Annotated in this window: 58 protein-coding genes and 2 pseudogenes (2 of these 60 only partly in view); 34 read left to right on the top strand and 26 right to left on the bottom strand. The window is 70.4% G+C overall.

All coding sequences use genetic code 11. From position 1 onward, the window contains the following. The 3 genes in view from mftC to mftA are tightly spaced (at most 16 nt apart) and all read right to left on the bottom strand, a layout consistent with a single transcriptional unit that may run on beyond the window. Positions 1-886, bottom strand: the 5' portion of a protein-coding gene (mftC, locus tag OG241_RS03685) for a mycofactocin radical SAM maturase (protein ID WP_405626197.1). The gene continues 365 nt to the left of window position 1, outside the view; 886 of the gene's 1,251 nt are visible here — the first part of the coding sequence; it begins with the start codon at positions 884-886; its stop codon lies beyond the left edge, outside the window. Then, on the bottom strand, positions 883-1,173 hold the full coding sequence (gene mftB / locus OG241_RS03680) for a mycofactocin biosynthesis chaperone MftB (RefSeq protein ID WP_266586862.1): 291 nt from the start codon (positions 1,171-1,173) through the stop codon (positions 883-885). The genes mftC and mftB overlap by 4 nt, the downstream gene beginning before the upstream one ends. Before the next feature lie 16 nt (positions 1,174-1,189). Then, positions 1,190-1,339, bottom strand: coding sequence for a mycofactocin precursor MftA (gene mftA / locus OG241_RS03675; RefSeq protein ID WP_266586864.1), 150 nt, complete (start codon positions 1,337-1,339; stop codon positions 1,190-1,192). 113 nt (positions 1,340-1,452) lie between these two features. Here mftA and mftG point away from each other — a divergent pair, with 113 nt between their 5' ends. After that, a complete protein-coding gene (gene mftG / locus OG241_RS03670; protein ID WP_405813633.1) occupies positions 1,453-3,015 on the top strand; it encodes a mycofactocin system GMC family oxidoreductase MftG in 1,563 nt (520 codons plus the stop codon). A gap of 11 nt (positions 3,016-3,026) precedes the next feature. On the opposite strand, the gene mftR is transcribed toward mftG, so the two are convergent. After that, entirely contained in the window at positions 3,027-3,683 is a 657-nt protein-coding gene (mftR, locus tag OG241_RS03665; protein ID WP_405813632.1) for a mycofactocin system transcriptional regulator, read from the bottom strand. A gap of 111 nt (positions 3,684-3,794) precedes the next feature. Between mftR and OG241_RS03660 the strand changes: the two genes are divergently transcribed. Further along, positions 3,795-4,454, top strand: a complete 660-nt coding sequence (locus OG241_RS03660; RefSeq protein WP_405813631.1) for a hypothetical protein — start codon at positions 3,795-3,797, stop codon at positions 4,452-4,454. Positions 4,455-4,738: 284 nt separating this feature from the next. On the opposite strand, the gene OG241_RS03655 is transcribed toward OG241_RS03660, so the two are convergent. Beyond that, a complete protein-coding gene (locus tag OG241_RS03655) occupies positions 4,739-5,431 on the bottom strand; it encodes a TetR/AcrR family transcriptional regulator (RefSeq protein WP_405813630.1) in 693 nt (230 codons plus the stop codon). Between the two features lie 148 nt (positions 5,432-5,579). Between OG241_RS03655 and OG241_RS03650 the strand changes: the two genes are divergently transcribed. The 4 genes and pseudogenes from OG241_RS03650 to OG241_RS03635 form a co-directional block, all read left to right on the top strand. Then, on the top strand, positions 5,580-6,251 hold the full coding sequence (locus OG241_RS03650) for an SDR family NAD(P)-dependent oxidoreductase (RefSeq protein WP_405813629.1): 672 nt from the start codon (positions 5,580-5,582) through the stop codon (positions 6,249-6,251). Then, entirely contained in the window at positions 6,248-6,751 is a 504-nt protein-coding gene (locus OG241_RS03645) for a hypothetical protein (RefSeq protein WP_405813628.1), read from the top strand. Before OG241_RS03650 ends, OG241_RS03645 begins: the two co-directional genes overlap by 4 nt. A 375-nt stretch (positions 6,752-7,126) precedes the next feature. After that, on the top strand, positions 7,127-7,816 hold the full coding sequence (locus tag OG241_RS03640) for an SDR family NAD(P)-dependent oxidoreductase (RefSeq protein ID WP_405826031.1): 690 nt from the start codon (positions 7,127-7,129) through the stop codon (positions 7,814-7,816). 235 nt (positions 7,817-8,051) lie between these two features. Next, positions 8,052-8,528: pseudogene (locus tag OG241_RS03635) on the top strand (Tn3 family transposase); the annotation flags it as partial. Between the two features lie 229 nt (positions 8,529-8,757). On the opposite strand, the gene OG241_RS03630 reads toward OG241_RS03635, so the two are convergent. Continuing rightward, positions 8,758-9,327, bottom strand: coding sequence for a TetR/AcrR family transcriptional regulator (locus OG241_RS03630; RefSeq protein WP_405813627.1), 570 nt, complete (start codon positions 9,325-9,327; stop codon positions 8,758-8,760). A gap of 52 nt (positions 9,328-9,379) precedes the next feature. Here OG241_RS03630 and OG241_RS03625 point away from each other — a divergent pair, with 52 nt between their 5' ends. The 5 genes and pseudogenes from OG241_RS03625 to OG241_RS03605 all read left to right on the top strand — a co-directional run bounded on the left by OG241_RS03625 (position 9,380) and on the right by OG241_RS03605 (position 12,626). Then, on the top strand, positions 9,380-10,303 hold the full coding sequence (locus tag OG241_RS03625) for an aldo/keto reductase (protein ID WP_405813626.1): 924 nt from the start codon (positions 9,380-9,382) through the stop codon (positions 10,301-10,303). 38 nt (positions 10,304-10,341) lie between these two features. After that, positions 10,342-10,653 (top strand): hypothetical protein, encoded by a 312-nt coding sequence (locus OG241_RS03620; protein WP_405826029.1) that lies wholly within the window; start codon positions 10,342-10,344, stop codon positions 10,651-10,653. A 280-nt stretch (positions 10,654-10,933) separates the two neighbouring features. After that, a complete protein-coding gene (locus OG241_RS03615) occupies positions 10,934-11,143 on the top strand; it encodes a DUF6069 family protein (protein ID WP_405826027.1) in 210 nt (69 codons plus the stop codon). Between the two features lie 455 nt (positions 11,144-11,598). Beyond that, positions 11,599-12,120, top strand: a pseudogene (locus tag OG241_RS03610) (helix-turn-helix domain-containing protein); the annotation flags it as partial. Positions 12,121-12,284: 164 nt separating this feature from the next. Then, positions 12,285-12,626, top strand: coding sequence for a hypothetical protein (locus OG241_RS03605; protein WP_405813625.1), 342 nt, complete (start codon positions 12,285-12,287; stop codon positions 12,624-12,626). Here OG241_RS03605 and OG241_RS03600 read toward each other — a convergent pair. Continuing rightward, positions 12,601-13,227 carry a nucleotidyltransferase family protein gene (locus OG241_RS03600; RefSeq protein ID WP_405813623.1) on the bottom strand — a complete coding sequence of 209 codons (627 nt, stop codon included), beginning with the start codon at positions 13,225-13,227 and terminating at the stop codon, positions 12,601-12,603. The genes OG241_RS03605 and OG241_RS03600 overlap by 26 nt on opposite strands. A gap of 109 nt (positions 13,228-13,336) precedes the next feature. Between OG241_RS03600 and OG241_RS03595 the strand changes: the two genes are divergently transcribed. After that, positions 13,337-13,771 carry a hypothetical protein gene (locus OG241_RS03595; protein ID WP_405813622.1) on the top strand — a complete coding sequence of 145 codons (435 nt, stop codon included), beginning with the start codon at positions 13,337-13,339 and terminating at the stop codon, positions 13,769-13,771. A gap of 175 nt (positions 13,772-13,946) precedes the next feature. Here OG241_RS03595 and OG241_RS03590 read toward each other — a convergent pair whose 3' ends face one another. Next, positions 13,947-14,753, bottom strand: coding sequence for a pectate lyase (locus tag OG241_RS03590; protein ID WP_405813621.1), 807 nt, complete (start codon positions 14,751-14,753; stop codon positions 13,947-13,949). Between the two features lie 44 nt (positions 14,754-14,797). Further along, positions 14,798-15,778, bottom strand: a complete 981-nt coding sequence (locus tag OG241_RS03585; RefSeq protein ID WP_405813620.1) for a polysaccharide lyase family 1 protein — start codon at positions 15,776-15,778, stop codon at positions 14,798-14,800. Between the two features lie 446 nt (positions 15,779-16,224). On the opposite strand from OG241_RS03585, the gene OG241_RS03580 reads away from it, so the two are divergent. From OG241_RS03580 to OG241_RS03570, 3 genes are all read left to right on the top strand, one after another. Then, positions 16,225-17,556, top strand: a complete 1,332-nt coding sequence (locus OG241_RS03580; protein ID WP_405813619.1) for a PHB depolymerase family esterase — start codon at positions 16,225-16,227, stop codon at positions 17,554-17,556. Between the two features lie 186 nt (positions 17,557-17,742). Then, positions 17,743-19,035, top strand: a complete 1,293-nt coding sequence (locus tag OG241_RS03575) for an SGNH/GDSL hydrolase family protein (protein ID WP_405826025.1) — start codon at positions 17,743-17,745, stop codon at positions 19,033-19,035. Positions 19,036-19,078: 43 nt separating this feature from the next. Next, the gene (locus tag OG241_RS03570; RefSeq protein WP_405813617.1) at positions 19,079-21,469 is read left to right on the top strand and encodes a SpoIIE family protein phosphatase; all 2,391 of its coding nucleotides are present in this window, start codon (positions 19,079-19,081) and stop codon (positions 21,467-21,469) included. 18 nt (positions 21,470-21,487) lie between these two features. On the opposite strand, the gene OG241_RS03565 is transcribed toward OG241_RS03570, so the two are convergent. Both OG241_RS03565 and OG241_RS03560 read right to left on the bottom strand, forming a co-directional pair. Beyond that, a complete protein-coding gene (locus OG241_RS03565; protein WP_405813615.1) occupies positions 21,488-22,882 on the bottom strand; it encodes a nucleobase:cation symporter-2 family protein in 1,395 nt (464 codons plus the stop codon). Between the two features lie 98 nt (positions 22,883-22,980). Beyond that, entirely contained in the window at positions 22,981-24,357 is a 1,377-nt protein-coding gene (locus OG241_RS03560) for an FAD-dependent oxidoreductase (RefSeq protein ID WP_405813614.1), read from the bottom strand. Between the two features lie 204 nt (positions 24,358-24,561). On the opposite strand from OG241_RS03560, the gene OG241_RS03555 reads away from it, so the two are divergent. Then, a complete protein-coding gene (locus OG241_RS03555; RefSeq protein WP_405813613.1) occupies positions 24,562-25,035 on the top strand; it encodes a DUF6214 family protein in 474 nt (157 codons plus the stop codon). A gap of 51 nt (positions 25,036-25,086) precedes the next feature. On the opposite strand, the gene OG241_RS03550 is transcribed toward OG241_RS03555, so the two are convergent. After that, positions 25,087-25,743, bottom strand: coding sequence for a DUF305 domain-containing protein (locus OG241_RS03550; RefSeq protein ID WP_405813611.1), 657 nt, complete (start codon positions 25,741-25,743; stop codon positions 25,087-25,089). Between the two features lie 192 nt (positions 25,744-25,935). On the opposite strand from OG241_RS03550, the gene OG241_RS03545 reads away from it, so the two are divergent. Then, complete coding sequence (locus OG241_RS03545; RefSeq protein WP_405813610.1) at positions 25,936-27,438, top strand: LVIVD repeat-containing protein; 1,503 nt, start codon at positions 25,936-25,938, stop codon at positions 27,436-27,438. A gap of 260 nt (positions 27,439-27,698) precedes the next feature. On the opposite strand, the gene OG241_RS03540 is transcribed toward OG241_RS03545, so the two are convergent. The 6 genes from OG241_RS03540 to OG241_RS03515 all read right to left on the bottom strand — a co-directional run bounded on the left by OG241_RS03540 (position 27,699) and on the right by OG241_RS03515 (position 31,855). Then, positions 27,699-28,388, bottom strand: a complete 690-nt coding sequence (locus OG241_RS03540) for an HAD family hydrolase (RefSeq protein WP_405813609.1) — start codon at positions 28,386-28,388, stop codon at positions 27,699-27,701. Positions 28,389-28,432: 44 nt separating this feature from the next. Next, complete coding sequence (locus OG241_RS03535; RefSeq protein WP_405813608.1) at positions 28,433-28,786, bottom strand: twin-arginine translocation signal domain-containing protein; 354 nt, start codon at positions 28,784-28,786, stop codon at positions 28,433-28,435. A 132-nt stretch (positions 28,787-28,918) separates the two neighbouring features. Beyond that, entirely contained in the window at positions 28,919-29,605 is a 687-nt protein-coding gene (locus OG241_RS03530; protein WP_405813607.1) for a phosphatase PAP2 family protein, read from the bottom strand. Between the two features lie 57 nt (positions 29,606-29,662). After that, positions 29,663-30,598, bottom strand: coding sequence for a M56 family metallopeptidase (locus OG241_RS03525; RefSeq protein WP_405813605.1), 936 nt, complete (start codon positions 30,596-30,598; stop codon positions 29,663-29,665). Between the two features lie 87 nt (positions 30,599-30,685). Next, the gene (locus OG241_RS03520; protein WP_405813604.1) at positions 30,686-31,246 is read right to left on the bottom strand and encodes a DUF5134 domain-containing protein; all 561 of its coding nucleotides are present in this window, start codon (positions 31,244-31,246) and stop codon (positions 30,686-30,688) included. 216 nt (positions 31,247-31,462) lie between these two features. Then, a complete protein-coding gene (locus OG241_RS03515) occupies positions 31,463-31,855 on the bottom strand; it encodes a VOC family protein (RefSeq protein WP_405813602.1) in 393 nt (130 codons plus the stop codon). 109 nt (positions 31,856-31,964) lie between these two features. On the opposite strand from OG241_RS03515, the gene OG241_RS03510 reads away from it, so the two are divergent. Next, on the top strand, positions 31,965-32,504 hold the full coding sequence (locus OG241_RS03510; RefSeq protein ID WP_405813601.1) for a GNAT family N-acetyltransferase: 540 nt from the start codon (positions 31,965-31,967) through the stop codon (positions 32,502-32,504). 16 nt (positions 32,505-32,520) lie between these two features. Here OG241_RS03510 and OG241_RS03505 read toward each other — a convergent pair whose 3' ends face one another. Next, a complete protein-coding gene (locus OG241_RS03505; protein WP_405813599.1) occupies positions 32,521-33,204 on the bottom strand; it encodes a glycerophosphodiester phosphodiesterase in 684 nt (227 codons plus the stop codon). Between the two features lie 288 nt (positions 33,205-33,492). On the opposite strand from OG241_RS03505, the gene OG241_RS03500 reads away from it, so the two are divergent. The 5 genes from OG241_RS03500 (at position 33,493) to OG241_RS03480 (ending at position 38,150) form a co-directional block, all read left to right on the top strand. Beyond that, entirely contained in the window at positions 33,493-34,890 is a 1,398-nt protein-coding gene (locus OG241_RS03500) for a DUF6421 family protein (RefSeq protein ID WP_405813598.1), read from the top strand. Positions 34,891-34,931: 41 nt separating this feature from the next. Beyond that, positions 34,932-35,687, top strand: a complete 756-nt coding sequence (locus OG241_RS03495; protein ID WP_405813597.1) for an SDR family NAD(P)-dependent oxidoreductase — start codon at positions 34,932-34,934, stop codon at positions 35,685-35,687. Continuing rightward, positions 35,684-36,754: a threonine aldolase family protein gene (locus OG241_RS03490; RefSeq protein ID WP_405813596.1), complete on the top strand. Its 1,071-nt coding sequence runs from the start codon at positions 35,684-35,686 to the stop codon at positions 36,752-36,754. Before OG241_RS03495 ends, OG241_RS03490 begins: the two co-directional genes overlap by 4 nt. A gap of 101 nt (positions 36,755-36,855) precedes the next feature. Continuing rightward, complete coding sequence (locus OG241_RS03485) at positions 36,856-37,449, top strand: transglutaminase domain-containing protein (protein WP_405813595.1); 594 nt, start codon at positions 36,856-36,858, stop codon at positions 37,447-37,449. A gap of 8 nt (positions 37,450-37,457) precedes the next feature. Next, positions 37,458-38,150, top strand: coding sequence for a B3/4 domain-containing protein (locus OG241_RS03480; RefSeq protein WP_405813594.1), 693 nt, complete (start codon positions 37,458-37,460; stop codon positions 38,148-38,150). A 104-nt stretch (positions 38,151-38,254) separates the two neighbouring features. Here the strand turns inward: OG241_RS03480 and OG241_RS03475 are convergent, their stop codons facing one another. After that, the gene (locus OG241_RS03475) at positions 38,255-38,983 is read right to left on the bottom strand and encodes a lysophospholipid acyltransferase family protein (RefSeq protein ID WP_405813593.1); all 729 of its coding nucleotides are present in this window, start codon (positions 38,981-38,983) and stop codon (positions 38,255-38,257) included. Between the two features lie 214 nt (positions 38,984-39,197). Then, on the bottom strand, positions 39,198-39,614 hold the full coding sequence (locus OG241_RS03470) for a DUF4395 domain-containing protein (RefSeq protein ID WP_405813592.1): 417 nt from the start codon (positions 39,612-39,614) through the stop codon (positions 39,198-39,200). A 76-nt stretch (positions 39,615-39,690) separates the two neighbouring features. On the opposite strand from OG241_RS03470, the gene OG241_RS03465 reads away from it, so the two are divergent. The 4 genes from OG241_RS03465 (at position 39,691) to OG241_RS03450 (ending at position 42,925) form a co-directional block, all read left to right on the top strand. After that, positions 39,691-40,104 carry a thioredoxin family protein gene (locus OG241_RS03465; protein WP_405813591.1) on the top strand — a complete coding sequence of 138 codons (414 nt, stop codon included), beginning with the start codon at positions 39,691-39,693 and terminating at the stop codon, positions 40,102-40,104. A 232-nt stretch (positions 40,105-40,336) separates the two neighbouring features. Beyond that, on the top strand, positions 40,337-40,855 hold the full coding sequence (locus tag OG241_RS03460; protein WP_405813590.1) for a flavin reductase family protein: 519 nt from the start codon (positions 40,337-40,339) through the stop codon (positions 40,853-40,855). Between the two features lie 244 nt (positions 40,856-41,099). Further along, positions 41,100-41,885, top strand: a complete 786-nt coding sequence (locus tag OG241_RS03455; protein ID WP_405813588.1) for an electron transfer flavoprotein subunit beta/FixA family protein — start codon at positions 41,100-41,102, stop codon at positions 41,883-41,885. Between the two features lie 77 nt (positions 41,886-41,962). Further along, positions 41,963-42,925 carry an electron transfer flavoprotein subunit alpha/FixB family protein gene (locus OG241_RS03450; protein WP_405813587.1) on the top strand — a complete coding sequence of 321 codons (963 nt, stop codon included), beginning with the start codon at positions 41,963-41,965 and terminating at the stop codon, positions 42,923-42,925. Positions 42,926-42,993: 68 nt separating this feature from the next. Here OG241_RS03450 and OG241_RS03445 read toward each other — a convergent pair whose 3' ends face one another. Beyond that, positions 42,994-43,899: an endonuclease/exonuclease/phosphatase family protein gene (locus tag OG241_RS03445; protein ID WP_405813585.1), complete on the bottom strand. Its 906-nt coding sequence runs from the start codon at positions 43,897-43,899 to the stop codon at positions 42,994-42,996. 191 nt (positions 43,900-44,090) lie between these two features. Here OG241_RS03445 and OG241_RS03440 point away from each other — a divergent pair, with 191 nt between their 5' ends. After that, positions 44,091-45,398 (top strand): DUF6986 family protein, encoded by a 1,308-nt coding sequence (locus tag OG241_RS03440; RefSeq protein ID WP_405813584.1) that lies wholly within the window; start codon positions 44,091-44,093, stop codon positions 45,396-45,398. A 95-nt stretch (positions 45,399-45,493) separates the two neighbouring features. Then, positions 45,494-47,536, top strand: a complete 2,043-nt coding sequence (locus tag OG241_RS03435; RefSeq protein WP_405826023.1) for a serine/threonine-protein kinase — start codon at positions 45,494-45,496, stop codon at positions 47,534-47,536. Between the two features lie 27 nt (positions 47,537-47,563). Here OG241_RS03435 and OG241_RS03430 read toward each other — a convergent pair whose 3' ends face one another. After that, positions 47,564-48,628 carry a LacI family DNA-binding transcriptional regulator gene (locus tag OG241_RS03430; protein ID WP_405813582.1) on the bottom strand — a complete coding sequence of 355 codons (1,065 nt, stop codon included), beginning with the start codon at positions 48,626-48,628 and terminating at the stop codon, positions 47,564-47,566. A gap of 220 nt (positions 48,629-48,848) precedes the next feature. Here OG241_RS03430 and OG241_RS03425 point away from each other — a divergent pair, with 220 nt between their 5' ends. Continuing rightward, a complete protein-coding gene (locus tag OG241_RS03425) occupies positions 48,849-49,805 on the top strand; it encodes an ROK family protein (RefSeq protein ID WP_405813581.1) in 957 nt (318 codons plus the stop codon). A 117-nt stretch (positions 49,806-49,922) separates the two neighbouring features. Here the strand turns inward: OG241_RS03425 and OG241_RS03420 are convergent, their stop codons facing one another. Continuing rightward, on the bottom strand, positions 49,923-50,357 hold the full coding sequence (locus OG241_RS03420) for an ester cyclase (protein ID WP_405813580.1): 435 nt from the start codon (positions 50,355-50,357) through the stop codon (positions 49,923-49,925). A 118-nt stretch (positions 50,358-50,475) separates the two neighbouring features. On the opposite strand from OG241_RS03420, the gene OG241_RS03415 reads away from it, so the two are divergent. Both OG241_RS03415 and OG241_RS03410 read left to right on the top strand, forming a co-directional pair. Further along, positions 50,476-50,679 (top strand): hypothetical protein, encoded by a 204-nt coding sequence (locus OG241_RS03415; RefSeq protein ID WP_405813579.1) that lies wholly within the window; start codon positions 50,476-50,478, stop codon positions 50,677-50,679. A gap of 142 nt (positions 50,680-50,821) precedes the next feature. Next, entirely contained in the window at positions 50,822-51,880 is a 1,059-nt protein-coding gene (locus OG241_RS03410; protein WP_405813578.1) for an NUDIX domain-containing protein, read from the top strand. Positions 51,881-51,908: 28 nt separating this feature from the next. Here the strand turns inward: OG241_RS03410 and OG241_RS03405 are convergent, their stop codons facing one another. Continuing rightward, complete coding sequence (locus OG241_RS03405) at positions 51,909-53,264, bottom strand: dipeptidase (RefSeq protein WP_405813577.1); 1,356 nt, start codon at positions 53,262-53,264, stop codon at positions 51,909-51,911. A gap of 135 nt (positions 53,265-53,399) precedes the next feature. Between OG241_RS03405 and OG241_RS03400 the strand changes: the two genes are divergently transcribed. Next, entirely contained in the window at positions 53,400-54,608 is a 1,209-nt protein-coding gene (locus tag OG241_RS03400) for a geranylgeranyl reductase family protein (protein ID WP_405826022.1), read from the top strand. 39 nt (positions 54,609-54,647) lie between these two features. Here OG241_RS03400 and OG241_RS03395 read toward each other — a convergent pair whose 3' ends face one another. Continuing rightward, positions 54,648-55,103, bottom strand: coding sequence for a nitroreductase family deazaflavin-dependent oxidoreductase (locus tag OG241_RS03395; protein ID WP_405813576.1), 456 nt, complete (start codon positions 55,101-55,103; stop codon positions 54,648-54,650). A gap of 177 nt (positions 55,104-55,280) precedes the next feature. Between OG241_RS03395 and OG241_RS03390 the strand changes: the two genes are divergently transcribed. After that, a protein-coding gene (locus tag OG241_RS03390; RefSeq protein ID WP_405813575.1) for a TetR/AcrR family transcriptional regulator crosses the window boundary here: on the top strand, positions 55,281-55,404 show its start. 584 nt of this gene lie beyond the right edge of the window; the window shows 124 of its 708 coding nt (coding positions 1-124); the start codon lies at positions 55,281-55,283; its stop codon lies off the right edge, out of view.

Below are 55,404 nucleotides of genomic sequence, written 5' to 3'. Positions count from 1 at the left end.
GCCACACCTCGGTGAAGCCGCCGGGATCGCGCACGTTCCCGGCGAGGAACTCGTCGTGGATCGCGAAGGGGCACGCGTACACGTCCCCGACCGGGTCGACCAGGCACACCACCCGGCCGGCGCCGCACAGGTTGAGGCCGGGCAGTGCCTGACCGTAGGCGGACAGGTGGAAGAACGAGTCACCGGTCAGCACCGACTCGCCGTGTGCCAGCAGCCAGTCGTACAGCAGGCGCTGCTGCTCCCGGGACGGGCGCAGGTCGTCCCAGACATCGGCGCCGCGGCCGGACGGGCGCAGCCGGGTGAGCCGCAGCTGGGCGCCGTAGCGGTCGGCGAGTGCCTTGAAGGCGTCCAGCTGGGGGATGTTGTGCCGGGTGCACACGACGGAGAGCTTGAAGTTCTTCATCCCGGCCGCGGCGAGGTTCTCCATGGCCCGAAGCGCGGTGGCGTACGAACCGGCCCCGCGCACCGCGTCGTTGACCTCCGGGGTCGCCCCGTCGAGGGAGATCTGTACGTCGACGTAGTCGTTGCGGGCCAGCCGGCGGGCCGCCTCGGGGGTGATGCGGACGCCGTTGGTGGAGAACTTCACGCCGACGTGGTGGCTGGTGGCGTAGTCCAGGAGGTCCCAGAAGTCGGGGCGGACGGTGGGTTCGCCGCCGCCGATGTTGACGTAGAAGACCTGCATGGCCTCCAGCTCGTCGATGACGGCCTTCGCCTCGCTCGTGCTCAGCTCGCGCGGGTCGCGCCGTCCGGAGCTGGACAGGCAGTGCGCGCAGGACAGGTTGCAGGCGTAGGTGAGTTCCCAGGTCAGGCAGATCGGCGCGGCGAGGCCGTACTCGAACAGGTCGACCAGCCGGGTGCCGTGGGCGGGTAGTGCCGGTGAGGTCATGGGGCGGTCCTTTCGACGACCATGGACGACCGGGCCAGGGCGGTCAGGGCCGTGGTGAAGCGGGGGAGTTCGGCGGCGCCGACACCGGCTTGCGCGCAGGCGGCGCGGGCGGTGGGCACGTGCGGCAGGGCCCGCAGGACGGCGAGCAGGCGGAGGTCCTTGACGAACGACAGCCGGCGGGTGCCGAAGTGGTACAGCAGCGCGCCGAAGGGTTCCGGCCGCACCGAGACCTGCGGATGCAGGTCCCAGGCGCGGTCGATGTCCATGTCGGCGTTCACGGTGGGCACGCTGGTCCCCGTTCGCCTAGTAGACGCCGCACATGCCGTCGATCGAGACCTCCTCGATGAGGTCGTCCTCCTCGATGAGCGACTCGGGGGCCAAAACGTCCCCGGCGCCGGACTCGGCGTCGGCAACAGGGGCGGCCTGCGGGGGCAGGGAGTGGAGCGGGCTCATGCGAACCTCCTCGACGGCCGCGGCGATCCGGTCGACCGGACGGTCCCGGTGCCGCGGGTTCCTGTACCGTGAGGCTAATGGCACCCGGTGTCAAAACGGAAGGGTCGTGCGTCATGCCGAGGAACGGCCCTGGTCGGCGCCCCGATGTCGTCGTGGTGGGGGCCGGCGCCAGCGGTGCCGCGCTGGCGGCGCGGCTGAGCGAGGACCCCGGCCGCTCGGTACTGCTGCTGGAGGCCGGACCGGTGCCGCGTCAACTGTCGGACTTCCCACCGCAGTTGCTGGACGCCCGGCTCGTCCCCGGTGCGCAGGCGCAGTGCGCCGCGGTCTCGCACCACCCGGTCCGCCTCACCCCGGACCGGCCCTACTCGGTACCGCGGGGGCGGGTACTCGGCGGTTCCACCACCGTGAACGGAGGCTATTTCGTACGGGCCCGGCGCGAGGACTTCGCCCGCTGGGCGGCCGCGGGCGGGGCGGACTGGTCGTACGACCGCATGCTGCCGTTGCTTCGCGGCCTGGAGACCGACCTGGACCACGGCGCCGACGCCGTGCACGGAGACCGGGGACCGGTACGGATCCGGCGCACGGACCTGAGGCATCCGGCCGCCGCGGCGTTCTGTGACGCCGCCCGCGAACTGGGCCTGCCGCACGAGCCCGACAAGAACGCGCAGGACGTTCCGGGCTTCGGCCCGGTTCCCACGAACACGGTGGACGGTCTGCGGGTCAACACCGGCATCAGCCATCTCCTGGGCGCCCTCGGCCGGCCCAACCTCACGGTGACGGGCGACTGTCCGGTTCACCGGGTCGTCGTCCGCGATGGCCGGGCGAGCGGAGTCGTCGTCGAACACGACGGTGGGTTCGAGGTACTGGAGGCCGGCGAGGTCGTGCTCTGTGCGGGAGCCTTCGCCTCCGCGCACCTGCTGCACCGGTCGGGAATCGGCCCGGGTGCGGCGCTGACGCGGGCGGGCATCCCCGTCGTGCTGGACGCCCCCGCGGTCGGAGCGCGGTTCAGCGATCACCCCCAGGTGGTGCTGGAGTGGGCGCCCCGCGGTGACGTGGCCGACCCCGTGGGATCCTGGCTCGGAGGCGCCCTGCACGTGTCCTCGTCCGACGGCGCGCACCCGGGCGACCTGGAGATCCTGCAGTCACTCGTCCCGATGGCCGGCCTGACCACCGGACGCACGAGCGTGGCGGGTGCCCCGCTGGCGTTCCTGGTCTCCGTACAGACGCCCCGCACGAGCGGCCGCCTGCGAACGAGGTCGGCGGACGCGGCGGACCCACTGGACATCGACTACGGCTATCTGCGCACGGCCGGCGACCGGCGCCGTATGCGTGAAGCCGTCCGCGTCACCGCGGCCCTGCTCGGCACCGCGGCCTTCGGCGAGGTGGCGTCGGGCCTGGCGGACCCGGACGCCACGACCCTCGACGACGACCGTCGGCTCGACCGCTGGATCCGGGCCGGGCTCGGCACGGCTCAGCACACGTGCGGAACGGTCCCCATGGGCCCGGCGGACGATGCCCGAGCGGCCGTCGACGGCTACGGCAGGCTGTACGGGCTGAGCGGGCTCCGGGTGGCGGACACCTCGATCCTGCCCACGGCTCCGCTGCGTGGCCCGGCGGCCACCGCGGTCCTCATCGGGGAGTTCGTGGCCCGTGCGATGCGGCACGGCCCGGACTGACGGGGGCGAGATCAGCAGGCGGCGTCGCGGGGCGGGGGAGGGGCCGTCTGCACCGTGCCGAGGCCCGCGCCCACCTGCTCGATGGTCCGGCCGAGCAGACACGACAGTTCGGTTCCGGGCTCGCTCAGCCAGTGCTCGTACGCCGCCATGGCCGCCGCGAGGAGGGCGTAGCCGGCCAGCCGGGGCACCATGTCCGTCGGGGGCAGGCCCGTGCGTGCCGCGACGAACTCCATGACGACGGCCCGCCACGAGGCATAGCGGAGGGTCGAATCCGCCTGCAGCGTGGGCACCCGCAGGATGAGCTCCATGCGCTGCCGGTGCCAGGGCACCTCCACGGGATCGAAGCTGTTGAACTCGACGACCGCCTCGCGGAGCGCGTCGACCAGCGGCGCGTCCGTGGAAGTCGCCGCCAGCAGCTCGCGCAGCCTGAGCAGGTGTTCCTCGAAGTCGCCCCAGACCAGGTCGTTCTTGGAGGAGAAGTAGCGGAAGAAGGTACGGCGGCCGATGCCCGCGGCCGCGGCGATGTCGTCCACCGTGGTGTCGTCGAAGCCCTGACGGGCGAACAGCTCGAACCCGATCCGCTCCAGCTCGGCCCGCGAGGTCACGCGCGGCCTTCCGGTCCTGGCCGGCTCGACCGTGACCGTCGCGTCGCCGGGCGGTGACTTCACGGGGACTCCTTCCGGGGAACGGGGCGGTACGGCCGACCCGGAGCGTCTACCACTCCGCCTTCGAACCTACCGGCCTTGGACCGGAGCCGCAGAGCCCTTCCTCCTCTGCGGGTGTCCGCTGCGCACCACACATCATCCCAGGCGCCGAAGCGCGCGCCGGACGCCCCGCCGCCGGGCCGACCGGGACCGCTGGGCCGGCTCGGTGCCTGGACCGCCGGGCACTTCGGGCACGTACTGATCTGCTGGCTGCTCGTGGTGGGTGTGCTCGGTGCCTTCGCTCCGCAGGTCACCTCAGTGCTGTCGGGGGCGGGCCGGCAGAGCAACGGCTCGGAGTCGGTGCTGGTGCGCGAGCTGGCGCAGGAGCACTTCGGCCAGAACGCCTCGTCGGCGATCCAGGTGGTCGTCAGCTCGAAGGGGCACAAGGTCACCGACGCGTCCGTGCGGAAGGTGATCGCCGAAGTCACCCGGGAACTGGGCGCCGACTGCCGGATCGGCGAGGTCGTGCCGCCGCAGCCGGGCGCCGGCGTCAGCCGGGACGGACGGACCGCCGTCGTCCTCGGCGGAGCCGACGCCAACACCGACGACATGAGGACCTCGAGGAATCCCTGCCGTGGACTGTCCTCCTTCGGTACGACCTTGATGGACGGCATCGCGGTCTGCAGGCCGAGCACAGGCACGGCCGGCGCGACGAGGGCGTCAGATCGTCGTGGCGTCCGCCGCGGTCAAGGGGCACCTCGCCGAGCTCGTCGCGGAACCGGGACGTTGCGATGAGCTCATCGCCGCCCTGCAGCCCATGGCGGGCAGGTGGAGATGGAGACGGGCACGTTGCTTTGCCTGATGCATGTCAGCAGCGAGGACCCGGACGTGGTCTGGATGTGCGAACGCTTCGCCGAGGAGGTGGCCTTCGAGACGCACGCCGTGTCGCCGGTGCACGCGGAGGTCACCGAACGCCTGCGCGAACTCTGCGTCGCGGGGACGGAGGGGCGTGCCGGCTCGGCCTGGTCGCCAGGCGGGGGCTCCCCGCGGCGCCTTGAGACGACGACGCGTGCCGATGGTCAGGTGCCGCAGGCCCCGTTTCCGCCGAGGGTGATCATGGCGCGGTACAGCTGCTCCCCGGTGAGCGGCGGTGCCGGCAGTGGGTGGGCGCGGTCGGTTCGGAAGCCGTCGAGCAGGAGGTAGAGGTGGCGGCGCCAGGCGTTTGGGGCGATGGCGTGGGTGGCCTCGGTGACGCGGCTGTGCGACCAGATGACGAAGGCGAGGTCCTGGGGGGTGAGGTCGGGGCGCAGGCTGCCCTGTTCCTGGGCACGCTCGACGATGTGTACGCCGAGTTCGCGGATGCGGGTCTGGGTGCCCGCCAGGCAGGCGCTCTCCGGCAGTCGTATGGAGGCCAGGTCGTTGAACCCCCGGTCCTGTGACTGGAGTTCGCACATGGTCTCCAGGAAGTGGCACAGCCCCGCCCAGGCGTCGTCCATGGTGACGGCCTTCTCGGCGGCCTCCCGCCAGAGGGTCAGCTTCTCGGCGAAGGTCGCCTGCACCAGGTTCAGCCGGGTGGGGAAGTGCCGGTACAGCGTGCCGATGGCCACCCCGGCCCGCTTGGCCACCTGCTCCAGGGATGCTTCCAGGCCCTGCTCGGCGAAGCAGGAGCGGGCCGCGGTGAGCAGGGACTCGCGATTGCGCTGCGCGTCGCGCCGCAGGGGGCGGACAGGGGCCGGGTTTTCGGCGGAGGCGGACGGACGGTCGATGGCCATGCCCCTCAGCCTATCAACCGGAGGGCAGCCTCATATTCTCTGCTACGCTCCAGAACATGAGGCCGCCCTCGACTTTCAGTCCTGGCCGCTGCCACGGCAAAGGGTGCGCCTCATCCATTCAGTCCGTCCGACCACAGGAGCACCACCCATGCCCGTCATCGCCGTCATCGGAGCAGGCCCCGGACTGGGCCTGTCCATCGCCCGCCGCTTCGGAAAGGAGGGTTTCCAGGTCGCCCTGGTCGCCCGGACGAAGGACAAGCTCGACGCGCTCGCCGCACAGCTCGCCGAGGAGGGCATCGAGGCCGCGGGCTTCGCCGCGGACGTGACGCGTCCCGACTCGCTGCAGTCGGCGCTCGCCGCGGTCGCCGACCGGTTCGGGGCCCTCGACGTACTGGAGTACTCACCCGCCGACCCCACGTTCGCCGGCGCCGCCGCCGTCGACGCCACCGCGCAGGACCTCCACAAGCAGCTCGACTACTACCTCTACGGAGCGGTCGCCGCGGTCCGTCAGGTGCTGCCCGCCATGCTCGAACGCGGCAGCGGCACCCTGCTGTTCTCCACGGGCGCCTCCTCCATCCGGCCCAGCGGCGGCGCGTTCGGCAGCATCGGCGTCGCGGCGGCGGCCCTGCGCAACTACGCCATCGCCCTGGGCATCGACCTCGCCGAGCACGGAGTGCACACCGCACACGTGGCCATCGGCGTGTACATCGGCAGCGGCCCCGGCACCGAACCCGAGACCATCGCCGAGCACTACTGGGACGCCTACACCAAACGCGACCAGGCCGAGATCGTCCACACCGCCCCCGGAGGCACCCGGTGAACACCTCCGGCACGCCCGCGGCGAACACGGCCACGCCACCCAGGGTGAAGATCTTCCGAGCCGCCAACAAGGTCGTATGGCCGCTGCTCGCCTCCCGCTTCCACAAGCCGCTGAGCGGACGCCTGATGCTGCTCACCTACAAGGGGCACAGGACGGGCCGCGAATTCACGGTCCCCATCGGCTACTTCGACTGGGATCCCGGCACGGTGCTCGCCATGTCCTCCCAGCTCGGCTGGATCCCCAGCATGCGCGAAGGGTCCGCCGTCCGGCTGCGCATCCGGGGCCAGGACCACGGCGCCGTCCCGACGGTCGTCGAGGACCCTGACGAAGTCGCCGCCCTGCTGGGTGAGTTCGGCCGGCGCAAAGGACCCAAGGCCGCCAAGGGGCTGATGCTCGGCCTCCCGGGCGACCGGCAGCCCACCGACGACGAGCTGCGCACGGCCGCCGCGAAGACCCGCTTCGTCTGCTTCCGGATGGAGCCCGAGCGGCCGGGCCGGTAGCACTTGTGAAGCGCCGGTTGCACATCGCCCGGCCCGGGGAAAGCCCCCCCCCCCCCGGCTTCACCAACCCCGTCAAGTTCACCGACGGCAACCCCTGCGGAACCTCGCACGTGACCGGTGCCAAGGGAGAGATCCCCGTCGACAGCACGGCCCGCGTCTCTGGCGCCTACCAGGGCAAGCGGATCGCCAACGTCGCCAGGACCCTCAAGGCCGGCCGCGCGGCGTGACGCTCACCCGGGCGGGGCCGGAAAAGAAGTCCCGGGCACCGTGCCACGAGGCGCGGGACCGGAAGTTCGCAACAAAGGAGTTTCTGACATGTCAGTTCCCCAGACACACACGGACCGCGTGGCCGTTGTCACCGGCGCCTGACGCGGCATCGGCCAGGCCATCGCCGTCGACCTCGCCGCACGCGGCGCGAGCGTCGTCGCGGTCGACCTCAACAGCCCCGAGGAAACCGTCGCCTTGCTCGCCGACAAAGGACACCCGGTGCTGGGTCTCACAGGCGACGTGTCCAATCCCGACCAGACCGCGGCCGTGGGCAAGGAGGTCGCCGACCGCTTCGGGCGGGCGGACATCCTGGTCAACAACGCCGGCATTTGCCCCTTCCTCGACATCGAGGAGCTGGACTACGACACCTGGCGGCGCGTCATCGCGGTCAACCTCGACTCGCAGTTCCTCATGGTCAAGGCCCTGCTGCCGACCATGAAGAAGAGCGGCTGGGGCCGCATCGTCAACGTGACCTCCAACTCAATCGTCACCAACGCGCCCGGCATGTCCCACTACATGGCGAGCAAGATGGGCAACATCGGCTTCAGCCGCGGACTGGCCAACGACCTCGCCCCGTTCGGCATCACCGTCAACGCGGTCGGCGCGACCCTGACCATCACACCCGGCGTCCTGAATGCCTACCCGCAGGAAGCTCTCACGGCGGCCGCACAGTCCCAGGCCATCAAGCGCAACGGGCTGCCGGAAGACTTGACCGGCACCATTGCCTTCCTCACCAGCGACGACGCTGCCTTCGTTACTGGCCAGACCATCATGGCCGACGGCGGCTACGCCCGCTGATCCACGTTGAGCGGCCGTAGGCGCGCTGGTCGCAAGCGCCACCCGCACCGAGGCGCGGCTGCGGATCGCGACCTGGATCACCGGCTTCTACAACGGCCGTCGGCTACACAGCGTGTGTGGATATCAGAGCCGATCGACTACGAGCACGACCACCAGGCCAACTCCGCCTTGGAGCTGGCCGCTTAGAAGATCTCCACAGGTCGAGGGGATTGACATTGGCGCGGTGCGCGCGTAGGACGTGATCCGGATACTGTCGAGGGACGGGCGGCCGGCCCCGCTGGGGGACGCGATCGCGCACTACGGGCGGATCGCCAAGTCCCTGCACATCCTGCGGCTGGCCGACGAGCCCGGCTACCGCCGTCAGATCAAGGCGCAGGCCAACCTCCAGGAGGGCCGCCACGCACTCGCCCGGAAGATCTTCCACGGCCGCTCGGGGCAGCTCTACCAGCGCTACCAGGACGGCATGGAGGACCGGCTCGGCGCGCTCGGCCTGGTCCTCAACGCCGTCGTCCTCTTCGACACGAGGTACATGGACGCTGCGGTGAACCGGCTGCGGGCGGACGGGTTCGACGTCCGCGACGAGGATGTCGCCCGCCTCTCGCCGTTCGTGCGACAGCACATCAACATGCTGGGCCGGTACTCGTTCAAGCTGCCCGAGCTGCCCGGCGGTATGCGCCCGCTGCGCGACAAGGACGCTGCCGACGACGAGTGACGTCGTACGGCGGCGCGTCGTGGTCGCCACCATCTTGACCTAGGCGTCCGTGCCGGCCGGAGCCCCGGAGCTGGTTCCGCGAGTGGTCACACCGGCCGGGGCCGTTACGGCTTCGCGGACCCGCTCGGCGGCCCGTCGGCGGGTCCGGTACGCCTTCTGTCGGCAGGCGGGGCGGTCGTAGAGGACGTCCCGGCGGTGGCCGCGACGGCGGCGTACCCCCCGCGGTCGGTCAGCGGGCGGTGAGCCCGGTGAGCAGGAGGGCGAGCCATCGGGCGCGGGCGGTGGGTGGCTGGTCGGCGGGGAGGGTGGAGAGCATCAGGTACAGGTCGTCGGGGGTGAAGTCGGCGCGCAGAGCGCCCTGGGCTTGTGCGGTGCGGATGAGCCGGCCGAGAGCCTGGGTGACGCGGGTCTCCACCTCCTGCTTGGCGGGGTGGGCTGCGTGGTCGGCGCCGAGCGCGTACGCGGCTGCTTTGACGGCGCGGTTGTGGGCGACGGTGTCCATCACGCGGCTGAGGAAGCCGGTGAGCTCCGCCATGGCGGGTAAACCCTGGCTCGCGCGTTGCAGGCACTCTTCGGCGTCGTCGGCGAGTGTTTCGAACGAGGTGGCGACCACGGCTGTGACCAGGTCGCTCTTGTTCGGGAAGTGCTTGTACAGGGTGCCGACCGCGACGCCCGCGGCAGCGGCTATCTGCTCCATCGACACCTCGGGCCCGTGCTCGGTGATCTGCTCATGCGCCGCGGTCAGGATCCGGGCACGGTTGCGGGCCGCGTCGGCACGCAGCGGTCGGGGTGAGGTCATGGAGCCCTCCGGGACCATTGACGAAAGATGAATGATGCTTCACCTTAGTGGCATGGCGATCACGACACGTGCCCTCGGGCACACCGACACGGACGTGACCATCCTCGGCTACGGCGCTATGGAACTGGGCGGGCTGCGCAGAGGGCCAGGGCTGACCGACGAGGACGCCGGCCGGCTGCTCAACGCGGTCCTCGACGGCGGCATCAACCTGATCGACACCTCGCCCGACTACGGCCGCAGCGAAGAGCTCATCGGCACGCACCTCGCCCACCGCAGGGACGAGTTCTTTCTCGCCTCCAAGTGCGGCTGCCCGATCGAGCCGCCCGCCGACACGCCGCCGCCCTACCCGCACGACTACAGCCAGGCGAACGTCCGCGCCGATGTCGAGCAGTCGCTGCGCCGGCTCCGGACCGATCGCCTCGACCTGATCCAGGTGCACATGTCACCGAGCCGGGCCACGCTCGAAGAGAACCGCACCGTCGAGATGCTCAAGGAACTACAGGCCGAGGGCAAGGTCCGCTTCATCGGCATGTCGGGCATCCTGCCCAACCTGCCCGACCACCTTGCGATGAACGTCTTCGACGCTTTTCAGATCCCTTACTCGGCCGTGCAACGCGATCACGAGAACCTCATTACCGAGGCGGCGGACAAGGGGACCGGCACGCTCATCCGCGGCGGGGCCGCTCGCGGCGCGGCGTCGCAGGAGAAGAACTGGACCGTCGGTCCGCTCGCCCAGCAGCCGGGTGTCGGCCAGCGCAACTGGGAGACGTCGGGCATCGAGGACCTCATCGACCAGGCAGGCATCGACAAGCAGGAGTTCATCCTCCGCTTCACGCTCAGCCACCCCGGCCTGTCTACCACGATCGTCGGCACCGCGAACCCGGCCCACCTGGCGGGCAACATCGCCATCGCGGAAAAGGGCCCGCTACCGTCCGATCTCTACGAGGAAGCCAAGAAGCGCCTCCCGATGGGGTAAAATCTGCCGGTGTGAGCGAGTGGGTGCTGCACGTGGACATGGACCCGTTCCTCGCCGCCGTTGAGCAACTGCGTCACCCGGAGCTACGCGGGAAGCCAGTCGTGGTCGGTGGGGACGGCGACCCGACCAAGCGCGGCGTGGTGTCGACCGCGTCTTACGAGGCCCGGGAGTTCGGCGTGCACTCGGAGCTGCCGCCGCGCACCGCCGCGAAGCGCTGTCCGGACTGCGTCTCCTGCCAGTGGAGGCGGACGTCTACAACGAGGTCTCCGCGCGGGTCATGGCCGTGCTCCAGGAAACGGGGTGTCCGGTTGCGGTGCTCGGCTGGGACGAGGCTTTCGTCGGCGTGCTGAGCGGATGGCCCGGAGAGCTCCACCCGTGGCCTGCAAACCGACGTCAAGGCGGCTACGGATCTAGACTGCTCCGTCGGCATCGGCGACAACTAGCTGCAGGCCAAGATCGCCACGGATTTCGGCAAGCCGGCTGGTGTCGGCCGGCTCACGACCGCGACCTGGTTCGACGTCCTCGACGACCGCCCGCCCGACGCGATCTGGGGAATTCGGCGCGAAGGCGATGTCCGGTTCATGATGATCTTGTGATGCCGTAGAGGTTGAGGACTTGTTGTCGGTCGGCGTGGGCGCGTCGTGCGGCGGCGATGTTGACGCTCGCCCCGCCGAGCGATTCGTGTGGACGGCGGTGTCGCTGACCGCGATCTCGTTGGTCCCGCCCCTCCTCTCCGGGGCAAACACCGCCACCACCACTGCCCTCCTCGGGCTACACCTCGTCCCTGCGACGGTGATGATCCCCACCCTGGCGCGGAGCCTGCGCACCCGGACCGATTGACTCTCGATTCGACGTCAGGCTCCAACCGCGCCAGGACACGCTCGCAGCCGGGCCCTGACACCTACTTCTGCGGGAGGCTGTCACGCCGCCGGCGGGGCAGGGAGCGCTGTTTGTGACGTGGGAGGTTGGAAAAGGCTCATTGGCCCCTCCGTTGACATCCAACCTAGTCGCCCCAGGCCAGCGCGCTGCACGCGACTATCTTCGCTGTCAAAGGACAACCAGATCGGCCGAGACGCCGGATTGTCGTAAATCTCAGTTGATTTGATCCCGGGACCGAGGATGGCGAGCCGTGTCTCAGTTGATGTGGTCTCGCAGTCCCGCGGGTGCCGTGAAGTGGTTGCGGGTGCCGAGAATACATCCGCCCAGGTCGCGGCCCTGACCGCCGATCTCTGGCCGTGCCCCAGCCCACCCAGTCTCTTCACGTGCACAGGCGTGTACACCATCATGATTCTTTCGTGCTGCTGCGCTTGACCTATCTCGCGGCGACCAACACCCTGGCACTCCTGCGCCTTCTGTCGATGAGCGACCGCGACAAGGACATCGAGATCCTGGCGCTGCGCCACCAGCTGCTGGTCCTGCAGCGTCAGGTTGGCAAACCCACGTTCACCGCCGCCGACCGCGCCGTCCTCGCCGGCCTGCTCCACCACCTCCCGATGGACAAGCTGCGGCACCTCTTGCTGCTGGTACGTCCAGACACCATCCTGCGATGGCACCGTGACCTTCTCAAGCGACGCCATGCTGCGGCCTGCGTGCCCAAGCGCCGCGGCCGCCCGCCCACCGTCCGCTCGATCCGCACCCTCGTCCTGCGCCTCGCCCGGGAGAATCCCTCATGGGGATATCGCCGGATCCACGGTGAACTCGCGGCTCTCGGCGTCAAGGTCGCCGCCTCCACCGTCTGGGAGATCCTCCGCGCGCACGGCATTCTGCCCGCACCCGAACGACAGAACACGACCTGTGCCGACTTACTTCGCAGCCGCGTTCCACGTACGGCGACAACACCCTCAAGCCCGAAGACCGCCTCGCCGGACTGCTTCTCCTCCTTTTTGCCCAAGGGCCGTCGGCGATCCACCGGTTGACCACCGAGGACGTCTAGGTCGGCGTCCAGGAAGTACGTCTCCACCTCGGCGACGCCCCCGTCCAGTTGCCCGAGCCCGTCGCCCACCTCGCCCGCACCGTCGCGGCGAACCGCAAGGACCACGCGACCATCGGCGCCCTGACACCGTCTCGATGGCTCTTCCCCGGCGGACAGCCCGGACGGCCGATCAGCACCACGCAGCTGACACAGCGGCTCAACCGGCTCGGGCTCCGTCCCAATCAGGCCCGCAGCACGGCGCTCTTCCAACTCGCCACCGAGATCCCCGCCGCGATCCTCGCCCGCACCCTGGGCATCCACACCGACGTCGCCGTCGCCTGGCAGCGACTCTCCGCAGGCGACTGGGCCACCTACGCCGCCGAGATCAGCCAGCGGGCGAGGCCGACGTGACGCTCCCGGACGGCCACTCCAGGACCGTCAGCTCGGGCCACTGCTCACGCCACCGCACCGCTTTGCTCTCATAGACCGACCGCGGAGCGAGCACCGGATTCGGACGAACGACGAGGTTGAACACATCCGAAAGCCCGTGCGGCGCATACACACGCCACCGGCCGTCGGCCTCCACACGAACCCCCAGACAGCACGTCGTCGCAGCGAAGCTGTCGATTGCCGCCTCGGCGGAGTCATACGGCGGACACGCCACTCCGAACTTGTCCTCATACCAGAGATGAACCCGTGCCTCGTTCCGGATCTCGACCTCTGCAGGCAGGCCGGCGAAGACCTTCTGCCCGGCCTTGATCACGGCGTTCTCCGCCTCCGAGGACAGATCGCCCTCGTCGAAGTAGAAGACGTCGTAATCCTTGATACCGCTGGTCGGCGGCCTATCCGTGACCACGTTCCACACGGTCTGGAACAAGCACCCTGCCGTCACATACCACCCAGGCAGATCCAACGTCGCAGTCCGCGCCAACACCTCCGTCAGCACATTGTTACGCGACAGCACCGCACGCAGGGAGTCAAGTTGCTCATCGAGAGGAAGTCGGCTGATCACCAACCCTGCCTACCACGACTCGCCCGCCAGCGGCCTCGATCCGCCTCAGAAGACCCTCGCCCCAGAGGCATTCCGACATTTCCAATACCCGACGTCACCATTAGACTTCATGCCGGACAACGGCCAGCGGGGGCGTACCGCGGTGGACGCCTGGCTCGATGGCGGCGCCCCGGATAGAACGGGAGCGGACCTGCGTGCCGTGGAGCCGCTGGGCTTCAGCACGTTCACGAAGCTGGACCTTCCTGCCGACAGTGCGCAGAAGTCCACGGAGCTGCTGGTCTCCGGCGCCCGGTATGGCGATGCGTGGGCGGTCGGCGTCCAGCTCGAACTCGGAGGCGTGCTTTTGGGGGAGATCCGCACCGAGGTGAGCAGCGAACCGGACCGTGCGTTGGCCTCTGCCCTCGCGTGGGTCGAGGAGTACTGTGAGAGCAGTGGACTGGCCGTCACCCAGGCCGAGAACCTGAGCGATCAGTTCCCCTCCGAACTGAGGCCCTTCCAGATTCGCGCACGATTCCTGGTGGTGCCCCGAGCGGGAGTTTCGTGAACTCCCGCTGAAACCCCCTGAGAACCCCCTGGATCGACAAGGGCCACCATCCACACAGGGATGGTGGCCCTCTGCGCTGCTCCGCAATTCAGCGACTCAGTAATGGTTTTTGCAGGTCAGAGGGCGAGTTGCTCTCTGTGGCTCGGCTCATTGCTCGCCTTCACCTGCGAAGGGGTTACTTGTACGTGATGTCGCCGGTCGCGAACTTGCAGTACGTGCCGTCGGGGTTGGAGCCGTTCGTGGGCGGCTCCTTGCCGCTGTTGTTGCCGATGTACTTCTGGCAGGGGACGATCTTCTTGCTGGTGTCCCCGACGATCGTGATGCCCCTCAGGGTGGCGCTGTCGCCGTAGTTGGTGTTGATGCCGGCGAGCTTGCCTCCCTTCCAGGTCGCCTCGATGTTGGTGAGGTTGATGGTCCGCTTGTACTGCGTGGAGCAGTTGCCGCAGGACCGCACGAAGGTGCCGAAGTTCTTCGCCGCGAAGTTGGAGATGTTGAGCGTTCCGGCGCCGTTGAACTGGAACACCTTGTCGCTGGCTTCCTTGGCGCCGCCGCCGGACACCGTGTAGACGTTCGACGACGAGCTGCCCCGGAAGGTCGCGGCGTCCTCGCCGACGTCCTCCCACCACACGTTCTGCAACGTGCAGCTGCCCTTGCAGTGGATGCCGTCGGCCGCCGGGGCGCCGATGATGACGTTCTTGAGGACGGCGCCCGCCGCCAGCTCGAGGATCGGTCCCTGGTCCTCGTCCTGGTTGTCGGAGCCGAGGTCCCCGGTGCCGTACAGGCGCTTCATCCCGTAGTCCTTGGTGCCGGAGACCGCGATGGTCGCCGAGACGCCCTGGCTGCCGTTGGCGGTCGGCCAGGTCGCGGCACTCGCCGGGGAGAACGCACCGCTGGTCATGATCATGCCAAGCGAAAGGCTGAGAGTGGCCAGGGTGCCGGTCAGCGCGCGCCCGCGCGCGCGTGGACGTGTTGCGGAAGTCATGTCCCGTTGCCTTCTTCCGGTCGGTCGTGCGGTGTGGGGAGTCGTCAGAGCTTTCCGGCGCCCGCGCCGGACGTCACCGAGGCGACGACGGTCGAGGCCGGCTCCGCGGTGTAGCTGTACGGAGGGGTGGTGAACGTGCCGACCCGCGAGACCTCTGTGGCGGCTCCGCCGAGGTCGTTGCCGCGCAGGTTGGCGTATCCGTCGATGTCGCTGTTGCGGCTCGTGGTCACCGCGACCGGCGTCGAACGGAAGACGTTGTTCTCGACGAGCATCTGGGCGCCCATCCGTGAGTGCACGGCGGTCTCGGCACCCTGGACGTAGTTGTCGTAGAAGTGGCCGGTGCCGAACCGCAGGCTGGGGATGCGCGAGTTCACGTTGCTGAAGTGGTTGTGGTGGTACGTCACCTTCAGATGGCCGGTGTCCTCGGACGCGTTCTTGTCGCTGTGGCCGACGAGTGAGCCCTTGAAGTGGTCCTTGAAGGTGTTCCAGGACACCGTCACGTTGTCGGAACCGTGGTTGATGTCCAGCAGGCCGTCGTAGTAGTCCTTGTCGTGAGTGCGGTCCGCGGAGAAGGAGTTGTGGTCGATCCACACCTTCGTGGACTCCTGGACGGTCACGCCGTCGGACGGTGCGAGCGGCTTGCTGATGTTGAGATTGCGGACGACGACGTTCGTCTCCTCCTTGATCCTGAGGCCGCCCCCGGTGAAACCGGAGGACGAACCGACGCCCAGGACCGTGGTGTTGGAGCCGAGGTCGACCTGACCGCTCAGCGTGATCAGACCGCTCACCCGCACGACCTTCGCCGCGTTGCCCGTGACGGCCGTCCTGAAGGCGGCGAGCGTCGTCACGGTGACGGGGTTGGCGCTGCCGCCGCCGGTCGTTCCCGCGCCGAATCCGATGGGCGCGTTCTCGGCGGCGCCGGCCGTCTGGGGGACGGTCAGCACGGTGGCGGCCGCGAGAGCGGTGGCCGCGGCCGCCACCGCCACAGATCTTTGCGTTTGTGTACGTGGGGGGTGTTTACGCATGCGGGTGCGTCCCTTCGGGAGGGCTGGCTGATCGAGGGGGTGATCAGCTATGTGAACAAAATTCACCATGTTGTACGTCACGTGGTGCGCTGCCCGTGACTCGATGGGGCGGCGACGGAGGGCCCGAAGTGGGGGGACGTCGACACTTCAGGGAGTGCACGTCCCTGAGTGCGTGCGCTTCGGGCCGTCTCGTCGAATGGGGATCGACATCGATGGGTCACATCGATGAACGGAAGGTAGGGGGTAAGCGCTTTCTGGTCAACGCTTTGCGCGCAATGCGTTTCCCTCGGCTCCGCAACCGCTGGTCAGCGAATGTTTTCGATGTGTGGGAGCGCTTCCATGGGGGCCATGCTCATGCCACGATGCGGGCGGGCAGCCCCGCGGAGCGGGACTTCGACTTCCGCCACGCGTCACCCCACGAGCCGTGATCAGGAAGGGACAAGGACGTGTCCACCACTGTCGGCACCATCGCGAGACGACCGCTGCGCTCGGCGCTCGTCGCGCTTCTCGCAGGCCTGCTGCCGTTACTCGCGGCAACATTTCTCACCGCGCCCGCTGCGGCGGCCCGTACGGAGCCGGCGGCGGCCCCTGCCGCGGCGGCCGCCGCGCTCACCGAGGTGACGAACTTCGGGACCAACCCGAGCAACCTGCAGATGTACGTGTACGTGCCGGACAGCGTCACCACGCGCCCGGCGGTTCTGGTGGCCGTGCACTGGTGCACCGGCTCCGGCCCCGTGTTCTACTCCAACACCGAGTACGCCTCGCTGGCCGACCGCTACGGCTTCATCGTGATCTACCCGTCCGTCACTCGCAGCAGCAAGTGCTTCGACGTGTCCTCGCCGCAGGCGCTCACCCGGGGCGGCGGCAGCGACCCGGTGGGCATCAGGTCCATGGTCGACTGGGTCACCCGGACCTACAACGCGGACACCAGCAGGGTCTTCGCCACCGGGGTCTCCTCCGGCGCGATGATGACCAACGTCCTGCTCGGCGACTACCCGGACGTCTTCGCGGGCGGTTCCGCCTTCGCGGGCGTACCGTTCGGCTGCTTCGCCACCACCAACGGCTCGGAGTGGAACAGCGAGTGCGCCCAGGGGACGGTGACCCACACCCCGCAGGAGTGGGGCAACCTGGTGCGCAACGCCTACCCCGGCTACACCGGCGCCCGACCGCGCATGCAGCTCTGGCACGGCACCGAGGACGACACCCTGCGCTACCCCAACTTCGGGGAGGAGATCAAGCAGTGGACCAATGTGCAGGGGCTCACCCAGACGCCGTCCGCGACCGACTCGCCCCAGTCCGGCTGGACCCGCACCCGCTACGGCGCCACCGGTGACAAGGCGCCCGTCGAGGCCGTCAGCGTCCAGGGTGTCGGCCACAACCTGATCACCACCGGCATGGCCGCCCGCGTGATCACCTTCTTCGGCCTGGACAGCGGCGGCACCGTGCCCCCGCCCCCGGCCGGCGCCTGCAAGGTGGCGGTCACGACCAACGCCTGGAACACCGGGCTGACCGCGTCCGTGACCATCACCAACAACACCACGACGGCCGTGAACGGCTGGAAACTGGGCTTCACCCTGCCCTCCGGACAGACCATCACGTCCGGCTGGAGCGCCATCTTCGCGCCCTCCTCCGGCACGGTGACCGCCACCAATGTCACCTACAACGCGGCCATCGCGCCCGGCGCGAGTGTCGGCTTCGGCTACCAGGCGAGCCACACGGGCAACAGTGCCGCGCCGTCCGGATTCACGCTCAACGGAACGGCCTGCACGGCCGGTTGAGCCCCCCTGTGCCGGGTGCGTGCCACGAGCGCGCACCCGGTCACCCCGCTCCGCACGATCCGAAGAAGCCCGTCAGGACAGAAGAAGCCCGTCAGGACAGAGGAAGGCACCCGGCCCGTGAAGTCGCCCCGCCTCGCGCAGTCGCCCCGGCCCGAGCGGCCGTCCACCGGAGCAGCACTCGCCTACCTGGTCGCCACCTGCGTGTTCGTGCTGGCCGTCACCGTGGCGTCCTCCGCCGTGGTGGCCCTGGTCAGAAGCCCACAGCCGACGGTCGCCGGCCCGGCCCGGTCCGCCCCGCACTGGGTCGACACCTGGACGTCGATGCCGCAGCTCACCGAGCCCGGCAACATGCCCCCCGCGCCCTTCACCGGGGAGCGCGCCGTCCTCGTCGACACCACCCTGCGCCAGACCGTGCGGGTCTCCACCGGCGGTGAGCGCATCCGGCTGCGCTTCTCCAACGCCTTCGGCACCACCCCGCTGCCCCTGACCGCCGTGACGGTCGCTCTCCCCCTGGAAGGCCGGGCCGGAGTCAGCGCCGTCGAACCCGGCACCCTGCGCGAGGTGACGTTCGCCGGACGCCGGACCACCACCGTCCCCGCCGGGGCACAGGTCGTCTCCGACCCGCTGGACTTCGGGCTGCGTCCCGCGACCAACCTGACCGTGACGACGTACCTCTCCGGCGGCCAGACCTCGCTCGCGCTCACCTCGCACCCGGGCTCGCGCACCACCTCGTACCTGCGCTCCGGCGACGGCACGGGCGAGCAGGATCTGCCCGGGGCCACCCCGGTCAACCACTGGTACCTGCTCAGCGACGTCGAGGTGCTCTCCCGGCCGGACGCGCGTGCCGTCGCCGTGCTGGGAGACTCGCTGTCCGACGGCCGGGGCTCCACGACCAACGGCAACAACCGCTGGCCCGACCAGCTCCTGGACCGGCTCAGGGGCCTTCCCGGCGGCGGCCGGATCGCCGTACTCAATCAGGCCGCGGGCGGCAACCGGGTCCTCAACGACGGCCTCGGACCGAACGCCCTCGCCCGGCTCGACCGGGACGTCCTGGCCCACAGCGGGGTCTCCTGGCTGATGGTCTTCGAGGGCGTCAACGACATCGGCACCGCCGAGGCCACCCCGGCCGCTCAGCAGCGCGTCACCGACGACCTCATCGCCGCGTACCAGCAGATCGTCGTCCGCGCGCACGCCCAGGGCATCCGCGTCTACGGAGCCACACTCACCCCCTTCCGCGGCAACACGCCGTACGACGATCCGGCCGGCCTGCGCGAGACGACCCGGCAGGCCGTGAACGCCTGGATCCGCACCGGTGGCGCCTTCGACGCCGTCGTCGACTTCGACCGGGCGGTCCGCGACCCGGCCGATCCGGGCCGGCTGCGCGCCGACCTGCACGACGGGGACTGGCTGCATCTCAACCCCGAGGGGTACCGCACGCTGGCCGCCGCCGTTCCCACGCGCTGGTTCGGGAAGAGCTGATCCCGGGTTGAGACCGGCCACCAATGCCCTCATTCTTGGGCATATGGTGAATGGGCCGCGCGAGCAACAGCGGGTGGTCCCGGCTGGTGACGCGCTGGCGGTGATTGACGCGCGGGGCACTCTCACGGGCTGGAGCGAGGGTGCCCGCAGGCTCACCGGACACACCGCCGCCGAGGTCACCGGCCGCCCGGCGGGGGACCTGGCGACCGGCGACCCGCGCGCGGTCTGGCGGGAACTGCGCACCTCCGGCGCCGCCGTCGTGGGCGTACGGCACCGCGACGGGCGGAGTGTGGAGCTGGCGCTGCGGCTGTGTCCCGTCGTGGGGTCGCGGCGGGCGTACGTCGTCACGGCGGCGCCCGACGACGCCGGGCGGGCCCTGGCCGAGCTGGCGTTCCGGCAGGCCTCGGTGTCGATGTCCGTCTTCGACACCGAGCAGCGGTATCTGCGGATGAACGACACGGCCTGTGCCGTCATGGGGCAGCCCGAGGCCGCGTTCCTGCACCGCTACTTCCCCGACACCGTCGAGGACGCCGAACACAGCCGGGGCTTCCTGCGCCATCTGGAGATCGTGGCGGAGACCGGGCGGCCGGTCCACTACGAGAGCTGGACCCGGTCACCCTCGGGGCGGCGCATGCACGCATGGAACTTCGAGATGTGGCCGTTGCGCAGTCCGGCCGACGAACTGCTCGGCGTCGCCCTCGCCGGCTTCGACAGCAGCGAGCAGCACTGGGCGCGGCAGCGGCTGGCCATGCTGAACGAGGCCGCCGCGGGCATCGGCACCCGGCTCGACGTCGTACAGACCGCCCGGGAACTCGCCGAACTGGTGGTGCCCCGGCTCGCCGACTTCGCCAGCGTGGACCTGCTGGACTCGGTGCTCCAGGGCGACGAACCGACGGGCGGGCAGGTGGAGGCCGGCGTGGAGCTGCGCCGGGTGGCCCACCACTCGCTCACGGCCGGGGTGCCTGAGGCGGCGATCGGACTCGGCGCGGCGGACGTCTACCCGGCGTACGCGCCGCCCGCCCGCGCGCTGGCCACCGGCCTGCCCGTCCTCGCCCGCACCGGTGACCCGGACCTCGACCGCTGGTTCGGCCGGCACACGGCCCGCTCGGCGAAACTGCGCGGCGACGACGGTACGGACAGCCACGACCTCTCACTGATGGCCGTACCGCTGACGGCACGCGGTACGACGCTGGGCGTGGCCGTGTTCGTGCGGCTCCTGACGCCCGAGAAGCCCGACGCGTTCGACGAGGACGACGAGTCGCTGGCCCGGGAACTGGTCAGCCGCGCGGCCGTGTGCGTGGACAACGCCCGCCGCTACACCCGCGAGCGCACCACCGCCCTGGCCCTCCAGCGCAGCCTGCTGCCCCAGACGGTGGCCGGCCAGGCGGCCGTCGAGTCCGCCTCCCGCTATCTGCCAGCGCTGTCCCAGGCGGGCGTCGGCGGCGACTGGTTCGACGTGATCCCGCTGTCCGGGACCCGGGTGGCGCTGGTCGTCGGGGACGTCGTCGGCCACGGTCTGCACGCCTCGGTGACCATGGGCAGGCTCCGGACGGCGGTCTGGACACTGGCGGACGTCGATCTGCCGCCCGACGAACTGCTCACCCACCTCGACGACCTGGTCGGCCATCTCGGGACGGACGAGAGCGGCGAGTCCGGCGAGATCGGCGCGACCTGTCTGTACGCCGTCTACGACCCGGTGTCCCGGCGCTGCACGCTTGCCGCCGCCGGGCATCCGCCGCCCGTCGTCCGGTATCCCGACGGCCGGGTCGAGGTGGTGCAGGTGAGCGCCGGTCCCATGCTCGGGGTCGGCGGGCTGCCGTTCGAGGCGACCGAGCTGGAGCTGCCCGAGGGCGCTGTGCTGGCCCTCTACACGGACGGTCTGGTGGAGGCCCGCGACCGTGACCTCGACACCGGAACGGCCGCCCTGTGTACGGCACTTGCCGCCCCGGCCGGCAACCTGGAGGAGGTCTGCGACACGGTGCTCGGCGCCCTGCTGCCGCGGACACCGGGCGACGACGTCGCCCTGCTGGTCGCCCGCACCCGTGCCCTGGACGCCGAACAGGTCGCGGTCTGGGACCTGCCCGCCGACCCGGCCGTGGTCGCCGTCGCCCGTAAACACGCCTCCGAGCAGCTGACCCGCTGGGGCCTCGACGAGGCGGCCTTCGTCACGGAACTGGTCGTCAGCGAACTGGTCACCAACGCGATCCGCTACGGCGGCGACCCCATCCAGCTCCGGCTGATCCGCGACCGCACCCTCATCTGCGAGGTCTCCGACGCCAGCAGCACCTCGCCGCATCTGCGCCGGGCGCGCACCTTCGACGAGGGCGGACGCGGCCTCCTCCTGGTCGCCCAGCTCACCGACCGCTGGGGCACCCGCCCCACAGGCACGGGCAAGACCATCTGGGCGGAACAGGAACTCCCGCCGACTCCCTGAACCCCGCGCCGGGACGACCTAGACGATCTCTTCCCGGGGCTTCTCGACAGCGGGCCGTCCGCCGTCGTCGTCCGCCTCGGTACTGTCGCCGCTGGCTGAACCGCCCTTCCCCGCAAGGTGGTTGAAGAGCAGGTTCAGTACGATCGCCGTCAGACAGCCCGCGCTGATCCCGCTGTTCATCACCGTCTGGAACCAGTCCGGGAACTTCGCGTACACCGTCGGCACACCGACGGGCAGCATGCCCACGGCCACCGAGACGGCCACGACCGTCAGATTGTGGTTGTCCTTGAACTCGACGGCGGCGAGCGTACGCAGCCCGCTCGCGGCGACCGTCCCGAACATCACCAGCCCCGCACCGCCCAGCACCGGCGCCGGTATGGCCGCGACCACCGCGCCGAGCTTGGGCAGCAGACCGAGCAGTACGAGGATGCCGCCCGCGGCTGCCACGACCCAGCGGCTGCGCACCCGGGTCATCCCGACGAGGCCCACGTTCTGCGCGTACGCCGTGTAAGGGAAGGTGTTGAAGACGCCGCCCAGGACGGTGGAGAAGCCGTCCGCGCGCAGCCCGTCGGCCAGCGAGCGAGGCTCGACCTTCCGGCCGGTCATCTCGCCGACCGCGATCAGGTCACCGGTCGTCTCGGTCATCGTCACCAGGGCCACCACCAGCATCGAGATGATCGCCGACGCCTCGAAGGTGGGCGCCCCGAAGTGGAACGGCGTACTGATGCCGACCCAGTCGGCGTCCCCGACCCCGTCGAATTCCGTGAAGCCGAAGGGCACGGCCACGGCCAGCCCCACCACGATGCCGGTCAGTACCGCGATCCGGCTCAGGAACACCGGCGCGAACCGCTGTACACCGAGCACCACGACCAGGACGAAGGCGGCCAGCGCCAGGTTCTTCGGCTCGCCGAACTCCGCCGAACCCACCCCGCCGGCCGCCCAGTTGCCCGCCACCGGCAGCAGCGACAGCCCGATGATCAGGATCACGGTCCCGGTCACCAGCGGCGGGAAGAAGCGCAGCAGCCGTCCGAAGACCGGCGCCAGCAGCATGATCGCGAGCCCGGCGACGATCACGGAGCCGTAGATGGCGGGGAGCCCGCCGCCCGTCGTACCGATGAGGACCATCGGCGACACGGCCGCGAAGGTGCACCCCTGCATGATCGGCAGCCGGACGCCGAAGCGCCAGAAACCCACGCACTGGATGAGCGTCGCGATCCCGCACACCAGCAGGTCCGCGGTGATCAGATACGCCAGGTCGGCGGGTGACAGCTTCATCGCGCCGCCGACGATCAGGGGCACGGCCACGGCTCCCGCGTACATCGCGAGCACGTGCTGCAGACCGAAGGCGGCGAGCTGCCGCACGGGTGGGACCTCGTCGACGGGATGTACGGGTGGGGGAGAGGTGACGGCCATGGGCACTCCAGGGGCGGCAGGCGAGCGGGCGTCCGGACTCGACGAGACCGTAAGGGGCTTGAACAGATTGTTGATTACTGACCTGTTGCCGGTGTGTGTCACGCCCCCGGAAGGGGTGTCACGTCCGAGGCGCCTTCCGCCCGCGCCGCCGCCATGAGCGACTCCCAGTCGGGGAGCTTCACGGTGCTTCGCCCCAGCGTGGCGCCCAGTTCCGCCTCGGCCCGCTCGATGGCCTGCCAGCCCGTCCACCCGACCGGCCGGAACCCCTCCGCGTGCAGTGCGGTCAGCGGGTCCTCGGTCCTCTCCCGCCGTACGAGCACGGCCGCGTCCGCCAGCAGGGAGGTCGCCGTCTCCTTGGCGCAGGGCCGGTTGGTGCCGATGACGCCGGTCGGGCCGCGCTTGATCCAGCCGGCCACGTACTCGCCAACCGCGGGGCGCCCGGCGCGCAGGACCCGGCCCGCGAGATGGGGCACGGTGCCGAGGGCCTCGTCGAACGGCAGCCCGTCGAGGGGGACCCCGCGATAGCCGACCGAGCGGAGCACGAGCTGCGCCTCGATGTCCTCGTACCGCCCTGTCCCTGTCACGCCGCCGTTCCCGTCCGGCGCCGTCCGCTCGAAACGCACCGCACCGACCCGGTCCCCGGCGGCGAGCAACTCGACCGGGCGACGGAAGAAACGCAGCCGGATGCGCCGGGTGGCGTCCGTGGCGGGCAGGGCGGCCCATGTGCGGAGCGCCTCCACGTTCCGGCGCTGTACGGCGGGCAGGGCGGACGGGTCGGCGTACGCCGGATCGACCGTCAACTCGGCCTCGTCCACGACGACTCGAGTGTCCGGCAGTGAACCCAGCTCGCGCAGCTCCTTGGTCGTGAAGCGGGCCTGCGAGGGGCCGCGCCGACCGACCATGTGGATGTCGGTCACCCTGCTCGCGGACAGCGCGGTGAGCGCCGCCTGCGGCATGTCGGTGGGGCTCAGTTCGGTCGGGCCGCGCGCCAGCATCCGGGCCACGTCCACCGCCACGTTCCCGACACCGATGACCACGGCGGACCGTGCCCCCTGGACGAAGCCGTCGTCGACGGCGTCCGGATGTGCGCTGTACCAGGAAACGAACTCTGTCGCCGACCAGCTGCCCGGCAGTTCCTCGCCGGGAATCCCCAGATGGCGGTCGGTGGCGGCGCCCACGCAGTACACCACCGCGTGGTACAGCTCCCGCAGCCGGGCGACGGGCAGCTCCCCGGGCCCGCGGCCGATCCGGATCCCGCCCAGGAAACGCACCCGCTCGTGCTCCAGAACCGTGCGCAGGTTCTGCTGGAGCGACTTGATCTTCTCGTGGTCCGGCGCCACGCCGTACCGCACCAGCCCGTAGGGCGCCGGCAGCCGGTCGAGGACGTCGACCCGCACCTCCGGATCCTGCTGGACCAGGCTCTGCGCGGTGTAGACCCCGCTCGGACCCGAACCCACGACGGCGACACGCAACACGGCGGAACCCCTCACTGCGGGACGCTGCGGAACTCCCTGTTGCTGACACCTCCAGGATCGCACCCCTGGAGCTGCGCTGACAGGGTGCCGGGCGAGACGGGCGCGCGTGTCCGTTCGTAGTGAAAGTGATGATGCGGTTACGTTCCGTATGTGCTAGAAGCATCCTTTCTTAATCTTTCCGGTCGCTGTCCGACGGAGGGCGCGGTGTCGGTGCGGCCCGCCTGGGAAGTGCGGGAACACGAAGGCTCGGCGGCGACGGCATGGTTCGACGTCCGGCTCGCCTTCACCGACGGCGCCCAGGTCGACCTGCTCGCCGTGGTCCGTGAGGCGGGCGTCTCCATCGAGGACGTACGGGCGCAGCCGGCGCTGTCGCTGGACGATCTGGCGGGGCTCGCCGACTGGATCGAGGGGCCGCTCTTCGACGCGTGCGGAGACGGGCCGGGGGAGGACGCGCGGACCGAGTTCTGCCCGCGGCCGCGTCGCGCCCGGCCGGCCTGGCCGCGCGGTGTCGAGGGGCGCTGGCTGATCGCGGAGGAGTACCGCGCGGCCCAGGAAGAGGGCGCCGACCCCGTTCTCGCCGTGATGTGCGCGACCGGGTACAGCCGTCGCCGATCCCTCCGGCTGATCTCACAGGCCCGCGACGCCGGGTTCCTCTCACCCCGTCATGCCCGGCGCTGAGCGAGGACTTCCGACAGGGGGAGGAGCCCCGACCGGCTCGGCGGCTCCCGGCTACATGCCGCGCATCCTGTTGATCTCGGACGTCTGCTGGGCGATCACGTCGTCCGCCATCTCCTCGATCCGCACGTTGTTGCCCTGTGCCTTCACCTCGGTGGCCATGGTGACGGCCCCCTCGTGATGCGTGATCATCAACGTCAGGAACAGCTCGTCGAACGCCTTCCCCTTGGCCGCGCGCAGCTTGGCGAGCTGCGCCTCGGTGGCCATGCCGGGCATCGCCTCATGGGCATGCGCGGTGGGCTCGCCGTCGCTGCCGGTGTCCTTCAACCAGCCCTGCATGGCGGCGATTTCGGGACCCTGCGCGGCGGCGATGCGCTCGGCCAGTCGCTTCACCGGTGTCGACAGGGCGCGCTTCGGGGCGAGTTCGGAGATCTCGATCGCCTGCGCGTGGTGCTCGATCATCATGCGGGCGTACGAGATGTCCGCCGAGTTGGGCGAGTCGTCCGGCAGTTGTGCCTTGGCCTCCTCGGGGGAGAGCGTTTTCGCCGCCTCACCGGGCAGACCGGGCGCGATCACCGAAGGCCCGGTCGCCTTCGCGGCCCTGGCGCTCGCGTCGGGCGACGGGGTCGAGTCGCAGGCCCCGAGCGCGAGGGTGAGCGCGAGAACGGCCAGGGCCGGGCGAAACGTACGGGACGCACGGCGGACGGGCACAACAGCCTCCTGGGTCAGGTGAGTTGAGGGACACCTCGTGAGTGCTGTGTCCGTCCTAGCACGCTTCCATTCGCCGGTGATCAGAAACTTTCATGACGAATGCGTTGCCTACTGTTGATCGGTGCATGATGAAGACGATACTTCGGAGCACCGTGAACCGTTCTGACCCGAACGGCTACCAGGGAGGAAGCAGTGACCCTGTTAAACGATCCTCGAACGCGGCACAGACGCCTGGGAGTTGTCGCCGCCGCGGCCGGACTCCTGGCCGCGCTGCTGACCGCCGGCCCCGCAGCCGCGACCCCCGACCCGGGGGACGGCCCGACGGTGCCGGAGAAGATCTCCAAGAGCGTGCAGACCCAGGTCAAGGAAGCCCTGGCCGCGGGTGAGATACCCGGGGTGGACGAGATCGTCCACTCCGACAACATCACGCACCTCACGAACGTCCCCAAGGACGCGCTGCCCGGCACCAACTCCGACCTCGCCTTCCAGGGGAAGTACGCCTTCTCCGGGAACTACGACGGCTTCCGAGTCTTCGACATCAGCGACCCGAAGGCCCCGAAGACCGTCGCCCAGGTGCTGTGCCCCGGCGGCCAGAACGACATCTCCGTCTCCGGGAACCTGCTCTTCCTGTCCACCGACTCCTCGCGCAACGACAGCAGTTGCAACAGCGTCTCGCAGCCCGCGACGGAGAAGTCGTCGTGGGAGGGCATGAAGATCTTCGACATCACGGACAAGGCGAACCCGAAGTACGTCGCCGCCGTGGAGACCGACTGCGGCTCGCACACCAACACCATCGTGCCCGAGCGCAAGAACGTCTACATCTACGTCTCCTCGTACTCGCCGAGCGCCACCTTCCCCGACTGTCAGCCGCCGCACGACGGCATCTCGATCATCAAGGTTCCGCGAAAGGCTCCGGAGAAGGCGGCAGTTGTCGGCTTCCCGGTGCTGTTCCCCGGTGAGGGCCCCGACGGTGGCGGCAACCCCGGTTCGCCCACCAACCCGGGCGTCTCCAAGACCACCGGCTGCCACGACATCACCGTGCTGCCCTCCAAGGACCTCGCGGCGGGCGCCTGCATGGGCGACGGCATCCTGTTCTCCATCAAGGACCCGGAGCACCCGAAGATCATCGACCAGGTCCAGGACAACGTGAACTTCGCGTTCTGGCACTCGGCGACCTTCAACCAGAAGGCCAACAAGGTCGTCTTCACCGACGAGTTGGGCGGCGGCGGCGCGGCCACCTGCAACGCGCAGATCGGGCCGAACCGTGGGGCCGACGGCATCTACGACATCGTTGGCAAGGGCGACAAGCGCAAGCTCGTCTTCAAGAGCTACTTCAAGATCCCCCGCTACCAGGCGGACACCGAGGTCTGCGTGGCCCACAACGGCTCGCTGATCCCGGTCAAGGGCAAGGACATCATGGTCCAGGCCTGGTACCAGGGCGGTGTCTCCGTCTGGGACTTCACCAACTCCGCGCAGCCCAAGGAGATCGCCTACTTCGAGCGCGGCCCGGTGACCACCGACCGCGTCACCACCGCCGGCCCGTGGTCGGCGTACTACTACAACGGCTACATCTACTCGAACGACATCGCCAAGGGCTTCGATGTCCTGAAGCTCGACGACCGGCGCACGGATCCGGCCAAGAAGGTCCGGGTGCGCGAGCTGAACGTCCAGACGCAGCCGGACTACTTCGACTGACCGTCGCGACGAACCCGTGACGCGCGTCCCGCTGGGCATCTCGGTGCCCGGCGGGACGCGCGTGTGGGGAAACGCCACCGTGATTTCTCATTGACCGAGAAGCCGCGTGGGGACATGCTGTTACCCCTGCGTTGACATTTTGTCAGCCGACGATGCCGACGCGGCCGGAGCGACCCCTCGCGGGTGGTTCCGGGCGGCCGCCTGTCTGGGGTGACGCGGGGGATCACCTCAGACCGGCGTGCCTCACTCGGAGCGTGGTCTCAGCCGATCAGGTCAAGCACCGGTCGCAGCCCGTCCGGCCGCCGCGACACGGGCAGATGGTCCACGAAGTGCACCGCGCAGCCAAGTTCGGCCGCGCCCCCGTCCGCGTGCCGGTCGTCACCGACCATGAGCACGTCCTGCGGCACGGCGCCGAGCGCGTCACAGGCCACCTTGAACAGGCGCGGGTCCGGCTTCTGGATGCCGTGCTCGTACGACAGGACGTACGCGTCGACATACGGGTCCAGCCCGTGCGCCCGGAACACGGGCCGCAGGTCCCAGCCGATGTTGCTCACCACCCCGACGCGGATCCCGCGCTCCCGCAGCGAGCCCAGCACCTCGACGGCATCGGCGTACGGAGCCCACGCGGCCGGAGTCATGTGCCGCTCGTACAGCGCGTCGTACAACGCCTCGTCGGGCAGCGGCACTTGGCGGGCGAGCCCGGTATACGCGGCCCGGTGCAGCTCGGCGCTCCGGTCGCGGATCTCCCACACGGCCGCGAGATCCGCGGGCAGCCGTTCCGGGGACGCCCCGCCCGGCAGCGCGCCCGCGGACTCCAGCGCCCGGGCGTACCCGCCGAACTCGGGCTCCGGCAGGGCGAGTCCGCGGTCGGCGAGTACAGCGCGCAGCCAGGAGTCGGTGGACTCGATACGGAAGAGGGTCCCGGAGAAGTCGAACAGCACGGCAGCCATGGGCCGGACCTTATCGGGCGAGCTGTTCGGCCTGGGAAGACGCGTCAGTTCAGCGGCGCGGGCACCGGGGTGCCGTAGAACGTCATGGGCGGCCAGCCGCGCGACTCGAGGTAGGTGTTGAGCACGTTCGCGATGTCGATCGGGTCGATCTGGTTCGGGCGGGCGGCGCCGGTCGTGGAGCAGTCCACCTTGAACGAGATGCCCAAGTACCCGTCGGGCTCGCTGTACTCGGCGTTGCGGATGTTGGAGTCGCCGCTGAACTCGGTGTTGTACGGGAACTCGGGCATCGCGGTGGGGTCGTCCGCCGCCGCCTCCGCCTGTGTCGCCGTTCCCAGGGCAGCGCCCGCCGCGGCCGTCCCCGAGTAACCCAGCAGCGAACGTCTCGAAATACTGGACAAGTTGATCCCCGTTTCGACTTCTCTCGATGGCTTGGACGGGTGCCTCCCGCAGCCGCCGTCGATCGTATGTACGGTTCCGGGGTGTTCGGGGCTGAATGCGACCGTCCGCAAGTGGAGGCGTGAACCGCGAGGTCAGGGACGCTCGAGGGCCCGCCCGAACCGCTCGTACGACAGCACGGCCAGCGCCACCACCAGCGCCCCGAGGAGCCATCCGCCGAGCACGTCGGAGGGCCAGTGGACGCCGAGCCAGATCCGGGTCAGGCCGGCACCGAGGACCGAGATCACCGACCCGGTGACCGCCGTACGCCACACGGCTCGTCCGGCGCCGTACCGGCGCAGCAGCCACAGCAGAAGGCCGCACACCACCGTGGCTGTCATGGCGTGCCCGGAGGGGAAGGCCGCGTAGTGCGCGGAGTCGACGGGGTCGGGCCACACGGGGCGGGCGCGGCCGACCGCGGCCTTCAGCGCCTGCTGGAGCACCGTGCCCAGCGCGCAGACGACCGCCAGCCACAGCGCGAGCCCCCACGCCGAGTGCCGCCACACCAGCCACACCGCGACGGCCGCGCACAGCAGGCGCATCGTCAGCGGGTCCCAGACCCAGTCCGTCAGGATCCGGAACGTGTGCGTGAGCCCTGGTTCGTCGACCGCCCAGCGATGGGTGGCCCGCGCGATGTCGCCGTCGAGGGTGATCAGCGGGTGCCAGTCCACCGCGACCAGGGTCAGCAGCAGCACAGAGGCAAGGGCCAGAGCGACGGAGGCGCGGACGGCCCGGTGCTGGACGGGACGCCGGAGCCGGGGGACGGGGTGGGGGGTGCGCATGGGTCGATCCTCGCCGAAATTCCGGGCGGGAGGCCAACCGAGGGGTACGTCGGCGCGTTACCCCAGGGCCCGCAGTCCCGGTGCGAACGCCACCAGGACCGGGATCACCGGCACGAGGGCCGCGGCCGCCGTCAGGCGGAGCCGGCGGCCCGCCGTCAGCCGGTCCGGTGCGGTCAGCAACCGGTGGACGCGCAGCGGGACATGGGCCTGAGGGGTCGGGGTCGGGCCGAACACGCCCCGGTCCTCGTTGAGTTCGACCAGAGCGAGGGCGGTCGTCAGACGGCCGAAGCGCCGGGAGGCCATGTCGTCGGCGGCGAGTTCCACCAGCCGGTGCATCTCGTCCCGGAACGAGGCGAAGACCGGCACCTGCGGAAACCCGTTGGCCAGCGCGCCCGAGCAGTGCAGCAGCCAGTCGTGACGGGCCCGCGCGTGCCCCTGCTCATGGGCGAGCACCGCGTCCAGCTGACGCCCTTTCAGGCGACGCAGGGCGGCCGTGGTGACGACGAGACCGGGTGCGGTTCCGGTCAGCCACCAGGCGTCGGCGCGCTCGCCCTCCAGGACCACCAGCCGGTCGGGCCCGGGCTCCTCACCGGGCAACAGGGGTGCGCGGACGAGGAGTTCGGCGCGCCGCAGCCTGCGCCGACTGCGCGCCCGTACGACCTCGCGGACGAGCATCGCCGCCGTCCACAGCCCGCCGCAGGCGAGCGCCACGGCCGTCGTCGCGGCCCATGGACGGGAGGCGCCCAGGACGTACGCCTCCACGACAGCGTGCGGTGCCGGGGCGAAGACATGGCCGCGCACGGCCAGCCAGGCCGCCGCCGCGCTCAGCGTCATCGACAGCACGCAGCAGATCAGCACGGCCGCCACCACGCACTGCCACACCCACAGGGCGACCACCGGTTCGCGGTCCGGCCAGTCGGCACGGGCGAGCAGCCGCGGAGCGACGACGGCGGTCAGCGCGCCGAGCAGCAACAGTGCCGCGGGGACCATCATGGACGCAGCCTATGAGCGGGGCGGCGCTCAGACCTACGGTCTGTGGCGGCAAAGTGACGCAGACCACGGTTTCGTACAGTCGTACAGTCAGAGCGTGATCAGCATGGCGACCGTCGCGATGCCCATGGAGAGCCTGCAGGCGCGCGCCAGTTCGGGCCGGTCGCCCCAGCCCGGCGAGCCCGTCCGGACCCCGGCGCCGACGGCCAGGACCGGTACGGACACCAGCCGGACGCCGGACAGCAGCACATAGCCGGTGAAGTAGACGAGCAGTGACGCCGTCACCAGGGGGATCCCGGAGCCGCCGGACCCGTGGTGGTGGCCCGGCGCGGCGGCCATCACGGCCGCCATGTAGGCCATGGCGAACGCGCCCATCAGATGGTGCAGATGGTGCCGCCCGGTGCGGGCCGTCCACAGGGCGCGCAGCGCCGCCGTACCGAACACGGCCGTGTACACCAGCCAGGCCCAGCGCGGTGGCGCGAGTACGGCGGCCGGCACGGCCATCGCAGCCATGCCGAAGCCCATCAGCGCCTCGCCGCCCGCGGCCCGGCGCTGCTCCTCGACCCTGCTGCGCATCCGCAGCAGGCAGTACGCGCCGGTCGCCGCGCACAACGCGACCAGCAGCCACCCGGGCGAAGCCGGACCGTGCACACGCACCCTCCCCCTGGACCCCCGAGACCGTCGCTGAAGGGATGCCCGCTCCGGGCGGTGCGCAGACGAGCGCAAGGGTGTACACGGGGGAGCGCGGGCCGGAGCACCGCAGGTCCGGGAGGCCGGACACCGACGTCCGCGGCGACGGTGTACGACGTACGGCCGGCCGGCGGCCCACCGGTCGAACTCATGGGCGGCGAGGGCCTGTCGAAGGCCTCAGACACCGGGCCGGTACCGCAGTGGATGGTCCGCCGGCACCTCCACCAGCACGATCCGCGTGCCGTCCGGGTCCGCGACCCACATCTCGACGAGCCCCCACGGCTCCTTCACCGGCGGCCTGAGGATCTCGACGCCCCGGGACGCCAGCTCGTCGTGCGCGGCCGACACGTCCGACACCTGCAACCACAGCCGTACGGACGGCGACGGGGGCTCGACGGCCAGCCCCGAAAGCTCCAGGAACCCTCCGCCGAGGAAGTAGACGGTGCCCCGCTCCGGTCCCGTCCCGAACTCGCGGTGGACGGCGAGCCCCAGCCGCTCCCCGTAGAAAACCCGCGACCGCTCCGGGTCGAGAGGACGGAGAAGGATCCGGCTGCTCAGTACATGCACCATGCAACCTGAGCCTAGTGGGGTGTCGGTGATCGGCGTTAGTCTGAGCGGCGCCCGCGCCGCCACGGCGGGAGAGACCTGACCTGAGTCGAGATCCCGGAGCACCGCCGCCATGGACACCACCGCCACCGGACCCACCTTCCGCGACGCCACCGAGTCCGACGTCGACGCTCTGGTCGCGCTCATCGAGTCGGCGTACCGGGGAGACGCCAGCCGTGCGGGCTGGACCACCGAGGCGGACATCCTGGAAGGGCAGCGGACCGACCCGGAGGGCGTGCGGGGCGTCATCAAGTCGGCCGACAGCCGGCTGCTGACCGTCGAGATGGACGGCCGGGTGGTCGCCTGCTGCCAGCTCGAACACCGCGGGGACCACGCCTACTTCGGCATGTTCGCGGTCAGCCCGGCCTTCCAGGGCGCGGGCCTCGGCAAGGTGATCATCGCCGAGGCGGAGCGCGCGGCGCGCGAGACCTGGGGCGCGCGGGCGATGCACATGACCGTGATCTCCGTACGGAACGACCTGATCGCCTGGTACGAGCGGCGCGGCTACCGCCGTACGGGAGAGATGAGCCCCTTCCCGTACGGCGACGAGCGGTTCGGCATTCCGCAGCGCGCCGATCTGCAGTTCGAGCTGCTGGTCAAGGAACTGGGCTGAAACCTGGGCGCGCCAGCTACGCGGTGAACCGGCCCGTGCGCTTGATCTGCGGGTAGTCGGTGGTCGCGCCGTCCAGTTGCAGGGCGCGTACGAGGCGCAGCTGGTCCTGGGTGTTCACCACCCAGCCGATGATCCGCAGGTCCGCCTTCCTCGCCTGCTCGACGATCTCCAGGGTCAGCCGGCGGATGTCGAGGCACACGGTCGAGGCGCCGGAGCGGGTGGCGCGGTCCACGACGTCGGTGCCGTAGCGGCCGGCGATGAGCGCCGTGCGCACTCCGGGCACCAGCCGGGCGATCTCGGCGATCGTGTCCTCGTGGAACGAGGACACCTCGACCCGGGCGGTCAGATCGCGGCGCTCCATCACCTCGGCCAGCGCCCGCGCCGCCGCCGTGTCCTTGATCTCGGCCTGGAGCGGTGCGCCGACGGCGTCGAGCACCTCTTCGAAGACGGGGACGCGCTCGTCACGGCCCGCGTCCAGGGCGCGCAGCTCGGCGAGGGTCATCTCGGCGACGGGCCCCGTGCCGTCCGTCGTGCGGTCGACGTCGGCGTCGTGCATGACGACGAGGGCGCCGTCCTTGCTGAGACGAAGATCGAGTTCGATCATGTCGAGGCCCGCCTGCTCGGCGGCGACGAACGATCGAAGGGTGTTCTCGGGCTCGACGCCCATGATTCCGCGGTGCCCGATGGTCAGGAAGTTCAAGGTCAGCTCGCTTCCGTCGACGGCGGCTCGGCTGCCGCAGCCTAGCGGCCCGGACCGGCATTGAACCCGTACGGACGCGCCGGAACCGCTGGCCGGAAGTGACTGATCCGGAGCGGGTGTCAACCGGCCGCCGCCGGGTAGGGAAGTCATCGTTGTCCTGGTTACAGGCAGGAAAAAATGCGGTGACCATGAGGGTGCGCAGGATAATCTCTCCCGTCTCGCCTTGTGGTCGGGAACCTCGAACACATACGGTGTCATGACGAGAGGTTCTCCCGTGGAGGATGGGACATGACGGAAATTCTTGTGCAGGCAATTTCGGACCAGCGGATTTCTCCGCTCGGCAGGGTGGTGGAGCACCCGGCCTGGCCCGTGCTCAAGGATGCCGTCGAGCAGATCCGGCCATGGCAGGCCAAGGACGGATCGATCGACTTCGACCGGGAGGACGCCCCGGACCCCGCGGACGCCGATCTCGCCGTACGCCGGATCGTGGACGCCGTCGCGGAACTCTCCCCGCTGCTCCCGCACGACGCCGCCTACCACCAGGCCCTCGCCAAGGACCTGCGCCGCTGGTCCGACAGCGGTTTCCGGGTGCCCGACTTCCTCGACTCGCTGCTGGCCTTCCAGCCCGCCGCGAGCCGCGCGGACGGCCTCCAGCACCTGGTCGTCTTCCCGATGTACACGCAGAACGGCAACCCCGACCGCAACCTCGAAGCGGTCGTCCTGCGCATGGTCTGGCCCGACTGGCTGGCCGAGCTGGAGCGCACCCGCTACGACAACCCGTTGTTCTGCGGCATCACCTTCGAGGACTTCACGGCCGGGTACGACACCAACTCCGCCGTTCTCTTCCCGGAGACCATCGCCGTGCGCGAGGCGCCGGAACGATTCAGCTGGGGCGGTATCTTCTGCGACCGCGAGGCCGCCCGCTTCCGCCGGGTCACCGACGCCGCCGTCGGCATCCTCGGCCTGGAGCTGCCCGAGGACGTCGCCGCGATGGTCCACGACCAGAAGCGCTGCGAGGAGGCGTTCGTCCTGTGGGACATGGTCCACGACCGCACCCACAGCCACGGCGACCTGCCCTTCGACCCCTTCATGATCAAGCAGCGCCAGCCGTTCTGGATGTACGGTCTGGAGGAGCTGCGCTGCGACCTCACGGCCTTCAAGGAGGCCGTGAAGCTGGAGACGGAAGGTGTACCGCAGGCCCTTGACGTGCAGTTCGCGGTGCTCTTCGACCGGATGTTCCGTTTCCCGGTCACCGGCGAGCGCGTCCGCAACTACGACGGCCTCGGCGGCCAGCTCCTCTTCGCGTACCTGCACCAGCACGACGTGATCCGCTGGACCGACAACAAGCTGCACATCGACTGGCAGCGCGCCCCGCAGGTCACCAACCAGCTCTGCGCCGAGATCGAGACCCTGTACCGCGAGGGCATCGACCGGCCCAAACTCGTCCACTGGTTCAAGGCGTACGAGCTGGTCGCCGGCTACCTCGCCCCGCACCCGGGCTCCCGCTGGGCCAAGGGTCCGGACGCCCTCGACCTGAGCCAGCCGCCGCGCAAGCTCGTGGACGACGTGCTTCCGGACGAGTTTCCGCTGAGCATGTTCTATGAGGCCCTCTCCAAGAAGCTGAAGAACGTGATCGCCTCCACCAAGGGGATCACCGCGGAGAGCGCCGAGCGGATCGCCGCGTGAGCGACCGTGCCACCGAAAACACTGCTCAGGAGGCGATGAGGATGGGGAACGGGGCTCTCAGCGGTGCGGTGATCGCGGTCGCCGGCGCCGGCGGCCCGGCCGGCCGCGCGACACTGCTCAGGCTCGCCGAGGCGGGCGCGACGGTCGTCGGTTCGGACAACGACCCGGAGCGGCTCGCGGAGGCCGTGGACGCGGCGAGCTACGCCCACGGCGGCGCCACCGTCGTCGGCGACACCGTCGACCTGCTCGACCTGCAGTCGACCCGGGACTGGGCCACACGCATCGAGAAGGACTTCGGGCGCGTCGACGGCCTGGTCCACCTCGTCGGCGGCTGGCGCGGCAGCGAGACCTTCACCAAGACGGTCCTCGACGACTGGGACCTGCTGGAACTGCTGCTCATCCGCACCGTCCAGCACACCTCCCTCGCTTTCCACGAGGCACTCCAGCGCAGCGACCGCGGCCGGTACGTCCTGACCAGCGCCGCGGGCGCGAGCAACCCCACCGCGGGCAACGCCGCGTACGCCGCCGCCAAGGCCGCCGCCGAGGCGTGGACGCTGGCCATGGCCGACTTCTTCCGCAAGGCCGGGGTGTCGGAGGGCGGGGACAGGCCGACGTCGGCGGCTGCGATCCTGGTGGTGAAGGCGTTGGTGCACGACGCGATGCGCGCCGAGCGACCCAACGCGAAGTTCGCGGGCTTCACGGACGTCAAGGAGCTGGCCGAGGCCGTCGTCGGCGTCTGGGAGCGGCCCGCCGCCGAAGTGAACGGGAAACGTCTGTGGCTGACCGAGAAGCCGTGAACCCTCCGAAGACCGACGCGCGCCGCCATCACGACCCGGAGACCCGAGGCTTCGCCAGCGACAACTACGCGGGGGCCCACCCCGAGGTGCTCGCCGCCCTGGCCCTGGCCAACGGCGGGCACCAGGTCGCGTACGGCGAGGACGACTACACGGAGAACCTCCAGCGAATCGTCCGCAGCCACTTCGGGGCCACGGCGGAGGCGTTCCCCGTCTTCAACGGCACCGGAGCCAACGTCGTCGCGCTCCAGGCGGTCACCGACCGCTGGGGCGCCGTGATCTGCGCCGAGAGCGCGCACATCAACGTCGACGAGGGCGGCGCCCCCGAACGCATGGGCGGCCTCAAGCTGCTCACGGTGCCCACCCCCGACGGCAAGCTGACCCCGGACCTGATCGACCGGCAGGCGTACGGCTGGGACGACGAGCACCGTGCGATGCCGCAGGTCGTCTCGATCACCCAGAGCACGGAACTGGGCACCCTCTACACCCCGGACGAGATCCGCGCGATCTGCGACCACGCCCACGCGCACGGCATGAAGGTCCACCTGGACGGCTCCCGCATAGCCAACGCGGCGGCCTCGCTCGACGTCCCGATGCGGACGTTCACCAACGCGGCCGGCGTCGACATCCTCTCCCTCGGCGGGACGAAGAACGGCGCGCTGTTCGGTGAGGCGGTCGTCGTCATCAACCAGGACGCCGTCAGTCATATGAAGCATCTGCGAAAGCTGTCCATGCAGCTCGCCTCCAAGATGCGGTTCGTGTCGGTGCAGTTGGAGGCGCTGCTCGCCAAGGACCTGTGGCTGCGCAACGCCCGCCACGCCAACGCGATGGCGCAGCGACTGGCGGAGGGCGTGCGGGCCGTGCACGGGGTGGAGATCCTCTACCCGGTCCAGGCGAACGCGGTCTTCGCCCGGCTTCCGCACGACGTGAGCGAACGCCTGCAGAAGCGCTTCCGCTTCTACTTCTGGGACGAGCCGGCGGGCGACGTCCGCTGGATGTGCGCCTTCGACACGACCGAGGACGACGTGGACGCGTTCGTGGCGGCACTGAAGGAGGAGATGGCGCGCTGACGCCCTCCCCCCGAGCACCCAGGCCGAAGATAATGCATAGGTATGCGGTCGCCTGAAAAGTCATTGACTGTTCGGTGATCGCTTTCCTATGCTCTGGGCTCATGGAGCTGATCCAGAACACCTCTGACCTGTCCGCGTATCTTGCCGCTGACGAGGTCATCGACCACCATCACCCGCTCGTGCGGGAGACCGCCGCGCAACTCGCCAGGGATGCGGTGGACTCGTATGCCTATGCGCGGGCGGCCTACGAGTTCGTTCGCGACACCATCCCGCACTCCGCCGACAGCGGCGACCTGCGGGTCACCTGGCGTGCCTCGACCGTCCTGGAGCAGCGCACCGGCATCTGTCACGCCAAGGCCCACGCGCTGGCCGCGCTGCTGCGCGCCGAGGACATTCCCACGGCGCTGTGCTACCAGCGGCTCGCGCACGACGACGGGAGCGGCCACGCCGTGCACGGGCTGGTCGCCGTGCGGTTCAACGGCGCCTGGCATCGCCAGGATCCGCGCGGCAACAAGGCGGGCGTGGACGCGCGGTTCTCCCTCGACGGTGAGCGGCTGGCGTGGATCCCCGATCCAGAGTCCAATGAGGTGGACTATCCAGTACTGTACGCTGAACCTCATCCGGCTGTACTGGGCGTGCTGAAGGCCGCACCGGACAGGCCGTATCTCTGGAAAACGCTCCCCACCGCACTCTGAGGCAGGCGATGACACTCACCCTGACCGTGTCCGACGAGGTGCGCACGCTCGCGCCCGGTTTCACCCACGTCGCGATCGAGGCACACGGACTCGTCAACGGGCCCAGCACCGAGGCCAGTTCGGCGCTCCTGGACGACGCGGCCCGCCGCCTCGCCGTACGCCTGGACGGCCGCGCCCCGCACGAGGACCCGCACATGGTCGCCTGGCGGGACACGTACACGGCGTTCGGCTCGAAGCCGTCGCGCACCCGCAACTCGGCCGAGGCGCTCGCCAAGAGGGCTCTGGCGGATGGCGGCCTGCCCCGGATCAATGTCCTGGTCGACCTCTACAACGCCATCAGCGTGGCGCACCTGGTCCCGGTCGGCGGCGAGGACCTCGACCACATCCGGGGCGGGATGCGGCTCATGCGCGCCACCGGCACCGAGGACTTCGTGACCGTGGCGGGCGGCGAGGAGACTGTCGAGCACCCCGACGCGGGTGAGGTCGTCTGGTGCGACGACGCGGGCGTGACCTGCCGGCGCTGGAACTGGCGCCAGGGCCCGCGCACCCGGCTCACCGAGCGCACCACGTCCGCGATCTTCCTCCTGGAGTGCCTCCCCCCGATGGCAACCCAGGAGTCCCAAGCCGCCGGCGCCGAACTGGCCGAACTACTGGAAAAGTTCAGCCCCGGTTCAAGCATCACGATCAGGTCCGCCTCATAGGCCCGCCCCCGCAGGGGCGCCCTTTAGGGGCGCGGGGAACTGCGCGCCCAGCCCCCACGCGCCCGCAGTGAACGAACGGCCTATCCAGCCGACCCCCGGAGGGCTCAGCGTGCCTCGGCCTCGCGGACCTGCTCCGGGGTCGGGGCCGTGCCGCCGAGGTGAGCCGGCATCCACCACGTGTCGTCCGGGCCCTTGGGGCGGACCGGGTAGGCGCGCTGGGCGGCTTCCAGGAGCTCGTTGACACGCTCGCGCAGCTGGCGGGTGATCGCGCCCGCGTACTTGTCGCGGGAGGCCTCTATGGCTTCGCCGACCCGGATCGTGATCGGGATGTGGCTGCGCTTGAAATTGCGCGGGTGGCCCTTGGTCCACAGGCGCTGCGTGCCCCACACGGCCATCGGGATCAGCGGGACGCCCGCCTCCTGGGCCATCCGTGCGGCACCGGACTTGAAGCTCTTCAGCGTGAACGACTGCGAGATCGTGGCCTCGGGGAAGACGCCGACGATCTCGCCCGAGCGCAGTGAGTCCAGCGCGTGCGCGTACGCCTCTTCGCCGTTCTTGCGGTCCACCGGGATGTGCTTCATGTTCCGCATCAGCGGGCCGGACACCTTGTGCCGGAACACCGATTCCTTCGCCATGAAGCGCACCAGGCGCTTCTGCGGAAGGGCCGCGAGACCGTCGAAGATGAAGTCCAGATAGCCGATGTGGTTGCTCACCAGCACCGCACCACCCGAGCGCGGGATGTTCTCCGACCCCTTGAGGTCGATCTTCAGGTCCCAGGCCTTGAAGAGTGTCCGGGCGAGACCGATGGCGGGACGGTAGGCAAGCTCAGCCATGGACGGGGGTGACCCTTCTCTCTGTTCTGCCCGGGGAAGGGGGTTCCCGGCGGGGAAGTTACGCAGCCGTAGGTTTTACAGCGTTGCGCAGATCGTGCCCCAAGAACGGACGAGTGGCCAGTCCCCGTGCCTGTGATCGGCGAGACACTCGTCACGTCCTCCCTCGATCCACCTCGTGCTTTTACGCTTCCCCTGCATCGCCTTTATGTCGCCATTACTCCGCGCGTGGCGTCACCCGCCGTACCACCAGGTACATCTCGCATCCCAGGCAGTACCCGAACGCGGCGTTCAGGAACGCGGCCGCCAGCGCCGCCCCCGTCGCGGCGATCCCGAGCCACTCCACACCCAGGGCGTACCCGGCGAGTCCCACGCCCGCGAAGACGAGTCCGACCGTCTGCGCGAACCGCGGCGGCTCGGGAGCCTCGAACTCCGTCGGGGGGCCGAGCCGCGGCCGGATCACCCGGCGGAACAGCAGACCGTACGGCGAGCGTCCCACCCCGCCGGCCGCGCCCAGCGCGAACGCCAGCGTCTGCCAGGCCAGCAGCCACGCGCTCCCGGTGACCAGCACGACCGCCAGAACGACGGCCGTCACGGCCGCTCCGAACCGCGGCCCTCTCACATCGATGTCCATGGAGCCCAGCATTCCGCACCGGAAACGGTTCGAGCAGCCGGGAATCTTTGCAGTCTGATGAACGCTGCAACCGGGGATGACCGGAATCGTGATCTGTGTGGCGGTGCTCGCGGCGTCGAGCGTGTTCGGAATGCTGCATCGGCGGCGGAGCGGAAAGGTACGCGTGCGCGTGCGAGACGACGGAAAGCGGCTCGGCGCCGCCGAGTTGGGCGAGAGCCTCGGCGACCGGGCGACGCTCGTCCAGTTCTCCAGCGCGTTCTGCGCCCCCTGCCGGGCCACCCGCCGCGTCCTCGGGGAGGTGGCCGGCATCGTCCCCGGTGTCACCCACGTGGAGATCGACGCGGAGGCGCACCTGGACCTCGTACGCAGGCTCGACATTCTCAAGACGCCCACCGTGCTGGTGCTCGACGCCGACGGGCGGATCGTGCGGCGGGCGACCGGCCAGCCGCGCAAGGAAGAGGTCATCGCCGCGCTGGGGGAGGCCGTTTGAGGCCTCCGGGAAATCCGATACCGCCGCTGATGGTGTGTTCGGTGACGCATCTCCCAGATGCCGGAAGCCACTTGACTGCGCCCACCATCTATCGTCAGCCTGACCCTATGCCTCCGGAACTCCTTCTCTACGCGCGGGTCCACGTGGACCTGCTGCGCACCGCGAGCGCGCGCTGTCCGGGCCGTTGAGCAGCCGCCGACCCGCTCACCGCCTCCCGCAGAAGGACAACTCCATGACGGCCACGCCCGCTCTCGGTACCGCTCAGTCCACCGTTCCTGCCTCTCCCGACCTCCTGCGCTCCGTCTTCCGGCAGCACGCGGCAGGTGTCGCCGTGATCACCGCCCGGGGGAGTGACGGTCCGGTCGGGTTCACCGCCACCTCCCTCGCCTCCGTCTCCGCGGAGCCCCCGCTCGTCTCGTTCGGCATCAGTACCGGCGCCTCCAGCTGGCCCGCGATATCCGGGGCCGACCATGTCGGCGTCCACATACTCGGCGAGCACCAGCACGAGCTGGCCGCGACCTTCGCCCGCAGCGGCGCCGACCGGTTCGGCGCGCCCACCGCCTGGCGTGAGGGTCCCGAGGGGGTGCCCGTCCTCGACGGCGTCCTGGCCTGGCTGGTGTGCCGGCCGGTCGCGCGGGTGCCGGCCGGGGACCACCGGATCGTGCTGGCCGAGGTCCTGCTGGGCGACCCCGCGGGTGCCGGACGGCCGCTGCTGTACCACCAGGGCCGTTTCAATGGACTTCGCGACTGACCGACAGTGATCGGCCGATCGGCGCATGTGATGTAGGCGACGCCACGGGACAGCCGAGTTCGATTACGCTGCGTTGCGAAGGTCACACGCCAAAGCGCTTGCTCAGTGGGCGCTGAGTGGGTGTACTGGCGAGTAATATTTCGTTCGGAGCGCGGGTCGCCCCCATCGGGATCTGCCGCTTTGAGGCGCCTATGCTGCCTGCAGGAAGGCAGCCCGGAACAGACGATGCAGTAGGAGAGCCGGCGTGAGCTTGAGGATCGTTGTCACTGTGAAGTACGTGCCCGACGCCACTGGCGACCGGCACTTCGCCGATGACCTGACCGTCGACCGTGACGACGTGGACGGTCTGCTCTCGGAGCTCGACGAGTACGCGGTCGAGCAGGCGCTGCAGATCGCCGACGAGGCCGACGACGCGGAGATCACGGTCCTGACCGTCGGCCCCGAGGACGCCAAGGACGCGCTCCGCAAGGCCCTGTCGATGGGCGCCGACAAGGCGATCCACGTCGAGGACGACGACCTGCACGGCACCGACGCCATCGGTACCTCCCTGGTGCTCGCCAAGGCGATCGAGAAGGCCGGCTACGACCTGGTCATCTCCGGCATGGCCTCCACCGACGGCACCATGGGTGTCGTACCGGCGCTGCTCGCCGAGCGTCTGGGTGTCCCGCAGGTCACCCTGCTGTCCGAGGTCTCCGTCGCGGACGGTGTCGTCAAGGGCCGCCGTGACGGCGACTCCGCCTCCGAGCAGCTGGAGGCCTCCCTCCCGGCCGTCGTGTCCGTCACCGACCAGTCGGGTGAGGCGCGTTACCCGTCCTTCAAGGGCATCATGGCCGCCAAGAAGAAGCCGGTTCAGGCGTGGGACCTGTCCGACCTGGACCTTGAGGCCGGGGACGTCGGTCTGGAAGGCGCGTACTCCGTGGTCGACTCCGCGACCCAGCGCCCGGCGCGCACGGCCGGCACGATCGTCAAGGACGAGGGCGAGGGCGGCAAGCAGCTCGCCGAGTTCCTCGCGGGCCAGAAGTTCATCTAGGCCCCGTTCGAGGCTCACGTCGAGCCCCGACTCGCTGACCGCCCCTCATCTTCCGCAAGCAGGAGAGTAGAAGTCCCATGGCTGAAGTTCTCGTCTACGTCGATCACGTGGACGGCGCCGTCCGCAAGCCCACCCTGGAGCTGCTGACGCTCGCCCGCCGCATCGGCGAGCCGGTCGCCGTCGCGCTGGGTGCCGGCGCCGCCGCCACCGCCGGAGCGCTCGCCGAGCACGGCGCCGTCAAGGTCCTCACCCACGAGGCCTCCGAGTACGCCGACTACCTGGTCGTCCCGAAGGTCGACGCCCTCCAGGCCGCCTACGACGCCGTGTCCCCGGCCGCCGTGCTGGTGCCGTCCTCCGCCGAGGGCAAGGAGATCGCCGCCCGTCTGGCGCTGCGCATCGGCTCCGGCATCATCACCGACGCCGTCGACCTGGAGGCCGGCGACGAGGGCCCGGTGGCCACGCAGTCCGCGTTCGCCGCGTCCTTCACCACCAAGACCCGGGTCGCCAAGGGCACCCCGGTCATCACGGTCAAGCCGAACTCGGCTGCTGTGGAGGCCGCCCCGGCCGCCGGTGCCGTCGAGGCCCTCGACGTCACCTTCTCCGCCCAGGCCACGGGCACCAAGGTCACCGGACGCACCCCGCGCGAGTCGACCGGCCGCCCGGAGCTGACCGAGGCCGCGATCGTCGTCTCCGGCGGCCGTGGCGTCAACGGCGCCGAGAACTTCCCGATCATCGAGGCGCTCGCCGACTCCCTCGGCGCGGCCGTCGGTGCCTCGCGTGCCGCGGTGGACGCGGGCTGGTACCCGCACACCAACCAGGTCGGCCAGACCGGCAAGTCCGTCTCGCCGCAGCTCTACATCGCCAACGGCATCTCCGGCGCCATCCAGCACCGCGCCGGCATGCAGACCTCGAAGACGATCGTGGCGGTCAACAAGGACGCCGAGGCCCCGATCTTCGACCTCGTCGACTACGGCGTCGTCGGCGACCTCTTCGACGTCGTCCCGCAGCTCACCGAGGAGATCAACACCCGCAAGGGCTGAGCCTCCTGAACCGTCGAGGCCCCCGCGACCGGCAGCACCTGAGCACGGCCGGTCACGGGGGCCTCAGCTCATCCCAGGGTCAGCGAGACCTGCACCGGCAGATGGTCGCTCGCGTACATCCCGTCGACGGAGAAGGTGTTGATCTCCGCCCGGTGGGTGGTCACCCCTGGTGACGTCAGGATCCAGTCGATGCGCCGACCTCCGGGCTTGGGCGGCCGGTAGGAGTTGAGCGTCCCGTACTGGGGGCCGCGGGAGAGCGCCGTGTCCCAGGTGTCCACGAGCCCGTTGTCCAGCATCAGGTCGTAGACCCGGTTCTCGTGCGCGCCCGAGTTGAAGTCGCCGGTGACGACGACCGGCATCGACGGGTCCCACTTGGAGATCGTCTCGCCGATGAGCCCCGCGGAGCGCTCCCGGGCGTACTGGCTGACGTTGTCCAGATGGGTGTTGAGAACGTAGAACTCCCGCCTCCCGTCGGCGAGATCGGCGAATCGCACCCAGGTCACCATGCGCAGCCAGTCCGCCTTCCAGGTGTTGGAGGCGATGGTGTACGGGGTGTCGGACAGCCAGAAGTGGTCGAACTCGAGCGGCTCCAGTCTTCGGGTGTCGTAGAAGACCGCCATGAACTCGTCCTTGCTGCCACCGCCCCGGCCGGTGCCGATCCAGTCGTAGTGCTCGCCGAGATCCTTCTCGATCATGCGAACCTGCTGGTAGAGCCCCTCCTGGGTGCCGATGACGTGCGGGCGCTCGCGACGCAACAGCTCCCGCATCACCGGGCGGCGCACGGACCAGCGCGGTGAGTTGTCCACCACGGTCGCGAAGCGCACGTTGAACGTCATGACGTTCAACGTGCCCGCGTGCTCGCGGGCGACCGCGGGTATCGATGAGCCCGCCGTGGTCAGCAGCGGCATGGCGATGGCGGCGGCCGCCACGGACTTGAGTCCGTGTCGACGCGTCACTCCGACCTCTCTCGGCACGCGATCCCCTCCCCTTCGGAGTCAGAATGAACCTTGCCCACTGAATACGGAAGACGGCGCCGGGATCAGCAGTGACCAGGGGAAAGGATCGGCAATCCCGCTTCGAGACGGTGTTGACCCGGATGAAGATCGACGGCTAGCTTCGTTATGCGGATTACTGATTCCGTAGTGCGGAAGACGGAGGGTTCGGAATGGTGCAGGGTCGGCAGGAAAACGTGACGACGAGCCTGGCGGGTGCCGTCAGCGAGGAGATCAGTGCCTCCCTCGCCCCGGTCGACGCGGAGCTGGAGCGCCGCTACCCCGGAGACCCCGGCACCCGCCAGCCCGTCCACACCGTGTACGTCCCCGGGGACGCGTTCGCCGCCGACACCATCCGCTCCTGGGGCGACCAGGCCCTCGCCGCCCTCGACGAACACGCCCCGGACGCCGCCTCCTTCGCCGCGGTCCTCGGCCTCTCCGACGACCTCGCCGAATCCGTCCATGACCGTGTCCGCGCCAAACTGGAGCGCGAGCCGATCGAAGACCTGCGCGTCGACTTCGAGGACGGCTACGGCCCCCGCCCGGACGCCGAGGAGGACGAGACGGCGGCCCGCGCGGCCCGTCTGATCGCCGAGGCGTACGAGAAGGCCACGGCCGCCCCGTACATGGGCATCCGGATGAAGTGCATGGAGGCGCCGGTGCGCGACCGGGGCATCCGCACCCTCGACATCTTCCTCACCGGTCTGATGGAAGCCGGCGGCCTGCCCGAGGGACTGGTTCTCACGCTGCCCAAGGTGACCTACGCCGAGCAGGTCACCGCCATGGTCAGGCTCCTGGAGGAGTTCGAGAAGGCGCGCGGCCTCACGCCCGGCCGGATCGGCTTCGAGATCCAGATCGAGACCAGCCAGTCCATCCTCGCCACCGACGGCACGGCCACGGTCGCCCGGATGATCCAGGCCGCCGAGGGCCGTGCCACCGGCCTGCACTACGGCACCTTCGACTACAGCGCCTGCCTCGGCGTCTCCGCCGCACACCAGGCCAGCGACCACCCGGCCGCCGACCACGCCAAGGCGATCATGCAGGTCGCGGCGGCGGGCACCGGCGTACGCGTCTCGGACGGCTCCACCAACGTCCTGCCGGTCGGCCCGACCGAGCAGGTCCACGCGGCCTGGCGCCTGCACTACGGCCTCACCCGCCGCGCCCTGGCCCGCGCCTACTACCAGGGCTGGGACATGCACCCCCGGCACATCCCGACCCGGTACGCGGCCGTCTTCGCCTTCTACCGCGAGGGCTACGAACAGGCCGCCGCCCGACTCTCCCGCTACGCCAACCGGGCCGGCGGGGACGTCATGGACGAGCCCGCCACCGCCAAGGCCCTCAGCGGCTATCTGCTCCGCGGCCTGGACTGCGGCGCCCTCGACACCGCGGAGGTGACCCGGGCGACGGAGGGCCTGACCCGCGCCGACCTGGACGGCTTCGCACGCCCGAGACGGGCCGACCTCACCGCGTCGCCCAGGTAGCACGCGTGTCACAACCGTGGGCACGAGATTCCGCTGTCACACCGGCCCCGTAGTCTGTACGGCACGTACGGACGGGTCACAGGAACGGGGCAGTGGTGTCTTCGGGGGAGCACGGACAGCCGGGCGGACATCCGGAGGAGCGGCCGGTGGGACCGGTATCGGATCCGGCAGCGGGCACCGGTCGGCTGCTGGCGGGCCGCTACCGGGTCGTGTCCCAGCTCGGACGCGGCGGTATGGGCGTCGTCTGGCGTGCGGTCGACGAGGTGCTCGGCCGTGAGGTCGCGGTCAAGGAGCTGCGCGCGTTCACGGACGCCGGCGCGCCCGAACTGGCCGCCCTGCGCCTGCGGATGCAGCGCGAGGCCCGCGCGGCGGCCCGAATACGCCATTCCGGAGTCGTCGCCGTGCACGATGTCGCGGAGATCGACGGCCGCCCTCTGATCGTCATGGAACTGGTGGACGGGCGCTCCCTGGACGACGTCCTGAGCGAGCGCGGCACCCTCGACCCGCGCGAGGCCGCCGGGATCGGCGCCCAGGTGATGGACGCGCTGTCCGCCGCCCACCGCGTCGGCGTCCTGCACCGTGACGTGAAGCCCGGCAACATCCTGCTGGAGACCTCGGGCCGGGTCGTCCTGACGGACTTCGGCATCGCCACGATGGAGGACCCGGGCGACGGCTCGGCCACGAACCTCACCCGCAGCGGCGAACTCGTGGGCTCCCTGGACTACTTGGCGCCCGAACGGGCCCAGGGCGGCGACCCCGGCCCCGCCTCCGACATCTGGGCCCTGGGCGCCACGCTGTACGCGGCCGTCGAGGGTGCCTCGCCCTTCCGCCGTACGTCGACCTGGTCCACGCTCACCGCGATCGTGGCCGAACCCCTCCCGGAACCCCGCCAAGCCGGTGCCCTGGGCCCCGTCCTGCGGCAACTGATGGCCAAGCGGCCGGAGGAACGCCCGGACGCGGAGACGGCGCGGGGCCTGCTGGAGGCGGTGGCGTCGGCCACGAACGGTGCGACGGACACGCCCACGGCGAGTGCGTCGGCCGCGGCCGGTGCGACGGACATGCCGACGACGAGCCTGCGACCGCCACAAGCGGCTGCGGCCGCGCTGCCCGAGGCGTCCGGCACACGTACGGACCAAGAGGCGAGGGCAGCAGGGAAGGCGGCGGCGGAGGCCGTTGCGCCGCCGGTGCCGCCGGGATTCGGTCCCGCCGGGCAGGCGTCACCCGCCGCCCCGGCCGCACAGCAGGCGTCCCCCGGGTTCGGTCCGCCGGAGCCGATGACGTACTCCGCGCCCGGTTTCAGCCCCGCAGGGAACCCGCACACCGCCGGCGTACCGGACGCCGGCCACCTCGCCGCGCCGACCGCCTTCTCCACCCCCGTGCCCGCCACCGCCCAACCCCGTCGCAGGGGACGCGCGTTGCTCGCCGCCGCGGCCGTCACCGTGGTCCTCGCCGCCGCCGGAGTCACCGTGGCGGTGCTGAACAGCGGGGACGACAGCGAGGCGAGCACCCGGCCCGTCGCATCCGGGGACAGCCGTGACCCGGCGCCCTCCACCGGCAGTGGCCGGGCCGACGTGGACCTCTCCGATCCCACGCCCACCGGAAAGGGCACCGAGAAGCCCCCCTCCCCGGCGGCGCCGACCAGGACAAAGGGCGCCGAGCCCGGGGGCGGCGCGACCCCGGCCGCGTCGAAGACCTCGGGAAGCGCCACGACCGGCGGCGCCTCGGGCGGTACCACCGGAGATGCCGGAACAGGGACGACCGGAGGCTCGGGCACAAGCGGCGGGACCGGGACGACCGGGGGGACCGGCACAACCGGCGGGAGCAGTACGAGCGGTGGCGCGACCGCCACGCCCGACCCCTCGTGCGAGCCGGCCGGCGACGGCAAGTACAACTGCTCGGTCTGGCGCACCGCCAAGTCCTACACGGAGTCCGGCACCGAGGTCGGCGTCCTCAACTCGGGTGTCAACTACTTCTACTGCCAACAGAATCTGGGCCGGCGCGAGACCTACGGCCAGTGGACCAACGTCTGGTGGGCGAAGACCGACGACGACAGCGGCAACGCCGGTGTCTACGTCAGCGTCGTCTACCTCAAGGGCGGCGACAACGACGCCCCGGTACCCGGACTCCCGGTCTGCTGAGCCCGGGGTCCCCGGCGCGGGCCCGGCTCAGTCCACCGGGGGCAGTTCCCCCGAACCCCGGGTGATCAGACGGGTCGGGAGTTCGATGCGCTCCGGGGAGAGCAGGGTGCCGTCCAGCTGGCGGAAGAGCCGCTCGGCGGCCGTACGGCCCAGCTGAGCCGCGTCCTGGGCGACCACGGTCACGCCCGGCTGGAGCAGGTCGGCGAGTTCGAAGTCGTCGAAGCCCACGAGAGCGACGGGGCGGCGCTGCTCCGTGAGGACCCGGACGACGGTGACCGTCACCCGGTTGTTGCCGGCGAAGACCGCCGTCACCGGGGTCGGAGCGGAGAGCATCTCCTCGGCCGCGCGGCGCACCCGCTCCGGGTCGGTGACGCCGAGCGACATCCACGAGTCCTCGACCGGTATCCCCGCGTCCTCCATCGCGGCGCGGTAGCCGCGAAGCCGCTCGGCGGAGGTGTGGATGCGGGGCATGTCACCGATGAAGCCGATCCTGCGGTGGCCGTGCGCGATCAGGTGGGCCACGCCGTCACGGGCGCCGCCGAAACTGTCCGACAGGACGACGTCGGCGTCGATCTTCCCGGCCGGCCGGTCCACGAACACCGTGGCGACGCCCGCCTTCAGCTCCGGCTCCAGATAACGGTGGTCGTCACCGGCCGGAATGATCACCAGCCCGTCCACGCGCCGCGCGCACAGCGCCAGCACCAGCTCCTGCTCCCGGTCCGGGTCCTCGGCGCTCGACCCGTTGATCAGCAGGGCGCCGTGCGCTCGGGCGAGCTCCTCGACAGCTCGGCTCAGGGGGCCGTAGAACGGGTCGGCGAGGTCCTCCAGGACGAGGCCGATGCTCGCCGTACTGCCCTTGCGGAGCACTCTCGCGCTGTCGTTGCGGCGGAACCCCAGGGCGTCGATGGCCTCCTGCACGCGGCGCTCGGTCTCCGGGGTGACCCCCGGTTCCGCGTTGACGACACGCGAGACCGTCTTCAGCCCGACCCCGGCACGGGCGGCCACGTCCTTCATGGTCGGACGGTTGCCGTAGCGGTTCTCCGGGCGGCGGGCGGTGTCGGCCACGATGCGCTGTCCTGTCCTGTCGTCCACGGGATGTCGGCGGTCCACGGTGATCCATTGCGATACTCCGGACCATGTTGCGCGCGGGGGATGCGTCGTCCCAGGTTGTGTATGAGGATGTGGCGTCGAGCATAGGGCCTGGACAACGTTGTCAGGTGCAGGGGACACTGTCCACGCCAACTCCGGCCTGCGCCCCCACCATCAGACCGGCCTGCCCCTTATCCATGGTTGACAGGGAGATCTGACACTGATGCACACCGACCTCGTGGCCGCGCTCGACATCGGCGGTACCAAGATCGCCGGAGCGCTGGTGGACGGCCACGGCCGGATCCTGCTGCGCGCTCAGCGCCCCACGCCCGCCCGGGAGGACGGGGAGACGGTCATGCGGGCCGTCGAGGAGGTGCTCGCCGAGCTGACCGGCTCGCCGTCGTGGGTGGGTGTGACCGCCGTCGGTATCGGCAGCGCGGGGCCGGTGGACGCCTCGGCGGGCACGGTGAGCCCGGTGAACGTGCCTGGCTGGCGCGGCTATCCGCTGGTCGCACGAGTCCAGGCCGTGACCGGCGGCCTGCCCGTCGAACTGATCGGCGACGGTGTGGCGATCACGGCGGCCGAGCACTGGCAGGGCGCCGCCCGCGGCCACGACAACGCGCTGTGCATGGTCGTCTCGACCGGCGTCGGCGGCGGCCTGGTCCTCAACGGCCGGCTGCACCCCGGACCCACCGGCAACGCCGGCCACATCGGGCACATCAGCGTGGAACTCGACGGTGAACCCTGTGCCTGCGGCTCCCGCGGCTGTGTGGAGCGCATCGCCAGCGGTCCCAACATCGCTCGCCGCGCCCTGGCGAACGGCTGGCAGCCGGGCCCCGACGGCGACATCTCGGCCGCCGCGGTCGCCGAGGCGGCGCGGGCCGGCGACCCGGTCGCCCTTGCCTCCTTCGAGCGCGCCGCCCAGGCGCTCGCGGCAGGCATCGCCGCCACGGCGACCCTCGTGGAGATCGACGTCGCCGTGATCGGCGGCGGTGTGGGGAAGGCCGGTGACGTTCTTTTCGCGCCCCTGCGTGCGGCGCTGAAGACCTACGCCACGCTGTCGTTCGTCCAGCGTCTGGAGATCGTCCCGGCACAGATGGGCACGGACGCGGGCCTCGTCGGCGCGGCAGCGGCAGCGCTGACGCGCAGAGCGGACGACACGGCCGAGGCGAGCGTCTGAGGGGCGGCTGATCGCCGGGTTCGGGCGCGAACCGGTGAAGCGACGCCCACGGGGGACTTCATGGCGCCGCGTGTCGAAACCCGGCTCCGCCCGGAGGTTCTGTCGTCCCGGGCGACGTCAGCCCGGGAGGGCGCCGAGCTGGCGCAGTTGGGTGAGGACGTCGACGACGCCCCGGATCTCGGTGATCCGTCCCTCGGCGAACCGGCAGATGAAGATCTCGCCGTAGGTGACGGTCCGTCCCGTGGGCGGCAACCCCTGGTACTCGCCCAGGTGGGTCCCGGTCACCGTGTTCCTGGAGACGACCTTGTCGCCTTCCGCGACCGTCTCCTCGACGGAGACGTGGATGTCGGGGAACGCGCGCAGGAGTGTTTCCCACACGCGCTTGAGTGCCGCGGGTCCCGTCGCGCCCATCGGTACCGGCGCGTGGAAGAGCAGGTCCGGTGCGACGAGCTCGTCGATGGCCTTGGCGATGATGTCCGGGTCGCCGCTGTTCACGGCGGAGTGGAGACGGTTGAGGGTCGTTGTGTTGCTGGTGGCCCCGGCTGCCGGCATGCGGTCGCTCCTCTGGTCCGCGGATGGTGCCTCGGCAGTAGGACGGCGCGGGCGCCGGGAATGTGACACGGTGCGCGAACCCCGTGACCCCCACCCCGGTTCGGCAGTTGAGCCGGGCATGAAGAAGCGCAGCATGCTCGCCATCGCCTCCCTCGCCACCGGGTTCGTCGTCGCGGCGATCACCCCCTCCCACGGCCTCGGCGCCGACGCCCTCGGTGATCTGAACGTGGACGACACGCTCAGCGCCCTCGACCACACCGTCGCGAGCGACAGCATGGCCGTGGACGAGAACGCGCTGGGAGGCGACAGCACCAACGGCTGACGAGCCGGAAGTGGTCCAAGTGGCGCCGGTGGCCCGTGTGACGGGGCATCGGCGCCGCCGTGTTTGCGCCCTCATCCGAATCTGGTTTCCGTGGCAGGGTGGAACGGGCAAGCCTCAGGGGTCCAACAGAAGAGGGGGAAATGTGATCGTCGTCTGGGTCAACGGCGCGTTCGGTGCGGGGAAGACGGCCACCGCACGGGAACTGAACGAACTGATCCCGAACAGCACGCTCTTCGACCCCGAGGTCATCGGCGGGGCACTCGCGCAGTTGCTGCCGCCCAAGCGACTCGCGGAGGTCGGTGACTTCCAGGATCTGCCGATCTGGCGGCGGCTCGTCGTGGACACTGCGGCCGCCATGCTCGCCGAGCTCGGCGGCACCCTCGTGGTCCCCATGACGCTCCTTCGCCAGGAGTACCGCGACGAGATCTTCGGTGGCCTCGCCGCCCGCCGGATCGCGGTCCGGCATGTGCTCCTCGCCCCGGCGGAAACGATCCTGCGCGAGCGAATAGCCACCCGGGAGATCCCACCGGACCTCCCGGACGGAGAGATACGCGTACGGCAATGGTCGTACGACCAGATCGAGTCGTACCGGACGGCGCTCGCCTCCTGGCTCACCGCCGACGCCCATCCGGTCGACACCAGCGCCCTCACCCCGTACGAGACGGCCGTACGAATCGCCGAGGCCGTCGGCACCGGGACCGCGCCCACGTGCGACATCGTGCAGACCCCGGAACCCACCGGCGAAACGGTGGCTTCCGGGGTCCTGCTGTTCGACGACCAGGATCGGGTCCTGCTCGTCGACCCCACCTACAAGCCGGGCTGGGAGTTTCCCGGCGGCGTCGTCGAGCGGGGCGAGGCTCCCGCGCGCGCGGGCATCCGCGAGGTCGCCGAGGAGACGGGCATCCACCTCACCGACGTACCCCGGCTCCTCGTCATCGACTGGGAGCCGCCCGAGCCGCCCCGCTACGGCGGACTGCGTCTCCTTTTCGACGGCGGACGGCTCGACAGCGCCCGGGCCGGGCGGGTGCTGCTGCCCGGCCCCGAACTGCGCGACTGGCGCTTCGTCACCGAGGAGGAGGCCGCCGACCTGCTCCCGCCCGTCCGCTACGAGCGCCTGCGCGGGGCGCTCCGGGCCCGCGAGCGGGGCGCCGCGCTCTATCTGGAGGCGGGGGTGGCGGTGGGAGAGGCCGAGGCGGAGTAGGCGGACGGGGCGGGGCTGCCGGGGAGGCTCAGGACGCGGCGTAGTTCCGGAGGAACAGGGCCTCTGTCACCGACAGGCGTTCCAGCTCCTCCGGGGACACGCTCTCGTTCACCGCGTGGATCTGGGCCTCCGGCTCGCTCAGGCCGATCAGCAGGATCTCGGCCCGCGGATAGAGCGACGCGAGCGTGTTGCACAGCGGGATCGAGCCGCCCTGGCCCGCGTACTGCATCTCCTGGCCCGGGTACGCGACGGCCATGGCCTCGGCCATCGCCGCGTACGCCGGGCTGGAGGTGTCGGCGCGGAACGGCTGGCCCTGGCCGATCTGCTCCATGGTCACCCGGGCGCCCCACGGCGTGTGCGCCGTCAGATGCGCCTGCAGGAGCTTGGTCGCCGCCGCCGCGTCCACGCCCGGCGGCACCCGAAGGCTGACCAGCGCACGGGCGCTCGCCTGCACGGACGGGGTGGCGCCGACCACCGGAGGGCAGTCGATGCCGAGGACCGTGACCGCCGGGCGCGCCCAGATCCGGTCGGCGACCGGCCCGGAGCCGATCAGCTCCACCCCGTCGAGCACCTTGGCGTCCGTGCGGAACTGCTTCTCGTCGTACTGGAGCCCGTCCCACGACGCCTCGTCCGTGAGTCCGTCGACCGTCGTCGAACCGTCCCCGGCCCGCAGCGAGTCGAGTACGCGGATCAGCGCGCCCAGCGCGTCGGGCGCGGCCCCGCCGAACTGGCCCGAGTGGAGGTTGCCCTCCAGGGTGTCGATCCTGACCCGGAGCATGGTCATGCCGCGCAGCGTCGAGGTGACCGTCGGCAGCCCGACCCGGAAGTTGCCCGCGTCGCCGATGACGATCGTGTCGGCGCCGAGCAACTCCGGGTGTTCCTCGGCGTACCGCTCCAGACCGCCCGTGCCCATCTCCTCCGAACCCTCGGCGATCACCTTGACGTTGACCGGGACGCCGCCGTTCGCCTTGAGGGCGCGCAGCGCGAGCAGGTGCATGATGAGGCCGCCCTTGCAGTCGGCGGCACCGCGTCCGTACCAGCGGCCGTCGCGCTCGGTCAGCTCGAACGGCGGGGACACCCAGCCGGCCTCGTCGAGCGGCGGCTGCACGTCGTAGTGGGCGTAGAGCAGGACGGTCTTCGCACCCTCGGGGCCGGGCAGGAAGCCGTACACCGACTGCGTGCCGTCCGGGGTGTCGAGCAGGGCCACGTCCTGGAACCCGTCGGCGCGCAGCGCGTCGGCGACCCAGTTGGCGGCGGCCTCGCTCTCACTCCTCGGGAATTGCTCGAAGTCCGCCACCGACTTGAACGCCACCAGTTCGGTGAGCTCCGCCCGTGCCCTCGGCATGAGGGAGGCGACGGTCTCGGCGACCGGATTCGAGGACATGGGCACGCTCCTTGTGGGTGCGACGTTGTAGCCAGAGAAGTCCTGTGATCCTCCCACAGCGGACTGTGGCGACGCCCGCCGTAGGATGCGGAGGAACAGGTGCGGCAGGCGGATGACCAGGAGCAGCAGACCATCGTGAGCAGCGAGAACTCTTCGGCGGACGACGTGGCGCAGGTGTGGGACGTCGTTGTGGTGGGCGCGGGACCCGCGGGGGCCTCGGCCGCGTATGCGGCGGCGGTCGCGGGCCGCAGTGTGCTGTTGCTGGAGAAAGCGGAACTGCCGCGCTACAAGACGTGCGGCGGCGGGATCATCGGCCCCTCGCGCGACTCCTTGCCGCCCGGCTTCGAACTGCCCTTCAGGGACCGGGTGCACGCGGTCACCTTCTCGAACAACGGCCGCTTCACCCGCACACGTCGCTCCAAGCAGATGCTGTTCGGGCTGATCAACCGGCCCGAGTTCGACCAGCAGCTCGTCGAGCACGCCCAGAAGGCGGGCGCCGAGCTGCGTACGGGCGTCACGGTGTCGCGGGTCGAGCAGCACGGCTCCGCGGTGCCGGACCGGCGGACGGTCGCCGTCGTCCTGCAGGGCGGCGAGACGGTGCTGGCCCGCTCGGTCGTGGGCGCGGACGGCAGTGCCAGCCGCATAGGAGCACACGTCGGGGTGAAACTCGACCAGGTGGATCTCGGCCTGGAGGCGGAGATCCCGGTGCCGCAGACCGTCGCGGAGGACTGGCAGGGACGGGTACTGATCGACTGGGGTCCGATGCCCGGCAGTTACGGGTGGGTGTTCCCCAAGGGCGACACCCTGACGGTGGGTGTGATCTCCGCGCGGGGTGAGGGCGCGGCCACCAAGCGGTATCTGGAGGACTTCATCGCCCGGCTGGGGCTGGCCGGTTTCGAGCCGAGCATCTCCTCCGGCCATCTGACGCGCTGCCGCGCCGACGACTCGCCGCTGTCCCGAGGGCGGGTGCTGGTCTGCGGGGACGCGGCGGGCCTGCTGGAGCCGTGGACCCGCGAGGGCATCTCGTTCGCGCTGCGCTCAGGACGGCTCGCGGGGGAGTGGGCGGTACGCATCGCGGAGGCCAACGACGCCGTGGACACGCGCCGGCAGGCACTGAACTACGCGTTCGCGATCAAGGCCGGACTCGGGGTCGAGATGGCCGTCGGCCGGAGCATGCTGAAGGCGTTCGAGCGGCGCCCCGGCCTCTTCCACGCCGCCCTGACCGGTTTCCGCCCTGCGTGGAACGCCTTCCGGGACATCACCCGGGGCTCCACCTCACTGGGCGAGCTGGTGCGCACCCACCCCATGGCCGGGCGCGCCCTCACCGTGCTCGACAAGCCCTGAGGCGCTTCGCCCGGGTCTCGGCGAGGTGCCGAGGGACGTTCAGGAGGTGATGGTGATCCGGAAGACGGGGTGCTTGGGAGCGGCGGCGAGCAGCTGCTCGTCGGTCGAGTTGACGTCGACGTCGCCGAAGAAGCGCCCCACTTCCCAGCCCCACTTCTTGAGGTAGGTACGCAACACGACCGGCTTCTCCGCGTCCGGCAGTTCGACCGCGGTGAACTCCTGTACCCGGCGGCCGACCTTGAGTCGTCCGCCGCCGGCGGCGCGCATGTTCCGCACCCACTCGGAGTGGCCGCGCGCCGAGACGAGGTAGGGGCCGCCCTCGTACGGCAGCGGGTTGACGGGCACCCGGCGCCACTCCCCGCTCTTGCGGCCGAGTACGGAGAGTTCGGCGGTGCCCATGAGGCTCATGCCGTGGCGTGCGAGCCAGCCGATGAATCCGTTCATGACCCGGTCGAACGCCTTGGGCTTCATGTAGTGGGCTGACGGCGACGGCATGGTGTCCTCCTGGAATTCGGTCAGGGAGCGTGCGTGTGGATCCTGGTTGCGAGAGCACTGCTCTCGCTTGAGAGCAGTCTGCCGGAGATCGGTGATCCAAAGCAAGAGCACTGCTCTCTTTTTAGTTCGATGCTCTCGATTGTGTGCACTGCTCCGAAACATGGGACACTTGCCCCCATGAGCACCGCAAAAGGAGCCCGCGCCCGCGCCCGGATCGAGGTCACCTCGGCGATCAAGGAAGAGGCGCGCAGACAGCTCGCGGCCGAAGGCGCCGCGAAACTCTCGCTGCGGGCCGTCGCCC

The organism is Streptomyces sp. NBC_01390 (assembly GCF_045040105.1).
In the GTDB taxonomy this organism is placed as follows: Bacteria; Actinomycetota; Actinomycetes; order Streptomycetales; family Streptomycetaceae; genus Streptomyces.
This window is presented reverse-complemented; position numbering and strand designations above follow the sequence as displayed.

Bases quoted from the DNA above. Each gene is read 5' to 3' on its own strand.
- mftA (WP_266586864.1), bottom strand. From the start codon at position 1,339: ATGAGCCCGCTCCACTCCCTGCCCCCGCAGGCCGCCCCTGTTGCCGAC.
- mftG (WP_405813633.1), top strand. From the start codon at position 1,453: ATGCCGAGGAACGGCCCTGGTCGGCGCCCCGATGTCGTCGTGGTGGGG.
- OG241_RS03655 (WP_405813630.1), bottom strand. From the start codon at position 5,431: ATGGCCATCGACCGTCCGTCCGCCTCCGCCGAAAACCCGGCCCCTGTC.
- OG241_RS03650 (WP_405813629.1), top strand. From the start codon at position 5,580: ATGCCCGTCATCGCCGTCATCGGAGCAGGCCCCGGACTGGGCCTGTCC.
- OG241_RS03630 (WP_405813627.1), bottom strand. From the start codon at position 9,327: ATGACCTCACCCCGACCGCTGCGTGCCGACGCGGCCCGCAACCGTGCC.
- OG241_RS03625 (WP_405813626.1), top strand. From the start codon at position 9,380: ATGGCGATCACGACACGTGCCCTCGGGCACACCGACACGGACGTGACC.
- OG241_RS03620 (WP_405826029.1), top strand. From the start codon at position 10,342: ATGGACCCGTTCCTCGCCGCCGTTGAGCAACTGCGTCACCCGGAGCTA.
- OG241_RS03595 (WP_405813622.1), top strand. From the start codon at position 13,337: ATGCCGGACAACGGCCAGCGGGGGCGTACCGCGGTGGACGCCTGGCTC.
- OG241_RS03590 (WP_405813621.1), bottom strand. From the start codon at position 14,753: ATGACTTCCGCAACACGTCCACGCGCGCGCGGGCGCGCGCTGACCGGC.
- OG241_RS03585 (WP_405813620.1), bottom strand. From the start codon at position 15,778: ATGCGTAAACACCCCCCACGTACACAAACGCAAAGATCTGTGGCGGTG.
- OG241_RS03570 (WP_405813617.1), top strand. From the start codon at position 19,079: ATGGTGAATGGGCCGCGCGAGCAACAGCGGGTGGTCCCGGCTGGTGAC.
- OG241_RS03565 (WP_405813615.1), bottom strand. From the start codon at position 22,882: ATGGCCGTCACCTCTCCCCCACCCGTACATCCCGTCGACGAGGTCCCA.
- OG241_RS03540 (WP_405813609.1), bottom strand. From the start codon at position 28,388: ATGGCTGCCGTGCTGTTCGACTTCTCCGGGACCCTCTTCCGTATCGAG.
- OG241_RS03530 (WP_405813607.1), bottom strand. From the start codon at position 29,605: ATGCGCACCCCCCACCCCGTCCCCCGGCTCCGGCGTCCCGTCCAGCAC.
- OG241_RS03525 (WP_405813605.1), bottom strand. From the start codon at position 30,598: ATGATGGTCCCCGCGGCACTGTTGCTGCTCGGCGCGCTGACCGCCGTC.
- OG241_RS03515 (WP_405813602.1), bottom strand. From the start codon at position 31,855: ATGGTGCATGTACTGAGCAGCCGGATCCTTCTCCGTCCTCTCGACCCG.
- OG241_RS03510 (WP_405813601.1), top strand. From the start codon at position 31,965: ATGGACACCACCGCCACCGGACCCACCTTCCGCGACGCCACCGAGTCC.
- OG241_RS03500 (WP_405813598.1), top strand. From the start codon at position 33,493: ATGACGGAAATTCTTGTGCAGGCAATTTCGGACCAGCGGATTTCTCCG.
- OG241_RS03495 (WP_405813597.1), top strand. From the start codon at position 34,932: ATGGGGAACGGGGCTCTCAGCGGTGCGGTGATCGCGGTCGCCGGCGCC.
- OG241_RS03485 (WP_405813595.1), top strand. From the start codon at position 36,856: ATGGAGCTGATCCAGAACACCTCTGACCTGTCCGCGTATCTTGCCGCT.
- OG241_RS03480 (WP_405813594.1), top strand. From the start codon at position 37,458: ATGACACTCACCCTGACCGTGTCCGACGAGGTGCGCACGCTCGCGCCC.
- OG241_RS03475 (WP_405813593.1), bottom strand. From the start codon at position 38,983: ATGGCTGAGCTTGCCTACCGTCCCGCCATCGGTCTCGCCCGGACACTC.
- OG241_RS03470 (WP_405813592.1), bottom strand. From the start codon at position 39,614: ATGGACATCGATGTGAGAGGGCCGCGGTTCGGAGCGGCCGTGACGGCC.
- OG241_RS03465 (WP_405813591.1), top strand. From the start codon at position 39,691: ATGACCGGAATCGTGATCTGTGTGGCGGTGCTCGCGGCGTCGAGCGTG.
- OG241_RS03460 (WP_405813590.1), top strand. From the start codon at position 40,337: ATGACGGCCACGCCCGCTCTCGGTACCGCTCAGTCCACCGTTCCTGCC.
- OG241_RS03450 (WP_405813587.1), top strand. From the start codon at position 41,963: ATGGCTGAAGTTCTCGTCTACGTCGATCACGTGGACGGCGCCGTCCGC.
- OG241_RS03440 (WP_405813584.1), top strand. From the start codon at position 44,091: ATGGTGCAGGGTCGGCAGGAAAACGTGACGACGAGCCTGGCGGGTGCC.
- OG241_RS03425 (WP_405813581.1), top strand. From the start codon at position 48,849: ATGCACACCGACCTCGTGGCCGCGCTCGACATCGGCGGTACCAAGATC.
- OG241_RS03420 (WP_405813580.1), bottom strand. From the start codon at position 50,357: ATGCCGGCAGCCGGGGCCACCAGCAACACAACGACCCTCAACCGTCTC.
- OG241_RS03415 (WP_405813579.1), top strand. From the start codon at position 50,476: ATGAAGAAGCGCAGCATGCTCGCCATCGCCTCCCTCGCCACCGGGTTC.
- OG241_RS03405 (WP_405813577.1), bottom strand. From the start codon at position 53,264: ATGTCCTCGAATCCGGTCGCCGAGACCGTCGCCTCCCTCATGCCGAGG.
- OG241_RS03395 (WP_405813576.1), bottom strand. From the start codon at position 55,103: ATGCCGTCGCCGTCAGCCCACTACATGAAGCCCAAGGCGTTCGACCGG.